Below are 56,544 nucleotides of genomic sequence, written 5' to 3' on the forward strand. Positions count from 1 at the left end.
CTGCGGGCCACCACCGTCTGGGCCACCCGGTCGGCCACGGTCGGCACCCCGAGAACCCGGATGCCCGCACCATGCGCTTTCGGGATCTCCACCGCCAGCACCGGAGGCGGGAAGTAGGACCCTGACGACATCCGGTTCCAGATCTTGTACAGATTGCCTTTCAGATCCTTCTCGAACTCCGCCAGCGTCTGCCCGTCCACCCCCGGCGCTCCTTTATTGGCCCTGACCTTCTCCCACGCCTCCTGCACTTCCCACTTCGAAATCTCAAACGACTTGCCCGGCAATTTCAGCTGGTCCACACAACTCCTCCCGGGCCGCGGCCCGGTTGATCGGACGAACAACAGCCACGAATGACCCGGCCCCTTCGCTCCACTCCCACCGCATCAAGCAGGAGCTTCCTCGCTACTACGAACCGGTCCGCCAGCGCGCCCCGCGACGGTACTCAACCCGAGCGGTTTCAGCCGCCCCAGGCGCTCCCTCTCGCTGCCTCAACCTGGGCAGCGGTGTCGGGGCACGCTTTCTCACGTTCCACGCAGAAGCCGCAGATCAGGCTCGCGCCGCCTTCATGCCGGACACCACCTGGCCAATAAACGGGCACCCGCCAGGCTCATCCCGGGTTATCCTCAACGCCCCGGTTCTGATGTCAACCACGATTGTTTCGACACTTCGCAGGCTATGACACAACGCCTTCCTGATCCCCACCTGACACCTCCAACGGATGCCTTTTCCCACACGCTCACCACGACAGTCTTCAGCTAACGCAGCAGTGGGCGGTTTGAAGCCACCCCCCGTAGGGCGACTCCGAAGGGCCAACAACCTTCATCTTCTACGCAGCACCGCCTCAAAGAGTTCTCCTACCTGTCAAACCCCTTTCAGCGTTCGTGACACACTGAGGAACAATCGCGGAGGAAGCTGGCGGAGTACGTCAACCTGCCGCGAGAGGATCTCGATGACCCAGGACCGCACTTGGCGTAAGAGCAGCTACAGCAACGGCACGCCGGAGGGTGAGTGCGTCGAGGTCTCGCTCGCCCACGACGCTCGTGTCCGCGACTCGAAGAACGTGGCCGGTGAGGTGCTGACCTTCAGCACCTCGGCCTGGCGAGCCTTCATCGGACAGGTCTCCTAAAGCCCCTCTAGCGCCTCACGCATCGGCCGCATCTTCGCGTGCGCCTCCTGCACCTCGATGTCCGGATCCGAGTCCGCGACGAGCCCGCACCCCGCGAACAGCCGCGCCGTCGACCCGGAGATCTGCGCACACCGCAGCGCGATCCCGAGCTCTCCGTCGCCGTTGCCGTCGATCCACCCGACCGGCCCGGCGTACCGGCCGCGATCCATCCCCTCCAGCTGCGAGATCAGCTGAGTCGCGTCCAGCCGGGGCGTGCCCCCGACGGCGGCCGTCGGGTGCACGGCCGAACCCAGGTGCAGCAGCGACACCGACGACTCGAGAGTGCCGATCACGTCGCTGGACAGGTGCGACACGTTCGGCAGCCGCAGGACGGAAGGTCCCTCCACGGACATCGTCGTGCAAAAAGGGCGCAACGTCTCCGCGAGAGAGGTGATCGCGTAGTCGTGCTCTTCGAGGTTCTTCTCCGACGACATCAACGCCGAGGCGAGCTCTTCGTCCGAAACACCGTCGTGCGGCCACGTCGTCCCAGCAAGCACGCGTGAGTCGACCACCGAGCCGGTCCGGCGCAGCAGCAGCTCGGGCGTGGCGCCGACCAGACCGTCCACCGCGTAGGCCCAGCACTCCGGGTAGCGGCGGGCCAGGCCCTGCAGCACGAACCGCTGGTCGAGGCGCCGGTCCGTCAGAGCGACCAGGTCGTGGGCCAGCACGACCTTGTCGAGCTCGCCGCCGCGCATCCGCAGAACGGCCTCGTGAACGGCCTCGCGGTACTGCGTGACCGGCAGCTGACCGTTCGCGTATCGGACCGTTGACGGGCGCGAGAGAGGGGCGACGAAAGGGGCCGGGTCCGAGGCGCCGATCGTGGTGACCCACTGCTCGCCGTTGCGGCGGCCCACTACGACTTCGGGGACGATCAGCACCGAGTCGCCGGGGGAGTCGGCGAAGGCCATCGAGATGAACGCGACGGGGCCGCTGCCGGGTACGCCCAGCTCGTCGTCCACGTCGAGGTGGGCGCAGAACTCCTGCCACCACTTGTCGGCCTGCGCGAACCGGTCCGGACCGCTGACCTCCAGCCGCGCGGCCTCGCCCCAGCCGACCAGGCCGGACCCGTCGCGCACCCAAGCGAGCGCGTGCTCCGGGTCTGGCAGCAGTCCGAGCAGGTCGGAGGCTGTGTCCCGCCTCGACCGGACGCGGATTCGCTGCCGTGCTCGCGATGTGGGTGCTGAGGTCACTCTCCGACTGTATGGACCTCAACCTGAAAGCGCGGCATCCGCCCGGCTCTAGACTTCTCAGTTGTGGTGGAGGACGCACTGACCAAGCCGCCGCTCGGCGTACGCGTCCGCCGTGCGGTCTGCAGAACGTTGCTCGTCGTCGGTGGGGTGGTCACGCTCGTGTGCGTGCTTCTGCCCATAGCGTGCTGGCGGGACGACGTGGCCATCGAGAAGCACATGGGGCAGGCGATCGCGCAGGTCGACTCCGTCTCCTTCAACAGGACGGTTGTGCGCTACGCCACACCGGACGGTCGCGTGATCATCCCGTCCCAGGGGGTGCTGTACCCGTCGGGTCTCAACGTCGGGGACAACGTGCGGGTCGAGTACGACCAGACGAACCCCGAACTCACCCGTGTCGCCGGACGGACGGCGGTGCTCAGCCTGCTGCCCGTCGGCACCTTCCTCGTGGCTGTGTGGCTGGTCGTCGCGGCCGTTGTGACAGTTCTACGCAGATTCGGCACTCAGGTGTAACATCGGGGCATGGCGGATGACCTGGAGCTGCGCTTCGAGCGCACGGTGCAGGCTGACGCGCGCATCGAGCCGCGCGACTGGATGCCCGACGGCTACCGGAAGACCCTGATCAGGCAGATCGCCCAGCACGCCCACTCCGAGATCATCGGGATGCAGCCGGAGGGCAACTGGATCAGCCGCGCGCCCTCGCTGAGGCGCAAGGCGATCCTGCTGGCGAAGGTGCAGGACGAGGCAGGCCACGGCCTGTACCTGTACTCGGCGACCGAGACGCTCGGAGCCGACCGCGAGGACCTGACGACCAAGCTCATCGAGGGCCGCCAGAAGTACTCCTCGATCTTCAACTACCCCACGCTGACGTTCGCGGACGTCGGTGTCATCGGCTGGCTGGTCGACGGCGCCGCGATCTGCAACCAGGTGCCGTTGTGCCGCACGTCCTATGGGCCGTACGCGCGCGCAATGATCCGCATCTGCAAGGAGGAGTCGTTCCACCAGCGTCAGGGCTACGAGCTGCTCATGACGATGATGCGCGGCACGCAGCAGCAGCGCGACATGGTGCAGGACTCGGTGAACCGGTGGTGGTGGCCGGCGCTGATGATGTTCGGCCCGCCGGACTCGGAGTCAACGAACACCGAGCAGTCCATGGCGTGGCGGATCAAGCGCGACACCAACGACGAGCTGCGGCAGAAGTTCGTGAACATGAGCGTGCCGCAGGCCGAGGCGCTCGGCGTGACGTTCCCCGACCCCGAGCTCAAGTGGAACTCCGACCGCGGGCAGTACGACTTCGGCTCGCCGGACTGGGACGAGTTCTGGCAGGTCGTCAAGGGTGGCGGCGTCTGCAACGAGCAGCGCATCGCCCACCGCCGCAAGGCGCACGAGGACGGCGCCTGGGTCCGTGAGGCCGCTGCCGCGCACGCCCAGAAGCAGGCTGTTGTGAAGGAAGGTGCCGCGTGAGCACGTCTTGGCCCCTGTGGGAAGTGTTCGTGCGCGGCAAGCGCGGCCTGAACCACGTGCATGTCGGTTCGCTGCACGCGCCGGACGCCGAAATGGCGCTGCGCAACGCCCGTGACGTCTACACGCGTCGCAACGAGGGCGTCTCGATCTGGGTCGTGCCCGCGGCCGCGATCACGGCCTCGTCGCCGGACGAGAAGGACCCGTTCTTCGCGCCGTCCGGGGACAAGGTCTACCGGCACCCGACGTTCTACGCGATTCCCGAGGACGTGCCGCACCTATGAGCTTCGACAACGCTTACGAGTCGCTTCTCGGCCACGAAGACGCGCACTGGGCGTTCGGGACGGGCTTCTCCGAGGCACTGTCCGGCGTGAACCGCGAGTTCCCGGCCGATGTCGACAAAGACGCCCTGGCCGCGTACTGCCTGATGCTCGGCGACGACGCGTTGATCTTCTCGCAGCGGCTCGCGGAGTGGTGCTCGCGTGCGCCCGAGCTGGAAGAGGACATCGCTCTCGCGAACATCGCCCTCGACCTGCTGGGGCAGGCCCGCATGCTGCTGACGCGCGCCGGCGAGGTGCTCGGGAAGTCCGAGGACGAGCTTGCGTACCTGCGCGACGAACGCGAGTTCCGCAACGTGCACCTGGCCGAGATCGACTGCGGTCCGGGCCCCGGCGGCGACTTCGGCACGACCATCGCGCGCCTGTTGGTGTTCTCGTCGTGGCGTCTCGCGCTCTTCTCCCGGCTGGCCCCATCTCCTTTCTGGGCAGGCTCGGCCGACCCGGTGCTCGCCGCCATCGCGGAGAAGGGCCTGAAGGAGCTGGCCTACCACCGCGACCACGCCGCGCAGTGGACCGTCCGGCTCGGCGACGGCACCGACGAGTCGCACCGCCGCGTGCAGGCCGGTCTGGAGCGCGTGTGGCCGTTCGTGGACGAGCTGTTCGCCACACACGCCGTCGAAACGCGCCTCCCCGGCGTCGCGGTCGACCCGGCCTCGGTGAAGTCCGAAGTGGACGGTGTGCTCGACGCGGTGCTGTCGGCCGCGGGTCTCACGCGCCCGGCGGACACCCGAGCCGCGCGCGTCGCCGGCATGGCGGGTCGCGACGGCGTGCACACCGAGGCCATGGGCTACCTGCTCGCCGAGATGCAGCACCTGCACCGCTCGCTGCCGGGAGCGGTCTGGTGACGACGGCACTCGAGATCGCGTCGGCCGTGCGGGACCCGGAGCTCCCGGTCCTCACGCTGGCGGACCTCGGCGTGCTGCGCGACGTGTCGGAAGCGGACGGTCGCGTGGTCGTCACCATCACCCCGACCTACTCGGGCTGCCCCGCGATTGACGAAATGGGCGCTGACCTGCGCCGATCGTTGACCTCCGCGGGCTACTCGGAGGTCGAGGTGCGCCTGTCGCTGTCGCCGGCGTGGACGACGGACTGGATCAGCGACGAGGGCCGCTCGAAGCTGGCCGCCGCGGGCATCGCGCCGCCGTCGCGGGTCGGGCCGTCCGTCGCGGGCCCGGTGCCGCTGAACCTCGTGCCGCCGTCACGCCAGGTCGCCTGCCCGCAGTGCGGTTCGCCCAACACGTCGGAGATTTCCCGCTTCGGCTCGACCGCGTGCAAGGCCCTGCGCCGCTGCAACGCGTGCGCCGAACCGTTCGAGCACGTCAAGGAGATCTGAGTTGTCGCCCAGAACCGGCAAGCGGAGGGCCGCTTTCCACAAGCTGACGGTCGCCCGCGTCGACCGCCTCTGCGACGACGCCGTCGCTGTCACCTTCGACGTGCCCGCCGACCTGTCGGACGAGTTCGCCTTCGCCGCGGGCCAGTACCTGACCCTGCGCCAGGGCGACGAGCGCCGTTCGTACTCGATCTGCGCCCCCACCGGCGCCGCCCCGCGCATCGGCGTGCGCCGCGTCGACGGCGGCCAGTTCTCGACGTGGCTGGTCGACCGCCTGTCTCCGGGGGACGTGGTCGAGGTCCTGCCGCCCCTGGGCAAGTTCACGCCCTCGGGGGTCGGCGCACACCACGGCCTGGTGGTCGCGGGCTCCGGCATCACCCCGGCCCTGTCGATCGCCGCGACCGTGCTCGCCACCGGCGCCCGCGTGACGCTCATGTACGGCAACCGCAGCACCAACACGGTGATGTTCGCCGACGAGCTGGCCGACCTGAAGGACCGCTACCCGGCGATGTTCCAGCTGATCCACGTCCTGTCCCGCGAACCGCGCGACGTGGAGCTCTTCACCGGCCGCCTGAACGCTACGAAGCTGAACGCGCTGTTCGACACCATCGTGCCGTTCGACGGCATCGACGAATGGTGGCTGTGCGGCCCGTACGAGATGGTGCAGGACGCCACGGCCGTGCTGCGCACACGTGGCGTGGCACCAGAACACGTGCACCACGAGCTCTTCTACGTCGACGAGCCGCCGCCCCCACCGCGCCGTGCGGAGGCCGTGGTGGACGCGGCCGCCTCCGTGACGGTGGTGCTGGACGGCAAGTCGACCACGCTGCCGCTGCCGGCCGACGAGCCGATCCTGGACGCTGCACAGCGCGTGCGTGCGGACCTGCCGTTCGCGTGCAAGGGCGGTGTGTGTGGCACGTGCCGTGCGTTGGTCACCGAGGGCACGGTGGAGATGCGGCGGAACTACGCGCTCGACCAGTCCGAGGTGGAGGCCGGGTTCGTGCTGACGTGTCAGGCGTTGCCGACCAGTGAGTGCGTGACGGTCGACTTCGACGCTTGACCACCAACACGGCGTGGAAGTGGCACGATCACCAGTCATGGGTGTCGTCGTTCGTTCAGTGCTGTGGGGATCCGCGGTCGGTTTCGTGCTCATGGGTGCCCTCATGACAATCGGCGTGACCGCCACCGCGAAGAGCACCGATCCGGTCGGCATCTCCATCGCGGTGGTCATCATCTCCGGCGTGATGATGGGCGGGGTCCCCGGCTCACTGATCGGCCTGGTCATCGGCCTGATCCGTCGCTCGATCAACCGGCCGCGCCAGCCGGTGCCGTACTTCCCGCTGGCTCCCCAGCAGCCCTACGACATGTGGTCCGAGCAGGTCGAACGCTGCGCCGAGTCGGCGCGCAGGGTCTCCGCGGCCGTGCAGACCGTGCCCAAGTCGGCGGCCAAGGACTGGCTGCAGCGGATCAGCGAGCAGCTGACCAAGGAGCTCGACGACGTGCGCGGGATCGCGCAGCTGGGCAGGGCGCTGGGGGCGGTCGACCAGCAGCACCCCGTCTACCAGCGGTTGCTCAAGGCCGCGCACGACTTCAAGCAGTTCGAGAACCAGGTCGGCCGGGTCGCGTTGCAGATGTTCGACCACCCCGAGCTGGACGAGGCGCGCACCCATCTCGAGATGCTCGAGAAGCAGCTGCCTCAGCTGTCCACCTGAAGCGCGGACTGCCACCAGCCCAGCACCTCGTCCGCGGCGTCGGGTGCGGCCACCAGGAGGCCGTCCACGGGTAGTTGGGCTCCCTCGCCCCGTCTGTCCAGCACGACCGCACCGGACTCCACGGCCAGTGACACCGCACCGGCCACGTCCCACTCGTGGTAGCCGTGCAGCACGGCAGCAGCGACGTGGCCCAACGCCACCTGTGCCACGGCCAGGCATTTCGAGCCGAGAACGCGCACGCCCGTGCCGGCTGTTGCGGCTGTGGAGATGAATTCGCCCATGCCGGGCCATGGGCCGGAACGGGTCATCTCAGTGCACACGACCAGAGAGTCGCCCTGGCGTTCGGTCAGGCGGACCGGGGTGCCGTTCGCGCGCATGCCGCGGCCTCGGGCGGCTGCGTAGATCTGGGAGCGGTACGGGTCCGCCACCACGCCGACGACCGGGCCCCAGCGGTCCACCAGGGCCAGGCTGTAGGCGCACCACGGCATGCCCGCGGTGTAGTTCGCGGTGCCGTCCACCGGGTCGACCACCCAGCGGAACTCCGAGTCGTCGGGGACCGCGTCGGAGTTCTCGCAGAACACGGGGATCGACGGGAACTCCTTGGTGAGCACGCGGCGGGTGTGGCGTTCCAGGGTGCGGTCGGTGTCGGTGACCCAGTCGAACGGTGACTCGTCGGAGTCGGGACGCACGCCGCGGCCGGCGGTGGCCATGATGACGTCCGAGGCGTCGTTCGCCAGGCGACCGGCCACTTCCAGGGCGATGGACACCAGGCCGGGGTCCACCGGGTGCGCGGGACGGGACGACAAGACGGTCATGCTGGCCTAGTTTCACCGCGTCCGGTGACCGGGAACCGACGCGAAGATGACGAATCGACGATCACCTGGCCACGACGTGAGGTGTTCGGACCGCGTCAAATTGAGTGTCACGTGGACTTCACGCTGGCACCCCAGGGTGTCCTCTGTGCGCGTAGCGATCGTTACCGAGAGCTTCCTGCCCCAGGTGAACGGGGTCACCAACTCCGTTCTCCGTGTGCTGGAACACCTGCGGCGAGGCGGCCACCAGGCTCTGGTGGTCGCGCCCGGTTCCGGCGCCGACGACCACCTCAGCACTCCGGTCGTCAGAGTTTCCTCCGTCGACGTGCCCATGGTGACCAGCCTGCCCATCGGGGTGCCGAGCCCCAGAGTCCACCACGCGCTGGCGGACTTCGAGCCCGACGTCGTGCACCTCGCCTCACCGTTCGTGCTCGGCGCGTACGGGCTGCGGGCCGCCCGCAGGCTCGACGTGCCGACCGTCGCGGTCTACCAGACCGACGTCGCCGGGTTCGCGGGCAACTACGGGCTCGGGCTCACCAAGCGCGCGGCGTGGAGGTGGACCAAGCGCCTGCACACGCTGGCCGACCGCACGCTGGCGCCGTCGAGCTCGGCGGTGGAAGCGTTGGAACGGCACGGTGTTCCGCGCGTGCACCGGTGGGGCCGCGGTGTCGACGTCGACCTCTTCCACCCGCGCCCCAAGCACAACGACGAGCTCACGATCGGCTACGTCGGCCGTCTCGCGCCGGAGAAGCAGGTCCACCGGCTCAGGGAGCTGCACGACCTGCCGGGCGTGAAGCTGCGGATCGTCGGCGACGGCCCGGACCGCGAACAGCTCGAACGCGACCTTCCCAACGCCGAGTTCCTGGGCTTCCGCACCGGTCAGGCGCTCGCCGAGGCCTACGCGTCGCTCGACGTCTTCATCCACACCGGACCGCACGAGACGTTCTGCCAGGCCGTGCAGGAGGCGCTCGCGACCGGGCTGCCGGTGCTCGCGCCGAACGCGGGCGGTCCGCGCGACCTCGTGCGGCACGGCCGGACCGGGTACCTGTTCGAGGACGACCTCGTGCAGTACCTGGATCTGCTGCGGGACCCGTTGCGGCGCAAGCGGTTCGGCCTCGCGGCACGCAGGTCGGTGCTGTCCCGCACGTGGCCAGCGATCTGCGACGAGCTGATGGGCCACTACGCCGCGGTCACCGGACTCGCTCACCGGGCGGCCGCTTGAGGATCGTCCAGCTCGCCAACTTCTACGGGCCGAAGTCGGGCGGGCTCCGCACGGCGCTGCACCACCTCGGCACCGGCTACGTGCAGTCGGGCCACGAGGTGGTGCTGGTCGTGCCGGGCGACCGCCGCGCCGACGAGGTGCTGCCCGGCGGTGTCCGGCGCGTCACGCTGCCCGCGGTGAAGATCCCGTACACCGGCGGTTACCGCGTCGTGGACCCGTGGCGGGTGAAGGCGCTGGTGGAGCACCTGGAGCCGGACCGGCTGGAGGTCTCCGACCGGCTGACGTTGCGCGGCATGGGCGCGTGGGCGAGCGAGCGCGGCATCCCGAACGTCGTGATCTCCCACGAACGCCTCGACCGCCTGCTGCGGTTCGTGCTGCCCGAGCACCCGGCGGTGCGGGCCGCGGACTGGGCCAACCGGCGCATGGCCGCTTCGTACGACACGGTCGTGTGCACGACCGGGTTCGCCCGCGAGGAGTTCGACCGCATCGGCGCGCGCAACGTCACCCAGGTGCCGCTCGGCGTCGACCTGACCACGTTCACGCCCCGTCGCCACTCGGCCGATCTGCGGCGGGACCTGTTGCGAGGCGAGGAGAACCTGCTCATCCACTGTGGACGGTTGTCACCGGAGAAGCACGTCGAACGCTCCGTCGACACGCTCGCCGAACTGCACGAGCAGGGCCACTCGGCACGCCTGGTGATCGCGGGCGACGGCCCTCGCCGCGCCTTCCTGGAGAAGCGCGCGGCCGGCCTGCCGGTGACCTTCCTCGGCTTCGTGAAGTCACGCCTGGACGTCGCCTCGCTGCTCGCCTCGGCGGACCTCTCGCTCGCGCCCGGCCCGCACGAGACGTTCGGCCTCGCGGCACTGGAGGCCCTGGCCAGCGGAACCCCGGTCGTCGTGAGCCGGAGCAGCGCGCTGAAGGAGATCGTCCAGCCGTCGTGCGGCGCGGCGGTCGACGACCACGCCGCGGCGTTCGCTTTCGCGGCCCGGCAGCTCCTCGAATCGGGGTCACGGGAGGCAGCCCGCGCGCGTGCGGAGGAGTACCCGTGGCACGCGGCGGTCGACGGCATGCTGACGGCCCTGAAGGTGCCCTGAAGATGATCTCAGCTGGCCTGACCTAGTCTTGGGCCATGTCGCGAGCCGGCTTGGACAAGAACCCCCGCGAGGTCGCCGAGATGTTCGACGGCGTGGCCCAGGGCTACGACCGCACGAACTCGGTCATGACGCTGGGCTTCGACCGCCGCTGGAGGGAGTGGAGCAGGCGCGTGCTCGACGCCCGTCCCGGCGAGAAGGTCCTCGACCTGGCCGCCGGCACCGCCGTGTCCACCGTCGAGTACGCCGAGTCCGGCGCCTGGTGCGTCGCCGCCGACTTCTCCGTCGGCATGCTCGCCTCCGGTGCCCACCGCCGCGTCCCGAAGGTGGCCGCCGACGCCCTGCGCCTGCCGTTCAAGGACAACTCGTTCGACGCCGTCACGGTGTCCTTCGGCATCCGCAACTTCAACGACACGGTCGTCGCCCTGCGCGAGATGGCCCGCGTGGTGAAGCCGGGTGGCCGCATGGTGATCTGCGAGGTCTCCACCCCGGTGTGGAAGCCGTTCCGCTTCGTCTACATGCGGTACCTGCTCAAGCTCCTGCCGTTGATCGCGAAGTTCGTCTCCTCGAACCCGGTGGCCTACTCGTACCTGGCCGAGTCGATGGCGACCTGGCCGGACCAGCGGGCGCTGGGCGAGCTGATCTCGCAGGCGGGCTGGGAGGACGTCGCCTGGTTCAACCTGACGGGCGGCATGGTGGCCCTGCACCGCGCGACCAAGCCGAACCCCGTCCCCGCCGAGCCGCCCACCCCAACCCCCTAACCACCCCGCGCGCTTGCTTTGCTGCACGCGGGGCCCCAACGTCCTCTTCTGCAGTACGAAAGCTCCCCGCGTACTTCTCAGATCGGGCGCCACAGCGTGGCTGATACGTCGGGTCTGGGACGCTGTGCCGCTGAGCGGTAGGCGCCGCGCAACTCGTCGATGACTCCGGCCGGATCATGCTTGAGTCGTGACGGAATGGTGTGCACTGTCATCACGCCGTTGGCCAGGAGCGTGGAGTGCTGCGCCATCGTCCGTGCGTAGTCATCGGGCATGAGGTGAAACTCGACGGAATCGATCTGCCAAGCGAGTCCGACGTCGTCCCACCAACCGTCCACCACAGCAAGCTGTTCGCCAACCGAAGACTTGATCATCACGTTCCACTGCGGGTTCGGCAACGTTGATCGGTGGATCAGTGAACGTGACCACGCTTCGGCAGCAGAGCGGACGCCGTCGTTTACCTCGTCCAGCACACGTCTGGGCAGATGGGTACCCGCCAGCCGGAGATCTCTGAGCTCCTCGGCGAGTGCCTCGGGTGAACAGAGTTGCCTCTGGACGGCATCCGCGATCAACGCTCGTACCACGTCGAGGCCCCGCTCTTTGCGGGCTGCGTCGATGAGTGCCCGCGCGAGCGTCACCACGGGGAATCCGTCGATCAGCGTCCCGTCCCATGGCCGATTCGATCGTTCGACGAGCATCGAGCCTTGGCTTGCGATGCGACGGCCGTGAGGGACGAGGACGTGAATGCGATGGTCAGCCGGCAGGCGGCGCACTCCGTACCTACGAGCTGCTTCAAGGCCGGTGAGAGAGGTCAACGGGCCTGCCCGGAGCAGTGCGCCTCGAACGAGTTGCCGTCGGCTCGGTGCGCCTCCGGTGAGCAGGTAGACACCCAGGAACAGCCGAGTCCAGCCGCCTCCAGGACGGCACTTTGCGGCCAACGTGTTCCCGCTGAACCCCAGCTCCAGCAGGTGGCGGCGAGCGGCTACCCCGTCTTCGAAGATCTCAGCCAGCAGCCCGTAGTCGATCGATCGCTTGTTTCGCACTCGGCCAATCATCGGCATGAGACGGCCACGTTCAACTACACGTTGATCCACATGTGGACAACTCGCGATCTTCGAGAGTACGCGGGGAGCTTTCGTACTCTCCTGCAGGACGTCGGGGCCCCGCGTGCCGGAAAGTGTGGGGAGTGTCGTGGGGTGGGCTGAGGCAGCGCCTGGCAGCCCTGGTCTCAGGAGAGGGCGGTTAGAGTCGCGAGGGAGTCACGGCACACGTTAGGGAGTCTGGATGAGCAGGCGCGGGATCAACGAGGACGCCGACGTCATCGTGGTGGGGGCGGGACCGGCGGGCTCGACCGCGGCGACCTACCTCGCCAGGGCAGGCCTCGACGTCCTCCTGCTGGAAAAGAGCACCTTCCCCAGGGAGAAGGTCTGCGGCGACGGGCTCACCCCGCGCGGCGTCAAGCAGCTCATCGACCTGGGCATCGACACCCGCGAGAGCAACGGCTGGCTCCACAACAAGGGGCTCAGGGTCGTCGGCGGCGGTGTCACGCTGGAGCTGGACTGGCCTGATCTGGCCACGTTCCCCAACTACGGCGTCGTGCGGCCGCGCATGGACTTCGACGAGATGCTGGCCAACGCGGCCAAACAAGCCGGCGCACGCATGCACGAGCACACCACGGTCACCAAGGCCATCGTCGAGAACGGCCGGGTCGTCGGCGTCGAGGCCAAGCAGGGACCGGAGAAGAACCCGGTCACGTACCGGGCGCCGATCGTCGTGGGCTGCGACGGCGTGTCCGCGCGACTCGCGCTGTCGGTCGGTCTGCAGAAGGACGACAACAAGCCCATGGGTGTCGCGGTCCGCCGCTACTACAGCAGCCCGCGCACCAAGGACGACTACCTCGAGAGCCACCTCGAACTGTGGGCGCCGGACGGCCAGCTGCTGCCCGGTTACGGCTGGATCTTCGGCATGGGCGACGGCAGCGTGAACGTCGGCCTCGGCATCCTCAGCACGTCGAAGGCCTACGGCACGACGGACTACCGCCAGCTCCTTCGCTCCTGGCTCGACGCGACGCCCGAGGAGTGGGGCTTCCGCGAGGAGAACGCGACCAGCCGCATCGGTGGCGCCGCGCTGCCCATGGGCCTCAACCGCAAGCCGCACTACCGGGCGGGTCTGGTGCTCGTCGGCGACGCGGGCGGCATGGTCAACCCGTTCAACGGCGAGGGCATCGGCTACGCCATGGAGTCGGCCAAGATCGCGTCCGAGTCGATCGTCCAGGCCCTCGCGCGGACCGGCGTCAACCGTGAACGCGCGCTGCACGGTTACCCCGTTCGGATCGAACAGGCGCTCGGCAGTTACTACCGGCTCGGGAACGTCTTCTCGAAGCTCATCGGGAACCCGGCGATCATGCGGACCGCAACGAAGTACGGAATGCCGCGGAAACGCCTGATGAAACTCGTGCTCAAGCTGCTCGCGGGCCTCTACGACCCCAAGGACGGCGACTCAATGGACCGCCTCATCGTGGCCGCGACGAAGCTCGCTCCGACGGCATAAATTACTCCGAATAGGTGACGGCACCGGCTCAATACGAGCCGGTGCCGTTTCGCATGTGTCAGCCAAGTTAAAGCCCCAGGTCAGACCCTGTGATCTAGGTCATTTACAGGCGTTCTACACTGGCGGGCGACCTTGTGAATCACTTCACAACAGTGTGAACAAGCTTGTGAACTGTTTCACAAGCGGTTGTTAGGTTCGCCTAACAATCGAGTCGGACAACAACACCCTTAGGGTGCGGTCGACCGCGAGGAAAGGACGACGGAGCGTGCTTGACCCTTACCTCCCCCTCGTATTGATGTTCGCGCTCGCCGGGGCGTTCGCACTGTTCTCGGTGACCGCAGCGCCCTACATCGGACCCCGCCGCTACAACAAGGCGAAGCTCGACGCGTACGAGTGCGGCATCGAGCCGAGCCCGCAGCCGGTCGTGGGTGGTGGGCGCATGCCCGTCGCCTACTACCTGACGGCGATGCTCTTCATCTTGTTCGACATCGAAATGGTCTTCCTCTACCCGTTCGCCGTCGCTGCCGACAAGCTCGGGCTGTTCGGGCTGGTGGAGATCGTCCTGTTCGTCGCCACGCTCGGCTTCGCGTACGTCTACGTGTGGCGTCGCGGCGGCCTCGACTGGAACTGAGGAAGTCATGGGTCTCGAGGAGAAGCTCCCGAACGGCATCCTGCTGACCAGCGTCGAGAAGCTGGTCAACTGGACCCGCAAGTCCTCGCTGTGGCCTGCCACCTTCGGCCTGGCCTGCTGCGCCATCGAGATGATGACGACGGGTGGTCCGCGCTACGACCTCGCCCGCTTCGGCATGGAGGTCTTCCGGGCCTCACCGCGCCAGGCGGACCTGATGATCGTGGCCGGCCGCGTCACCAACAAGATGGCGCCGGTGCTGCGGCAGATCTACGACCAGATGCCCGAGCCGCGCTGGGTGCTGGCCATGGGCGTGTGCGCCAGCAGTGGCGGCATGTTCAACAACTACGCGGTGGTACAGGGCGTCGACCACGTCGTGCCCGTCGACATGTACCTGCCGGGCTGCCCGCCGCGGCCGGAGATGCTGATGGACGCGATCCTCAAGATCCACGCCAAGATCATGGACGAGCCGCTGAACGCCGTGCGCGCCAAGGCACTCGCCGACTCGGGCTACCGCACCGATCTCATCCCGTCCTCCGAGCGTTTTGCGAGGAAGAAGTGACCGAGCCAGGGGGAGAGCACTCCAGCGCAGACCGCGCGGGTGAGGGCCTCGAGAAGACCAACGGAGCAGAGGCCAAAGCGCCGATCTTCGCGGGCAAGGAGCGCAAGGGCCTCTTCGGCGTCACCGGCTCCGGTGACACGTCCGGCTTCGGTGGCCTGCGCCTGCCCGCCCACGTGGCCGCTCCGTCCGAGCGCCCGTTCGGCGGCTGGTTCGACGAGGTCGCCGACGAGCTCTTCGCCGCGATCAGCGACAAGGGCCTGCCCGCCGACACGGTGCAGCAGGTGACGGTCGACCGCGGCGAGATCACCTTCTACCTCAGGCCGGAGACGTTGCTGGAGGTGGCGCGCATCTGCCGCGACACCCCGTCGCTGCGCTTCGAGCTCTGCAGCTCGGTGTCCGGTGTGGACTACGGCGCCGACGTGCCGCAGCGCCTGCACTCGGTCACGCACCTGACGTCGATGACCTACCGCCGCCGGATCCGGCTCGAGGTCGCGGTCGACGTCGACGACCCGCACGTGCCGAGCCTCGTCGAGGTCTACCCGACGGCGGACTGGCAGGAGCGCGAGACCTGGGACATGTTCGGGATCATCTACGACGGTCACCCCGGACTGACCCGCATCCTCATGCCGGACGACTGGGACGGCCACCCGCAGCGCAAGGACTACCCGCTGGGCGGCATTCCGGTCGAGTACAAGGGCGCGGAGATTCCTCCGCCGGACCAGAGGCGGTCGTACTCATGACCGAGCGACTTTCCGACGTCACCACCGGAACCGACACCAGCGCGACCGGCAGTGACAGCACGGACGACGTCAACACCCGCACCAACGCCGAGGTCGCGGAGTCGCGCCGCACCACCGAGGGCACCGTCTACACGGTCACCGGCGGCGACTGGGACGAGGTGCTCGCGGACGCCGTCCACGACGAGCGCATCGTCATGAACCTCGGCCCGCAGCACCCGTCGACGCACGGTGTGCTCCGCCTGGTCCTGGAGCTCGAGGGCGAGACGGTCACGCACGCCCGCAGCGTCATCGGCTACCTGCACACGGGTATCGAGAAGAACTGCGAGTACCGGACCTGGGTCCAGGGCGTCACGTTCATCACGCGCACGGACTACCTGGCGCCGCTGCACCACGAGACCGCCTACTGCATGGGCGTCGAGAAGCTGCTCGGCATCACGGTGCCGGACAAGGCGCAGGCGATCCGCGTGCTGCTGATGGAGCTCAACCGCATCAGCTCGCACCTCGTCGCGCTCGCCACCGGCGGCATGGAGCTCGGTGCTCTCACCGGCATGACCTCCGGCTTCCGCGAGCGCGAGGAAGTCCTGCACCTGCTGGAGCACCTCACCGGTCTGCGCATGAACCACGCGTTCATCCGCCCCGGTGGCCTCGCCCAGGACCTGCCGAACGACGCGATCGAGAAGATCAACGCGTTCGTCAAGGTCATGGAGAAGCGGCTCCCGGACTACGACAAGCTGCTCACCGGCCAGCCGATCTGGCGCAACCGCCTCGCGGGCGTGGGCTACCTGCCCGTCGACGCGTGCCTCGCGCTCGGCATCACCGGCCCGATCCTGCGTTCCGCGGGCCTCGCCTGGGACCTGCGCAAGATCGAGCCGTACAGCGGCTACGAGAACTACACCTTCGACGTGCCGACCTCGAACGCGGCGGACTGCTTCGCGCGGTACCTGCTGCGGCTCGAGGAGATGCACCAGTCGCTGAAGATCGTCAAGCAGGTCGTGAAGAGCCTGCCGACCGGTCCGGTGATGGTCGAGGACGCCAAGATCGCGTGGCCCGCGCAGCTCACGATCGGCAGCGACGGCATGGGCAACTCGCTCGAGCACGTCCGCAAGATCATGGGCCAGTCCATGGAGTCCCTCATCCACCACTTCAAGCTGGTGACCGAGGGCTTCAAGGTGCCGGCCGGTCAGGTCTACGTGCCGGTCGAGTCGCCGCGCGGCGAGCTGGGCTACCACCTCGTCTCCGACGGCGGCACGAGGCCGATGCGCGTGCACCTGCGCGAGCCCAGTTTCGTGAACCTCCAGTCGATGCCCGCGATGTGCGAGGGCGGCATGGTCGCCGACGTGATCGCCGCCGTCGCCTCGATCGACCCGGTGATGGGTGGTTGCGACCGATGACTCAGGCTGCTGAGAACACCACTTTCGACCAGTCCACTGTGGACCGCGCGCAGGCGATCATCGCCCGCTACCCGCAGTCCCGCAGTGCGCTGCTGCCGATGCTGCACCTGGTGCAGTCGGTCGAGGGCTACGTGAGCCAGGACGGCATCCGGTTCTGCGCCGGTCAGCTCGACCTGAGCGAGGCCGAGGTCAGCGCGGTCGCGACGTTCTACACGATGTACAAGCGCCGCCCGTGCGGTGAGCACCTCGTGAGCGTCTGCACCAACACGCTGTGCGCGGCTCTGGGCGGCGACGACATCTACTCGACGCTCAAGAGCCACCTCGGCGTGGGCCACGAGGAGACCGCGGGCGAGCCGGGCACGCCGGGCTCGATCACGCTGGAGCACGCCGAGTGCCTCGCCGCGTGCGACCTCGGCCCGGTTCTCCAGGTGAACTACGAGTTCTACGACAACCAGACGCCGGACAAGGCTCTGGAGCTGGTGAAGGCGCTGCAGAACGGGGAGAAGCCCGCCCCGACCCGCGGCGCGCCGCTCACCGACTTCAAGCAGGCCGAGCTCCAGCTCGCCGGGTTCTTCGAGGGCCGCGACGCGGACCTCGACGGCCCGTCGGCGGCACCGGAGACGTTGCGGGGCGCGCAGATCGCGAAGGACCGCGGCTGGGACGCCCCGAACATGCCGGCGAACGCCGAGTTCCCTGCACTGCCGGAAAAGAAGTAGGGATCACATGGTCAACCCGCTGACTCCCGTTCTCACCAAGCGCTGGACCGAGCCCAGGTCCTGGACGATCGAGACCTACGAGCGCACCGGTGGCTACACCGCCCTGCCCAAGGCGCTCAAGGCCCACCCGGACCAGCTCATCCAGCAGTGCAAGGACTCCGGGCTGCGCGGCCGCGGCGGCGCGGGCTTCCCCACCGGCATGAAGTGGGGCTTCATCCCGCAGGGCGACGGCAAGCCGCACTACCTCGTCATCAACGCCGACGAGGGCGAGCCGGGCACCTGCAAGGACATCCCGCTGATGATGGCGGACCCGCACTCGCTGATCGAGGGCGTGATCATCACGTCGTACGCGATCCGCGCGAACTTCGCGGCGATCTACGTCCGCGGTGAGGTCCTGCACTGCATCCGGCGGCTGAACGCGGCCGTCAAGGACGCCTACGCCAAGGGCTACCTGGGCAAGGACATCCTCGGCAGCGGGTTCGACCTGGACGTGGTGATCCACGCCGGAGCCGGCGCGTACATCTGCGGCGAGGAGACCGCGCTGCTCGACTCGCTGGAGGGCCGTCGTGGCCAGCCGCGACTCAAGCCGCCGTTCCCCGCGACCTCGGGCCTCTACGCGTCGCCCACTGTCGTGAACAACGTCGAGACCATCGCGTCGGTTCCCTTCATCGTCAACGGTGGCGCGGACTGGTTCCGCGAGATGGGCCGCGACCGGTCGCCCGGTCCGAAGATCTACTCGCTGTCCGGTCACGTCACGAACCCCGGCCAGTACGAGGCGCCGATGGGCACCACGCTCCGGCAGCTGCTGGACATGGCCGGTGGCATGAAGGACGGCATCCCGCTGAAGTTCTGGACGCCGGGTGGTTCGTCCACCCCGCTGTTCACCGCGGAGCACCTCGACGTGCCGCTGGACTTCGAGGGTGCCGCCGAGGCCGGGTCGATGCTCGGCACGACGGCGCTGCAGATCTTCAACGAGACCGTGTCCGTGCCGTGGGCCGTCATGAAGTGGACGGAGTTCTACAAGCACGAGTCGTGCGGCAAGTGCACGCCGTGCCGCGAGGGCACGTACTGGCTCGTGCAGATCCTGCAGCGGATGGTGGCGGGCAACGGCACGGCGAGCGACATCGACACGTTGCTCGACGTCTGCGACAACATCCTCGGCCGTTCCTTCTGCGCGCTCGGTGACGGTGCCGTCAGCCCGATCACCAGTGGCATCAAGTACTTCAAGGACGAGTTCCTGGCTCTCTGCGACCAGAACTCCAAGGTCCTGGCTGGAGCGAACGCATGACCATCGCCCCTGACAAGAACTCCACCGAGCTGGTCGTCCCGGAAGGGCACGTCAAGCTGGTCATCGACGGTGTGGAGGTGGTGGCTCCCAAGGGCGAGCTGCTGATCCGCACGGCCGAGCGCCTCGGCACGGTCATCCCGCGCTTCTGCGACCACCCGCTGCTGGAGCCCGCGGGCGCCTGCCGCCAGTGCCTCGTCGAGGTCGAGATGGGCGGCCGGCCGATGCCGAAGCCGCAGGCCTCCTGCACGATGACGGTCGCGGACGGCATGGTCGTGAAGACCCAGCTGACCTCGCCGGTCGCGGACAAGGCCCAGCAGGGCGTGATGGAGCTGCTGCTCATCAACCACCCGCTGGACTGCCCGATCTGCGACAAGGGCGGTGAGTGCCCGCTGCAGAACCAGGCGATCGCCCACGGCCGCAGCGACTCCCGCTTCCACGAGCACAAGCGGACGTTCCCGAAGCCGATCAACATCTCCACGCAGGTGCTGCTCGACCGCGAACGCTGCGTGCTCTGCCAGCGCTGCACCCGGTTCTCCGCGCAGATCGCCGGTGACCCGTTCATCGAGCTGCTGGAGCGCGGTGCGCAGCAGCAGATCGGTGTGGCGAAGGAGAAGCCGTTCCAGAGCTACTTCTCCGGCAACACCATCCAGATCTGCCCGGTCGGTGCTCTCACGAGTGCCGCCTACCGGTTCCGCGCCCGGCCGTTCGACCTCGTGTCGACGCCGAGCGTCTGCGAGCACTGCTCGTCCGGTTGCGCCGAGCGCACCGACTGGCGGCGCGGCAAGGTGCAGCGCAAGCTCGCCGGTGACGACCCGCAGGTCAACGAGGAGTGGATCTGCGACAAGGGCCGGTTCGCCTTCCGCTACGCCACGGCCGACGACCGCATCACGCGGCCGATGGTCCGCGACGCCGAGACCGGTGAGCTGCGCGAGTCGTCGTGGACGGAGGCGCTGCAGGTCGCGGCGGCCGGTCTGCTCGCGGCCCGTGACGCGAACGGCGTCGGTGTCCTCACCGGTGGCCGGCTGACCGTCGAGGACGCCTACGCGTACTCGAAGTTCGCCCGGATCGCGTTGCACACCAACGACATCGACTTCCGCGCCCGGCCGCACAGCGCCGAGGAGCTGGAGTTCCTGTCCGGCACCACGGTGTTCACGAACCCGGACAACGGCGTCACCTTCCAGGGCATCGAGTCCGCACCGGCCGCGCTGCTGGTCGCGTTCGAGCCGGAGGAGGAAGCGCCGATCGTCTTCCTGCGCCTGCGCAAGTCGGCTCGCAAGGGCACCACGAAGGTCTTCCACCTCGGCCAGTTCACGACCCCGGCCGTGGAGAAGACGTTCGGCACGCTGCTCGCCTGCGTGCCCGGTGCCGAGGCGAACGCCCTGAACGCGTTGCCGGATCACGCTTCCGACGTCGTCGAGCTGCTCGGCAAGCCCGGTGCGGTGATCCTCGTCGGCGAGCGCGCCGCCGAGATCCCCGGCGCTTTCACCGCGGTCGCCCGGCTGGCCGAGCGCACCGGGGCCAAGGTCGCGTGGATCCCGCGCCGTGCCGGTGAGCGCGGTGCGCTCGCGGTCGGTGCCACGCCGAACCTGCTGCCCGGTGGCCGCCACGTCGCGAACACCGCGGCGCGCACCGAGGTCGAGCGCACCTGGGGCGTCGAGGAGGGCTCGCTCCCGGCGAACCCCGGCCGCGACACCACCGGAATCCTCGAGGCCGCCGCGAACGGTCAGCTGTCCGGCCTGGTGGTCGGCGGCGTCGACCCGTTCGACCTGCCGGACCCGGCGCTGGCCGAGAAGGCGTTGGCCCAGGCCGGTTTCGTCGTGAGCCTCGAGCTGCGGCCGAGCGCGGTCACCGCGCACGCCGACGTCGTGCTCCCGATCGCCCCGGCGGTCGAGAAGTCCGGCAGCTACCTCAACTGGGAGGGCCGCCGCCGCGAGTTCGGCACGACGCTCGAAGGCACCGGTGCGCTGCCGGACTGCCGCGTGCTCGACACCCTCGCGGTGGAGATGGACGCGGACCTGTTCACGCAGACGCCTGCGGCCGCGGCCGCGGACCTGGCCCGCCTCGGCGAAGGCGCTCCGAGCGGCTCCTCGCTCAACGTCGCCGCACCGCTGCAGTCCCCGGCCGGTGCCGGCAAGGCCGTGCTCGCCACGTGGCACCGCCTGATCGGCAACGGATCGCTGCAGGTGGACGAACCGCACCTCGCCGGCACGGCCCGCCCGGTCGTCGCGAAGGTCGCGGAGGCCACCGCGCAGCAGTTCGGCCTGGAGACCGGCGGCTACGTGACGGTCTCCACCGAACGCGGCGCGATCACGCTCCCGGTCGAGACCGACGACCTGCCCGAGGGCGTCATCTGGCTGCCCACCAACTCGGGTGACGTGACCGTCCGGGCCACTCTCGGCGCGGGCCACGGCTCGATCGTCTCCGTCAGCGGAGGGAAGTCATGACGAAGAACTTCGCAGCGGAGATCGGCGACACCGCCAAGCTCCTCGCGGACGACCCGATCTGGCTGGTCCTGATCAAGGTCGTCGGGATCTTCGCGTTCCTGGTGGTCATGACCCTGTTCATGATCAACTGGGAGCGCAAGGTCGTCGCCAGGATGCAGCACCGTCCCGGCCCCAACCGGGTCGGCCCGAACGGCTGGCTGCAGTCGCTCGCGGACGGTTTGAAGCTCGCGTTCAAGGAGGACATCCGCCCGGTCCTCGCGGACAAGTGGGTGTTCTTCCTCGCGCCGGTGATCTCCTGCATCCCCGCGTTCCTCGCGTTCTCGGTGATCCCGCTCGCGGGCGAGGTCAACATGTTCGGCCAGCAGACCGCGCTGCAGCTCGTCGACCTCCCGGTCGGCGTGCTGGTGGTGCTGGCCTGCTCCTCGATCGGCGTCTACGGCATCGTGCTGTCCGGCTGGGCCTCCGGCTCGCCGTACCCGCTGCTCGGCGCCCTGCGGTCGGCCGCGCAGGTGATCTCCTACGAGATCGCGATGGGCCTGTCGATCGTCGCGGTGATCATGTTCACCGGCTCGATGTCGACCGGTGACATCGTGGGAGCGCAGGCGTCCACCGTGCTCGGGTTCGCGCCCGGCTGGTTCGGCCTGCTGCTGTTCCCCAGCTTCGCGATCTACGTCGTGTCGATGGTCGGCGAGACCAACCGCGCCCCGTTCGACCTCCCCGAGGCCGAGTCGGAGCTGGTCGGTGGTTTCCACACGGAGTACAGCTCGCTGAAGTTCGCGCTGTTCTTCCTCGCCGAGTACGTCAACATGGTCACCGTCTCCGCGCTCGCGACCACGCTCTTCCTCGGCGGCTACCACGCGCCGTGGAGCGGCGACTTCCTGAACACCGGCTGGTGGGGCCTGCTCTGGTTCATCATCAAGACGCTGGCGTTCCTCTTCCTCTTCATCTGGCTGCGCGGCACGCTTCCCCGCCTGCGCTACGACCAGTTCATGAAGCTGGGCTGGAAGGTGCTGGTCCCGACCAGCCTCGTCTGGATCATGGCCGTCGCGGTCATCCGCACCGGTGCGATCCAGCAGCTCTCCACGGCACAGCGGCTCATCGCGCTGGGCGTGGTCGTCGGCCTGGTCCTGCTGGTCTCGTTCCTGCTGCCGGACAAGAAGGTCCAGGACACCAAGGGAGTTCCGCTCGCCGGCTCCGGCTTCCCGGTGCCTCCGCTCGACCTCGCGGTCCCCAAGTCAGCGCCCAAGCGCAAGGTCAAGGTCGCCAACATCCCCAAGGACACGGCAGCCGTCACCACCGGTAAGGAGGCTGAGTAGGGATGTTCGAGTCCCTCAAAGGCTTCGGCGTCACCTTCGGCACCATGTTCAAGAAGGTGGTGACGGAGGAGTACCCCGAGGTCAAGAAGGTGACCGCGCCGCGGTTCCACGGCCGTCACCAGCTGAACCGGCATCCGGACGGGCTGGAGAAGTGCGTCGGCTGCGAGCTGTGCGCGTGGGCCTGCCCGGCGGACGCGATCTTCGTCGAGGGTGGCGACAACACCGAGGAAGCGCGTTACTCGCCCGGTGAGCGCTACGGCATGGACTACCAGATCAACTACTTGCGGTGCATCGGCTGCGGCCTGTGCATCGAGGCGTGCCCGACGCGTTCGCTCACGATGACGAACGAGTACGAGCTCGCCGACGACAACCGCCAGGACCTGATCTTCACCAAGGAAGACCTGCTGGCGCCGCTGCTGCCCGGCATGGAGCAGCCGCCGCATCCGATGCGGTTGGGCAACAACGAGACCGACTACTACGTGAACGGCCCGCAGCTGGCGAAGGAGGCCGGACAGTGAGCCTTCCCGCAGTTGATGTGCTCAGTCAGTTCCTGGCCCAGCAGCCGGAGCCCGTCCAGCGCGTGGTCGACACCGTCACCACGGGCGAGGCCATCGCGTTCTGGGTGCTCGGCCCGCTCGCGCTGGCCGGCGCGCTCGGCATGCTCTTCGCGCGCAACGCGGTGCACTCCGCGCTGTGGCTCGTGGTGACGATGCTCAGCCTCGGTGTGCTGTACATGATCCAGCAGGCGCCGTTCCTCGGCTTCGTGCAGATCATCGTCTACACCGGCGCGATCATGATGCTGTTCCTGTTCGTGCTCATGATGGTCGGCCGCGACAGTTCGGACTCCGTGGTCGAGGTCATTCGCGGACAACGGCTCGCGGCCGCGTTGCTCGGCATCGGGTTCGCCGTGCTGATGGTCGGTTCCGTCGGCCGCGCGCTCACCTCGGTCCAGTCCAAGGGCCTGGCTGAGGCGAACACCACGAACGGCGGCAACGTCGGCAACATCGGCACGAAGCTCTTCACGGACTACCTGTTCGCGTTCGAGCTCACGTCGGCGCTGCTGATCACCGCCGCGCTCGGCGCGATGATCCTGGCCTTCGTCGGCCGCGACGGGAAGCCCGCCCGCAAGACGCAGAAGGAACTCGTCGAGGAGCGTTTCCAGGAGGGCAAGCGGGTCGGGTCCATCCCCGGTCCCGGTGTCTTCGCCACCGCGAACTCGGTGGCCACCCCCGCACTGCTGCCCGACGGCAGCGTGTCGGAGGAGTCGCTGTTCGAGGTCATCGAGGCGACCGACTCCTCCACGCTCTCGGACGACCTCGCCGAGGTCGCGGGCACCGGGCACCAGCCGGACTCGCACGCGCTCAAGGGAAGTGAGTCGTGACTCCGACGTACTACCTGCTGTTGTCGGCACTGCTGTTCAGCATCGGCGCCGTCGGCGTCCTGGTGCGCCGCAACGCGATCGTGGTCTTCATGTGCGTCGAGCTCATGCTCAACGCGGTCAACCTGAGCCTCGTGACGTTCGCGCGGATCAACGGCTCGCTCGACGGTCAGGTGATGGCGTTCTTCGTGATGGTCGTCGCCGCGGCGGAGGTCGTCGTCGGCCTCGCGATCATCATGTCCATCTTCCGCACGCGTCGCTCGGCCTCGGTCGACGACTCGAACCTGCTGAAGTACTGAGGGGTCACCGGTGACGGAACCTGTTGCCGCCAGCGGGATCGCTTCTCTCGCCTGGCTGTTGTTGGCGCTGCCCGCGTTCGGCGCGGCGGTGCTGCTGGTCGGTGGCAAGCGCACCGACAAGTGGGGCCACCTGCTCGGCTGCGCCACGATTCTCGGCGCGTTCGGCTACGGACTCGCCCTGTTCTTCTCGACGCTCGGCCTGTCGCCGGAGGAGCGGGTGCAGAACGTGCACCTGTTCAACTGGATCGACGTCAACGCGCTGACCGTCGAGTTCGGACTGCGGATCGACCCGCTGTCGCTCACGTTCGTGCTGCTGATCACCGGTGTGGGCTCGCTGATCCACATCTACTCGATCGGCTACATGGCGCACGAGGAAGGCAGGCGGAAGTTCTTCGCCTACCTCAACCTCTTCGTCGCGGCGATGCTCCTGCTGGTGCTGGGCAACGGTTTCGTGACCCTGTACTTCGGCTGGGAGGGCGTCGGTCTCGCCTCGTACCTGCTGATCGGCTGGTACCAGTACAAGCCGGAAGCGGCGTCGGCGGCCAAGAAGGCCTTCCTGATGAACCGCGTCGGTGACCTGGGCCTCGCCATCGCGATCTTCCTGATGTTCAACAAGCTCGGGACCACGCAGTACACCGAGGTCTTCAGCCGCGTCAGCGAGTTCTCCTCCGCCGAGGTCCTCGCGATCACGCTGCTGCTGCTCCTGGGCGCCTGCGGCAAGTCCGGTCAGTTCCCGCTCCAGGCCTGGTTGCCCGACGCCATGGCCGGTCCGACCCCGGTGTCCGCCCTGATCCACGCGGCAACGATGGTCACCGCGGGTGTGTACCTGATCGCCCGCTCGAACCCGCTCTACAACCTGAGCGAGGACGGCCGCCTGGTCGTCATGATCATCGGTGGCGTCACGCTGCTGATCGGTTGCATCATCGGTTGCGCCTACGACGACTTCAAAAAGGTCCTGGCGTACTCGACGGTCTCGCAGATCGGCTACATGATCCTCGCGGTGGGCCTCGGCCCGATCGGGTACGCGCTGGGCATCATGCACCTGCTGACGCACGGCTTCTTCAAGGCAGGGCTCTTCCTCGGTGCCGGTTCGGTCATGCACGGCATGAACGACGAGGGCAACATCCGCAGGATGGGCGGGCTCTACAAGTTCCTGCCGATCACCTTCGTCACCTGGACGCTCGGCTACCTCGCGCTGATTGGCATCCCGCCGTTCGCGGGCTACTTCTCGAAGGACGCCATCATCGCGGCGGCGTTCACCGGCGAAGGCTGGCGCCCGTGGGTCTTCGGTGGTGTCGCACTGCTCGGTGCCGCGCTGACCGCGTTCTACATGACGCGCCTGCTGATCCTCGTCTTCCTGGGCCAGCCCCGCTGGAAGGACCTGAAGTCCGAGGACGGCCGCGACTACCACCCGCACGAGTCCCCGCTGTCGATGACCGTTCCGATGATCATCCTGGCGGTCGGTTCGGTCGGTGGCGGTTGGTTCCTCTCCTCCGGCGGGCGTCTGGCCGGCTGGCTGGAGCCCTCGCTGGGCGAGCTGAAGGAAGAGCACGGCGTGATCTCGCACGGCATGGTCGGGATCCTGACCGTCGTGCTGGCGGTCGTCGGCGCCGGACTCGCGTTCCTGCTCTTCGGCCGCGGCAAGCAGCCGGTCGAGCGGCCGGCGCGGGTGTCGTTCCCGGTGCGCGCGGCGCGTGCGGACCTCTACGGCAACGCACTGAACGAGGCCCTCTTCGCGCGGCCGGGCACCTGGCTCACCCGCGCGCTGGTGTTCCTCGACCTGAAGGGCGTCGACGGTCTGGTCAACGGCACCGCGGCGCTGCTCGGCGGTAGCTCCGGCCGGTTGCGCAGGCTGCAGACCGGGTTCGTCCGCTCCTACGCACTGTCCATGCTGCTGGGCTCGATCTTCGTGCTCGGGGCGCTCCTGGTGGTGAGGTTCTCGTGACCTGGGTTCTGATCGCGCTGCTGGTCGTGCCGCTCGTCGGCGCGCTGGTGGTGTCGTTCCTGCGCAAGGACGACGCGAAGGCCAAGCTCGTCGCACTGGCGTTCTCGGTCGTCGAACTGGTGCTCGCCGTTCTGCTGTGGACCGCCTACAAGCCCTCCTCAGGCGAGCGGCTGCAGCTGCAGTTCGGCGTGGACTGGATCCCGGCGTTCGGCGTGCGGCTCTCGTTCGGCATCGACGGCATCGCGCTGGTGATGATCGCGGTGATCGCGCTGCTGATCCCGCTCGTGATCGGGGCCGGCTGGACGGAGAAGCTGCCCGCCGGCCGTTCGCAGGGCGGCTATCTCGCACTGATCCTGGTGCAGGAGGCCGTGACGGTCGCGGTGTTCGCCGCCACCGACGTCTTCCTGTTCTACGTGCTGTTCGAGGTCATGCTGATCCCGATGTACTTCCTGATCGGCGGCTACGGCGGCGCGCGCAGGCAGTACGCGGCGGTCAAGTTCTTCCTGTACTCGTTCCTCGGCGGCCTGATCATGCTGGCCTCCGCGATCGGCGCCTACGCGATGGCGTCGGACGAGCTGGGCAAGGGCACGTTCGACTGGGCGACGCTCGTGACCGTGGTCCGCGACGCGGACGCGACGACGCAGACCTGGCTGTTCCTCGGCTTCTTCCTCGCGTTCGCGATCAAGGCGCCGCTGGTGCCGTTCCACACCTGGCTGCCCGACGCGGCCGCCGAGGCGCCCATCGGCGTCACGGTGATCGTCGTCGGCATCCTGGACAAGGTCGGCACGTTCGGCATGCTGCGCTACCTGCTGCCGATGTTCCCGACGGCGTCGAAGAACCTGGCGCCGCTCGTGCTCGTGCTCGCGGTGGCCGGTGTCCTTTATGGATCGCTGCTCGCCACGGGCCAGCGGGACATGAAGCGGTTCCTCGCCTACGTCTCGATCGCCCACTTCGGCTTCATCGCGCTCGGCATCTTCTCGTTCACGTCCCAGGCGGGCGTGGGCTCGGTGTCGTACATGCTCAACCACTCGGTCTCGACCGGCATGCTGATCCTGGTGATCGGCATGGTGATCGCCCGCGGTGGTTCGTCGAAGATCGCCGACTACGGCGGCATGTCGAAGGTGGCGCCGCTGCTCGCGGGCATGCTGCTGCTGTCGGGTCTGACCACGCTGTCGCTGCCGGGCACGAACTCGTTCGTATCCGAGTTCCTGGTGCTGATCGGCTCGTTCCCGACGCAGCCGGTCTACACGATCATCGCGACGGTCGGCATGGTGCTCGCGGCCCTGTACGTGCTGTGGCTCTACCAGCGGGTGATGACCGGTCCGCTGCGCGGTGACGCCCTCGTGGGTGCCGCCGCTGGTCCGGGTGCGGTCGGCGACCCGGAGAAGAAGACGGCGATCGGCGACCTGAACAGGCGTGAGATCGCGGTCCTCGCACCGCTCGTAGTCATCGTGCTGGCCCTCGGGTTCTTCCCGCAGCCGGTGCTCGACGTGATCACCCCGTCCGTCGGGGCGACGCTGACCGAGGTCGGCGTGACCGACCCGGTCTCCGTGCAGGAAGGCAAGTGACGTGAACCTTCTCGTCGCTCAGGCGCAGCAGATCGAGGCGCCGCAGATCGACTACGGCGCCATCGCGCCTCTGCTCGTCGTGCTCGGCGCGGCGTGCATGAGCGTGCTGCTGGAAGCCTTGCTGCCCAAGCACCAGCGGTGGGCCGTGCAGCTCGTGCTCACGCTCGGCACGCTGGTCGGCGCCACGGGTGCGCTGATCTTCTACGCGACGTCGGAGCGTCCCGCCCAGGGCGTCGCGACGCTGGCGGGTGCGATCGCGGTCGACTCGCCGTCGTTGTTCCTGTGGGCCACGTTGCTGGTGCTGGCGTTCGGCAGCGTGCTGCTGATCGCCGACCGCTCGGTGGAGCCCGGTGGCGCGTTCGTGGCCCAGGCCGCGATCCGTCCCGGCACCATCCAGGACCGCGCGCAGGCCACGAAGACCGGCATGCAGACCGAGGTCTTCCCGCTCACGCTGTTCGCGCTCGGCGGCATGATGACGTTCGTCGCGTCGAACGACCTGCTGACCATGTTCGTCGCGCTGGAAGTCCTGTCGCTGCCGCTGTACCTGATGTGCGGCCTGGCTCGCCGCCGTCGCCTGCTCTCGCAGGAAGCGGCCGTGAAGTACTTCCTGCTCGGCGCGTTCGCCTCCGCGTTCTTCCTCTACGGCGTGGCCCTGCTCTACGGCTACGCGGGTTCGGTGAAGCTCTCGGCGATCGCGACGGCCGCGGCCGGCACGGACCGCTCCGACACGCTGCTGTTCGCGGGCTTCGGCCTGCTGGTGGTGGGCCTGCTGTTCAAGGCGGCCGTCGGACCGTTCCACTCCTGGACCCCGGACGTGTACCAGGGCGCGCCGACGCCGGTGACGGCGTTCATGGCCGCGTGCACCAAGGTCGCCGCGTTCGGCGGCATCCTGCGCGTGCTCACGGTGGCGTTCGAGAACACGCAGTGGGAGTGGCGCGGCGTGCTCTACGGCGTCGCGGTCGTGTCGATGGTGATCGGTGCTGTGCTGGGTCTCACGCAGACCGACGTGAAGCGCATGATCGCGTACTCCTCGGTGGCGCACGCGGGCTTCCTGCTGATCGGCTCGATCGCCCTGACGCCGGAGGGCACCGCGCCCGGCGTGAGCGCGACGCTGTTCTACCTGCTGGCGTACGGCTTCACCACGATCGCCGCGTTCGGCATCGTGTCGCTGGTCCGCAACTCGGACGGCGAGGCGACGCACCTGTCGCAGTGGGCGGGTCTCGCGAAGCGGTCGCCGATCGTGGCGGGCGTCTTCACGTTCCTGCTGCTGGCGCTGGCCGGCATTCCGCTGACGTCCGGCTTCATCGGCAAGTTCGTCGTGTTCAGCGCGGCGATCGAGGCCGGCCTGGCGCCGCTCGTGGTGATCGCCCTGGTGGCATCGGCCGTCGCGGCGTTCTTCTACCTGCGGGTGATCGTGCTGATGTACTTCAGCGAGCCCGCTCCGGACGGCCCGACCGTGACCGTGCCGGGTGCGTTCACCACGATCGCGATCACGTTGGGTGCGGTTGTGACCTTGGTGCTCGGTTTGTGGCCCACGTTCGTGCTCGATTGGGCGGGTACCGGCACGTTCCTCAGCTAGGTGTACGTAGGCTGCTGGTGTGACCAGTAGCGAGCATGAGGGACCGGGGTTCGCGTTGGTGGACCCCGTGCTCTCCGAGGTAGTCCAGGTCGGCCTGGCCGAGGTGGAGCGCAACCTGCACGACGTCGTGCAGAGCGAGTTCCACCCGGTCACGGAAACCTCGCTTCACCTTGTGGAGGCGGGCGGAAAGCGGATCCGCCCGCTCTTCACACTGCTCGCATCGCAGTTCGGCGCCGACTGGGACCGGGAGAAGGTCATCAAGGCGGCCACTGTGGTCGAGCTCACCCACCTCGCGACGCTCTACCACGACGACGTCATGGACGAGGCGACCATGCGCCGCGGCGCGGTGTCCGCGAACGTCAAGTGGGACAACAGCATCGCGATCCTCACGGGTGACTTCCTCTTCGCCCACGCGTCACGGCTCACCGCGGATCTGGGGACGGACGCGGCGCGGATCATCGCGGAGACCTTCTCGGTCCTGGTGACCGGTCAGATGCGCGAGACCGTCGGCCCGCAGCCCGGCGAGGACCCGATCTCCCACTACCTCAAGGTGATCGAGGAGAAGACCGGCGTCCTGATCGCCACCGCGGCGAGGTTCGGCGGCATGTTCTCCGACGCGACCGACGAGCAGACGGACGCGCTGCGCCGGTACGCCGAGGTGATCGGGGCGGCGTTCCAGATCTCGGACGACGTCATCGACATCGCTTCCCCGTCGGCGGAGTCCGGCAAGACGCCGGGCACCGACCTGCGCGAGGGCGTGAAGACGCTGCCGATGCTCTATGCGCTCGCGGACCCGTCCGAGACGCGGCTCGCCGAGCTGCTGGCGGGCCCGATCCACGACGACGCGCTGGTGGACGAGGCCCTGGAGCTGCTGCGCAACTCGTCCGGCATGGACAAGGCGCGCGAGACCCTCGACGAGTACGCGGACCGAGCCCGCACGGAGCTGGGCAAGCTGCCGCCGTGCCCCGCCCGCGACGCCCTCGAAGAGCTGGCCACCTACTGCGTAGCCCGCTCCCGCTGACTGTTTTCGGGGTTACGCGGGAGCCCCGCGTAACCCTCAGGGACACGCGGGGCTCCCGCGTAACCCTCAGTCGACCGGCGCGAGCAACTGCTTGCGCCGGTTCCGCACCGCGTCGAACGTGAAGATCGCCAGGGCGAGCCAGACGAGCGCGAACCCGATCCACCGGCTGGCCGGCATGGGCTCGTGCACGACGAACACGCCCCAGACGAACTGCAGGACCGGCGCGAGGTACTGCAGCATGCCCATGGTGGTCAGCGGGATCCGTTGCGCGCCCGCGCCGAACAGCACCAGCGGGACCGCGGTGACGATGCCGGTGCTGAGGAGCAGCAGCGTGTGGCCGGTGCCTTCGGTGGTGAAGGTGTTCGCGCTGCCGAGCGTGAGCAGGTAGACGAACGCGATCGGGGCGATCACGGCGCTCTCCGCGGTGAGGCTGGAGATGGCGTCGAGCGGCACTTTCTTCTTGAGCAGCCCGTAGACGCCGAACGAGCAGGCCAGGATCAGCGAGATCACCGGCAGCCTGCCGTAGTCGACGGTGAGCACGATCACAGCGATGACGACCACGGCGATCGCGACGGCCTGGGGCAGCCGCAGCCGCTCCTTCAGGAAGATCATTCCGAGCGCGACGCTGAGCAACGGCGTGATGAAGTAGCCGAGCGCGGACTCCACCACGTGCTGGCTGTTGACCGCGTAGATGTAGGTGCCCCAGTTCGCCGTGATCAAGATGGCCGCGGCGGTAACGATGAGCCAGCCTTTTCCTGATAACTCAAGGAAAGGACGCCACCGCCGGAGCACCACGACGACGATGGCGAGCATGACGAACGACCAGACGATCCGGTGTGCGAGCACCTCGACCGGCCGGGCGGGTACGAGGAGTGGCCAGTACGCGGGGAACAGTCCCCAAAGGACGTAGGCGAGTGCGCCGTAGGTGAGTCCTCGCCCCTGGGTGTGAACTTCTGGCGAAGTGATGGAGGAAGTCGTCAGCGGCGGCACAGAATCCCACTCTACGCTGGCGTTTCCTCTGGTTGTTTGCGCTGAACGGCGTAGTGACGGAGCATCATCGAAGGCACTGTAGTTTGGCCATGCTCACCCTTCCGAGTGAGTGGGGGCCGAGTGTGGTCGTAGAAGGGGCTTACCCGTGAATGTCTTCGGGCAGGTCTGGCTGTGGAGCTTGCTCGCGTTCGTCGCGGGAGCGCTGCTCACCTGGGTGGTGATGGTCCGCCCCGCGCGCAAGCAGATCGCCGACCTCGAAGATCAACTTCTGGACGCTCGCCGGTCGGCCCCGCCGATCGCGACGGCCGTCCGCACCGACGACTTCGAGGTCGACGAGTGGGACGACGCGCCGCCGCGGTCGCTGACCGACGACGTGCTGACCCTGCCGCCTCCAGCGCCGACTCCCGCGCCCGCGCCCGCGCCGTACGTGGAGCCGCCGGCCTACTTCGGTGAGCCCGTGCCGCCACCGGCGCCCATCCCGGCTCCGCTGCCCGTTCCGGTCGTCGAGGAGCCCGTGGAGGCTCCCGTCGACGAGGTCGTGGAGGAGGAGCCGTCCGCTCCGGTCCGCCAGTACCTGGAGCCGGAGGAGGCGCAGCGCCGGTTCGAGGAGCAGCTGGCCGAGCAGAAGGCCATGGCCGACGCCGAGGACGACCGTCCGCGTTCGCTCTTCGAGCGCCTCGCGCCCGAGGAAGTGCCGGAGGAGACCCCGGCCGAGATGACGACGGTGCTGCCGCGGTCCGGTCTCGAGGCCGCCGACTTCGACGACGAGCCGGAGCTCCCGGTCGAGCAGACGTCGTACGTGCCCACCGTCGAGCCCGTCGCCGAGGTCGCTCCGCCGACCCACGAGCCGACCGCGCCGGCGGAGGTCGAGCACCCCGACGACTTCATCTACCAGCCGCGCGAGGTGTGGGCCGAGCAGGAGCAGGAGGTCTTCCTCGACGAGGCCGACGAGCAGGAGGACGAGCCCGCCGGCACCCGCTCCGAGCAGACGACGTTCATCGCCGTCGAGGAGAGCAGCTGGCCCGACACCGACCTCACCGGCGAGTACCCCGGCCTGCGCGACGAGATCTCCGGCCAGCTGGACGGGTTCACCGAGCCGGAGCCGGAGACGGCCGCCGAGCAGACCGGGTTGATCGAGCCGATCGACCTGGACGCGCCGCACGTGCGCAACGGCGTCTTCGAGACGACCCTCGCGGACGAACAGGCGTACACCGAAGAGCAGGCGTTCACCGAGCCCGAACCCGAGCCCGAGTCCGCCCCTGCCCACGCCTACCGCGAGCCGGTTCACGAAGAGCCCGCGCGGCCCTACTCCCAGCCGTTCACCGCTCCCGGTGCCCCGGCTCCCGCGCCGTTCTCGGCGTTCGAGCCGCGGACCGAGGTCGAGGAAGCTCCGGAACGCACGCCGCGTGGCGTCGGCGCCGCCTTCTCGCACGCGCCGGAAGCACCCCCGGCCCCGGCGCCGGTGGCCGACCGTCCGCGCTCGCTGTTCGAACCGCTGCTGGACGCCGACGAGCCGCTGCCGCCGACCGGCCAGACCCGCTCGCTCCCGGACACGAGCAACGACCAGCCGTTCGTGCCGAAGTTCGTGCCGAGCGACGAGCCGCTGCTCGCCGCCCCGCCCGAGCCGGAGCCCGAGCCCGTCGTCGTCGAGACCGACCTGCCCCAGCGCGTGACCGAGGCGGGCCTGCCGATCCGCGAGGCCCGTCGCACCACGGCGCAGCGCCAGCAGAGCTTCCCGGCGTTCCAGGCCTTCGAGTCCCCGAAGCCGGAGGCCCCGCCCGCCCCCGCCGCACTCCCGGCCCGCCCGCGCCCGGTCGGCTTCTCGCCGTCCACGGGTGGCCGCCCGAACGGCGCGGCGGGTTCGTCGGCGCGCTACCAGCAGCCGGAGGGCTTCAACCCGCGCTCCCCGTTCGGTCCGGGTTCGGTGCTGCCGAAGTCGGACGGCCACGCGCCGGCCGCGGACTTCGCGGTGAAGGCGACGCTGACCGGTCGTCGGTACTACACCGAGGGATCCGCGAACTTCGTGGACACGAGGGCGGACGTGTGGTTCCGCACCGAGGCCGACGCGGAGAAGGCCGGGTTCCGCCCGGCTCCGTGACAGGCATGTGAAAAAGGCCTCCACCGCGTTCGGTGGAGGCCTTTCTCGTCGGTCCGGGTCAGCCGACCACGGTCCAGGTGTCCTTGCCGTGCAACAGCTTGCTCAGGTCCGCTTCCTTCGCGGCCTTGGCCGCGTCGACCTGAGCGCGTGCGCTGTCGTCGTACGTCGGCCTGTTCGCCCTGCGGAACACACCCGTGACGGTGTGCGAGAGGTCCTGCGTCGACAGCCGCGAGAGCGCGAACGACAGGTTCAGGTCCGACGCGTCGTGGATGACGATGTCGCTCGCGTCCACGTCCGCGGACTTCGCGACCGCGAGCCCGAAGCCCTCGCGGATCACGCAGTACTCGCCCTCGCGACCGAACCGGATGGGCTCGCCGTCGACGACGTTGATGATCCGCCGCTGTGCCTCGTCCGCGTCCTTCAGCACGTCGAACGCGCCGTCGTTGAAGATCGGGCAGTTCTGGTAGATCTCGACGAGCGCCGAACCGCGGTGCTCGGCCGCCTGGCGCAGCACCGAGGTCAGACCCGCCTTGTCCGAGTCGAGCGCCCGGCCCACGAAGGAGGCCTCCGCGCCCAGTGCCAGCGACACCGGGTTGAACGGGTGGTCGAGCGATCCGGCCGGGGTCGACTTGGTGATCTTGCCTTCCTCGGAGGTCGGCGAGTACTGACCCTTGGTGAGGCCGTAGATCCGGTTGTTGAACAGCAGGATCTTGAGGTTCACGTTGCGGCGCAGCGTGTGGATCAGGTGGTTGCCGCCGATCGACAGCGCGTCACCGTCACCGGTCACCACCCACACGCTCAGGTCCGGCCGCGACACGGCGAGACCCGTGGCGATGGCCGGCGCACGGCCGTGGATGGAGTGCATGCCGTACGTGTTCATGTAGTACGGGAAGCGGGACGAGCACCCGATGCCCGAGACGAACACGATGTTCTCGCGCTTGAGACCGAGTGACGGCAGGAACGACTGCATCGTGTTGAGCACGATGTAGTCGCCACAGCCGGGGCACCAGCGGACCTCCTGGTCCGACTTGTAGTCCCTGGCCGTCTGCTTCTCGTCGGTGGTGGGAATTCCGGTCAGTCCCGGGATCCCGAGGTCGATAGCAGTCACGCCGACACCCCCTTGATCACGTCAGCGAGCACGTCCTGCAGCTCCTCCGCCTTGAAGGGCAGGCCCTGCACCTTGGTGTACGAGACGGCGTCCACCAGGTACTTCGCCCTCAACAGCAACGCCAGCTGGCCCAGGTTCATTTCCGGCACGATCACCTTGTCGTACTTGCGGAGCACCTCGCCCAGGTTCTTCGGGAACGGGTTGAGGTGGCGCAGGTGCGCGTGCGCGACCGGCAGGCCCAGCTTGCGGACCCGGCGTGCCGCGGCGCCGATCGGGCCGTACGACGAGCCCCAGCCCACGACCAGGACCTTCGCCTCGCCGCTCGGGTCGTCGACCACGACGTCCGGGACCTCGATGCCGTCGATCTTCGCCTGGCGCAGGCGGACCATCCGGTCGTGGTTCTCGGGGTCGTACGAGATGTTGCCGGTGACGTCCTGCTTCTCCAGGCCGCCGATGCGGTGCTGGAGACCGGGCGTGCCGGGCACGGCCCAAGGGCGGGCCAGCGTCTCCGGGTCGCGCGAGTACGGCTGGAACGTCTCGGGGTCGGTCGCGAACTCGACCTGAAGGTCGGGCAGCGAGTCGACGTCCGGGATCAGCCACGGCTCGGAGCCGTTCGCGACCGCGCCGTCGGAGAGGAACAGCACCGGCGTGCGGTACTGGAGCGCGATCCTGGCGGCGTCGAGCACGGCGGCGAAGCAGTCAGACGGGGACTGCGGCGCGACGATCGGCACCGGCGACTCGCCGTTGCGGCCGAACATCGCCTGCAGCAGGTCGGCCTGCTCGGTCTTCGTCGGCAGACCGGTGGACGGGCCACCGCGCTGCACGTCGATCACCAGCAGCGGCAGCTCGGTCATCACCGCGAGGCCGATGGTCTCTGACTTCAGCGCGATGCCGGGGCCTGACGTCGACGTGACGCCGAGCGCACCGCCGTAGGACGCGCCGAGGGCGATGCCGATGCCCGCGATCTCGTCCTCGGCCTGCACCGTGGTGATGTCGAAGTTCTTGTGCTTGCTCAGCTCGTGCAGGATGTCCGACGCCGGCGTGATCGGGTACGTGCCGAGCACGACGGGCAGCTTCGAGCGCTGCGCCGCCGCGACGATGCCGTACGCCGTGGCCGTGTTGCCGGTGATCTGGCGGTACGTGCCGGCGTTGAGCTTCGCGGGCGCCACCTCGTAGGTGACGGCGAAGGCCTCGGTCGTCTCGCCGTAGTTCCAGCCGGCGCGGAACGCCAGGACGTTGGCCTCGGCGATGTCCGGCTTCTTCGCGAACTTCTCGCGCAGGAACCGTTCCGTGCCTTCGGTCGGCCGGTGGTACATCCACGACAGCAGGCCCAGCGCGAACATGTTCTTCGCGCGCTCGGCGTCCTTCTTGCCGAGCCCGGTCTCCTCCAGCGCGCCGATGGTCAGCGTGGCCATGGCGACCTTGTGGACCTGGAAGCGTTCCAGGGACTCGTCCTCGAGCGGGTTCGAGTCGTACCCGACCTTCGTCAGGTTCCGCTTCGTGAACTCGTCGGTGTTGACGATGAGGATGCCGCCGTCCGGCAGGTCGACGACGTTCGCCTTGAGCGCGGCCGGGTTCATCGCGACGAGGACGTCGGGACGGTCACCGGGCGTCAGGATGTCGTAGTCGGCGAAGTGCAGCTGGAACGACGAAACGCCGGGGAGGGTGCCCTGGGGAGCGCGGATCTCGGCCGGGAAGTTGGGCTGGGTGGCGAGGTCGTTGCCGAACGCCGCCGCTTCCGACGTGAACCGGTCTCCGGTGAGCTGCATGCCGTCACCGGAGTCGCCGGCGAAGCGGATCACGACGCGATCCAGCTTGCGGGTCTCAGTGCTCATTCCTACGCCGATACCTCTCTCCAAGGGTGGCTGTGCCCCACATCGAGGGTAGTCGCCAGGACCGCCCGCCAGACCGGCCGTGTACCACCAGGCGAGACAAACCGTCCCATCCGCCGCACCGGGTCCTTAACTAGACGGTAGGCACAGCACTACCAGCGGATACCCGAATGCGGCAGACGTCACCCCCGATACCTGTTACTCAAGGTAACACCTACCGTCCGCTGATTCGAGCCTTCATCGAGGCAAGCCTGGCAGCGAACTCTGGAGTGTCGATCGAAGCGACCTGTGGCCTCAGCTCGGTCTCGACCGCCTCCGCGTGGTCGTGCATTGCATCGGTCGCCCGCATGGTCGCCTTGATGGTCCGTACGAGTTCAGCTGGAGCCTCGGCAGCGGCCCTGGCCAGCTCTTTTGCTACTGCGAGTGGGTCTTCGGCCTTGGTGAGTGCGAGGTTGGTGCGCACCGCTTCATCGGCGTCCAGGATCTGCCCGAAGAGCGTCATGGCCGTCGCGGTCTGCGGCCCGGTGATCCTCTGCAGCATCCAGGTCATGCCGCCACCAGGGTGAATGCCGAGCTGCAGGAACCGCGCGTCGAACCGCGCTTTCGGCCCGGCGACACGAACGTCGGTCGCCAGCGCGAGGTTGAGGCCGGCACCCACCGCGGCCCCGTTGACGGCGGCGATCGTCGGAATCGTGGCGTTGGCCACGGCGAGGAACCCCTTGTAGATCTTCCGCAGTCCCTCGTCCTTGGACTCGCCGAGCTGCGTGAGGTCCGCACCGGCGCAGAACGCGGGCGGCGCGCCGGTGACGATCAGGGCGTTGGCGGTTTCCTCTGCTTGGGCGACCCTGTCCGCGAGCTCCTGCGACAGGTCGATCGTGAGTGCGTTGCGCCGGTCCGGATCGTTGATCGTGATCACGGCGACGGAGTCGTTGAGCTCCAGCAGAACCTCAGCCATGGGCCCTAGGGTGCCAGCGGCCGGTCCAGGAGCCGGGACAGGACCACCGTCGACACCGTCCGGTCGATGATCTCGACGGCCCTGAGACGTTCCAGCGCGGTCTCGAGGTGGTGGATGTCCGCGGCCCTGAGGTGCACGATCGCGTCCGCGGCCCCCGACACCGTGTAGGCGGCGCTGACCTCGGCCATCGGCTCCAACCGGTGCTGGATGTCGTGCGGCGCCACGTTCCCCTTGCAGTGCACCTCGACGAACGCCTCGGTACCCCACCCGAGCGCCTCGGGGTCCACCACGGCCGTGAAGCCGCGAAGAACCCCGGTGTCCAGGAGTTTGTCCACCCGCCGCTTCACCGCAGGGGCGCTGAGCCCCACCTCTTTGCCGATCTCGGCGTAGCTAGATCGCGCGTTGGCCATGAGGCACGAAATGATTCGCTGGTCGATGCTGTCCACACGCAACATTCTGCCCTAGTTGACGCAATGTCGCGGCGTTGATCGATGGTCTAGCTGGGCTTTACATTTCGATCCATGACGGTATCCATCTCCGGGCCCGGCGAGCCGATCACGCTCGACATCGCCGCACCCCTCGCGCCGACGCGCATGCCGACGACCCGTCGGTACCTCATGTGCCCGCCGACGTACTTCACGGTGGAGTACGCCATCAACCCGTGGATGGACCCGACTCAGCCCACCAGCACGTCGCTGGCAGTGGAGCAGTGGACGGCCCTGAAGGAGACCTACGAGCGCCTGGGCCACGAGGTCCACGTGATCGACCCCGTCGCCGGCCTCCCCGACATGGTCTTCTCGGCCAACAGCGGCACGGTCATCGACGGCCGAGTCCTGGGCTCCCGCTTCCGCGCAGAGCAGCGCGCGGCCGAAGCCGACCACTTCCGCCGCTGGTTCCTCGGCGCCGGCTACAAGTCCGTGGTCATGCCCACCGCGGTCAACGAGGCCGAGGGCGACTTCACCTGGACCGGCTCCCTACTGCTGGCAGGAACAGGCTTCCGCACCGACCCGCACGCCCACTCGGAGGCCCAGGAGGTCCTAGGAGTCCCGGTCGTCTCCCTGCAGCTCGTCGACCCGCGCTTCTACCACCTCGACGTGGCCCTGTTCATGCTCGACGACCAGTCTTCGTCGCCTCTGGTGGCCTACTACCCGGAAGCGTTCTCGCCGGGTTCGCAGCAGGTCCTGCGCCGCCTCTTCCCGGACGCCGTGATCGCCAACGACGACGACGCGGTCTGCCTGGGCCTGAACGCGGTCTCCGACGGCAAGCACGTGGTGATGCCAGTCGAGGCCACCCACCTGGCCGAGCAGGTGGCGCGGCGCGGGTTCGAGCCCGTGCTCGTGGACATCTCGGAACTGCGCAAGTCGGGCGGCGGCCCGAAGTGCTGCACGATGGAACTGCGCGGCTGACCTCGCCCACGCAGTGCCGTTCCGCAGTTCCTGCTTGAAGGCCTCATATGTGGGTTGACCTGGTTCGATGCTGCCAACGACGTCAGCGTCGGCAGGTCGCCGTCTGCCGCTGACTGTGGCCCTCTGCGGCTGTCTCTGGAACATGTGTGGAACAAGTAGAGCCCCGACGGAATCCGTCGGGGCTCTACTGCATGTCTCCCCAGGTTTGAGGGCGTTCCGGCGCGGATGCGCACGATCGGACCGGCAAGTGAGCGGTCCGTCGGTGGCCTAGATACGGGCGAAGATAGACGCGTAGTGTGTAACCACTCGCGAAATCATGTTGTCGTAATAGAACGAGTCGTCTCGTCCGGGCGCCGGTGAGTTCTCGACCAAGTCGACCGGACCGCCGTCGTTTCGGAAATTGAGGACCGTGATTCCGATGCTGTCGAAGCCGACTTCAGACGAGGCTGATCGTCGTGGTATTTCTCGAATCTTCTGCAGTATGCCCTCGGTTGCACGTGGCTGGTTGTGTCGAGAAACTTCGGTTTCCCTTGATCCAAGGGGAAAATTGTTGCGAGTCGGCGAAAGGAACTCGGTGGCGGCGTTGACCTGCACGTAACCGATGGCAATCGCTTGCTGGGTGGCGCCGTGAATGCACAGATGTGAGGAGTTCAGCTCATCATACAATCGCGGTCGCGCTTTCGTGTGTTCGGTCATGCATGCTTTTGCTTCAAGCGCGATCAGGACCGATGAAACCGGCGCCACCGGTAGATCTGGGAACTGCGACAATTTTTCTCGCTCGACATGAGTGAGAGGTATGCCGAAGTCGTCAGCAAGCTTGGCGAAGGTGGAAGTTGGTTCTTTTGACGTACTTCCCGGCCTGGCGATCACCAGGTCGAGCTTCTTCTTGCGGTTGGTGGAGAAGTCCGTCATCGAGTGGTTGACGCCAAGAACGATCTTGCCCTCCTCTGCGTGTGTTCGCAGAAGTGATGACTGATCCAGGAGATCGAACGCGATACCCCAGCAGCCGACCTTCGAGTGGCGGTCTGATCGCGGGTGGTACTGCCACCTGTTGCCGTACTTATCTGGTTCGCCTGGCTGCTGAAGAAACCTGGCGAGGAGGGTCGGCCCGAACATGATCAGCGACGATAGTCGTAAGGTCGTGCGTACGCGAGGGTTTCGCTCTGTCAGGCCGGCACAGGTTGAGCCTTTGTGCGTGTGAGCTCGACGTATGCCGCCATGTCATCCCTGAAGCCAGGGTGTCGACCGAGGTTCGTGGTCTGCAACCTGCTCCAGAACCCGCTCGCAGCCCTGTGCGAGAGCGGCGTGCACATGTCGACGTCGATCTCATCGAGCAGGTGCTTGTATGTCTCCTGACGAGGAAACTCACTGATTTTCACTGACCATGCCTGATCGCCTTCACCCCAGCCGGCAGAAGACCACCGCCTCTTGGCAGTGTTCTGGGTGAACCTGCTCTCGTCGAAGTCGCCAGGGTTGTGGATGCGCTCAGCTACCCACTTTGCGACACCAACGGTGACAGCGTTGCCCACAAGCTTCCATCGAGGACCGTTTCGGCGGTCGTCGTCGACTGCTGGTGCCGTCCAGCCCCGGTCGAACCCTTGGAGCGCTTCTGCGTCCTCGACGGTCGGGACGACGAATCGAGGCTGGTCTGAGTCCCCAGGAAGCCAGATAGCCGGAGGCGAGGGAATGCCGAGAGACGAACCACCTTTAAGCGTCGGGGTCGCGTCCTGCGCCCAGCCGACTCCGCTGCGTCCTTCCGTCCAGTAGAACCCGAACGCGTCGTCACGAAGGTTCGTCTCGCTGATATCCGACTGTTCGTCGGCGAATAGCACCGAACGAGGGTCGTCGGTGCATGATGCCAGCAGGACGACTCGCCGCCGTCGTTGAGGAACACCGGTGAACCGAGAGTCGACGACTCGATAGGCCCACCGGTAACCCAGAGCGCCTAGTTCTCCGACGAGGTACGCCATCGCCTCGCCGCGGTCGAGCGTCAGCATATTGGGCACGTTTTCGATAAGTACCCACGGCATGCGCTGTTGTTGCTTTTTCAAGACCTGGAGCATCTCGAATACGTGAGATACCAAGCCGGATTGCGCCCCTCGGATACCGGCAGTCCTACCAGCCTGAGAAAGGTCTGTGCACGGGAAGCCAGCGGCCAGCAGATCAAGGTTGGCAGGCAGGTCCCGAAGCGTCTGCACGTCAGGGTGTAGGTCCACGCCCGCGAAGTGATGCGCGAGTACCCGCTTGGCCGGTTCCCAGTTCTCACAGAGCAGCACGGTGTCCAGCGCGTCACCGAGAGCCTCGTGGAAGCCTCGTTCGATGCCGCCGATTCCCGCGAACAGCCCTGCAACCCTGAAAGAGCTGGGCACGTCGTCTCCTCTCACGCAAGATCGCACCTGACACTACAAGGAACGGCCGACAAACTCGAGCCCGGAGCCCTGACCAGCGGTTTCAGGGCGTCAGGTCCGCCTCTTCTACGCTTGAGGCGTGGCAAAGGAGTCGTGGGCATCGTCGGCCGGAGTGCGGGCCAGCATGCGATCCAACCGCAGCCGTGACACCAAACCTGAACTGGCCCTGCGGTCAGCGGTGCACGCACTGGGGCTGCGCTACCGAGTAGCGGCTCGACCGCTGCCTGAGATCCGGCGAACAGCTGACTTGGTCTTCACTCGCGCCAAGGTCGCCGTGTTTCTCGATGGCTGCTTCTGGCATGGATGTCCGGAGCATCACACCAAGGCCGCAACGAACGCTGGCTTCTGGGCGGACAAAGTCAACACCAACCGCGATCGCGATCGGAACACAGACAAGCGGCTTTCAGAGGCTGGCTGGCAGAGCATCCGGATATGGGAACACCAAGACCCAAAGCAGGCAGCGCTCGAGATCGCTGCGGCCGTCCGAGTGCGAAGGCCAGCCTCTGGTAGCTGACCGGGTACGCAGATACACGGTGTCCCCCGACGAGGCTATCGCCGGGGGAAACCCGCCTTGAGGTCGAGCTACGAGAAGGCGATCAGTCGCTGCCGTTCAGCAAGGTGTCGATCTTCTGGTTCGACTTCTCCCGCTGCCCGTCCAGCACCTTCGCGTAGACCTTCAACAGCACATCGACTGTGTGCCCAGCCCGCTCCGCAACCTCGGCCGGAGGCAGACCAGCTGCAAGCCACGTCGAGACCGCCGCGTGCCGGAGCGAGTACGGCGTGTCAGCCAACGGCGACTCGAACTGCTCCGGCGAGAGCGCGAACTCACGAACGCGACCCCACGCGTGGGTGTAGACCGTCGCGTTGATCGGCCCGCCACTGATCGTCCCGCGGAACAGCCGCCCGTCTGGCGTGGTCCCGAAGGTCTCCAGGTGCCACCGGAGGATCGCCACCAGCACCGGTGGAATCGGCACGCGCCGGACGGCACCCTCGGCCTGCCTCTTCAGCGAACGCGTCTCCCACAGCTCGCCAGAGTCGGTGTACCGCCCGTTCGCCCGCGAAGCCGACTTCTCCAGGATGAGTTCACCCCAGCCGGACTCGGGCAGCTTGCAATCAGCCTCCCGCAGCCGGTTGACCTCACACGGACGCAGAGCCGCGTAGTACATCGTCGCGAAGAACCCGTAGAGGTAGTCGTACTGCCCGGTCGCGGTGCCCGCGTAGGTCACGGCCGCGAGGCACTGGCGACCCTGAGCCGGGTTCACGACCGACCGCGGGTCCACCTCGCTCGTGCCCCGCTGCGTCGAAGACTTCAGCCCCGTGACGGGATTCACATCGAGCTCGCCGACGTCGACCGCGAACCCGAGCAGGTGGTGAAGTACGCCGCGCCGGGTACGCGTCGTCCACGCCGCCGCAGCCTTGCCATCGAGGTTCCGGCCAAGCGACCGAAGCAGTCGACCAGTCTCGATCTTGTCGGCGAGTTCGCGAACCAGACGCGAGTTCGCCTCGATCCAGTTTGCGGCGTCCTGCTCTGTGTCCGACAGCGAGCGGTTCCGAGTGTTGTCCGGCAGGAGACAGGTCGTCAGCACGCGTCGAAGCACCCGAACTGGAGGAGCGCCCTTCTGAGTCCCCACGAACGCGGCCACCGGGATGGCCAACGTGTCGACATAGCGCTTCCGCGTGTTGGGCGCCGACTCCTCCCACGACTCGCTGATGAACTCCTGCGCGAGCTTCAACAGCGACCGTGCGGATTGCTTCTTGATCTCCGATTCCGGCAGCCCCGACGTGATGTCGAAGGCTTCGCCCTTCTTGACGAACTGCTTCAGATCGGAGCGCCGGTTGTCCGCGAGCGCCTTGGACTTGTACCACTCCGAGTGCTGCTTTCCGGCTGTCGCCCAGCGGACCCCGTACGGCTTCGGTCGGACCTTCCCGTTGGCGTCCGGCTTGAGGATCTTCAGCGCGTAGATACTGACCTTGTAGGTGAGGTTCACGCGGCATCACTCCGCAGGCCGAGCAGCCACGCGGCGAAGTCTGCGCCGGAGATGCGCAACGACCCGTTTCGCAGCTTGTGCACGACAGGAGCAGCACCGGGAATCTGCCGCCACTTATAGAACGTGTCCTTCGAGATGCGCATTCGCGCGCAGAACTCGTCCGCCGTCATGAAGTCGTCCGGGTCAGGCAGCTTGGCGGCCATGAGATCCCCCTTCCTGTTCGTACTTGCGTAGGCGTTGCGCGCGGACTCGTTCGGCGATGCCGGCCGCGAGTTCGCGTTCTGCGTCGTTGTCGTAGCCGGACCCGGCGTACTGCCAGTCGTTGACGACGACCACGGACGCGGGATCGAGTTCGAGGCGCTCGAACATTTCGAGCGTGCGGAACGTCCGGCGCTCTTCGCGGATGGCGCGGAACGTCGTGGAGTAGTGCTTGGACTTGGTGAGGAAGTGGCCGCGGAACCCGAGCATGTGCGCCCACTTGCGCAGGTTCAGTTCCTCGAAGTCGGCCAGGCCGCCGAGGTCCCAGGCGGTCTGCACCATCCGTCGGTGGTGCTCGGAGATGTGTAGGACGTCGATGTCCAGCTGGGAGCGGATCGGCCGGTCCGCTGTGTCCTTCGCGCCCGTGCCCTTAGTCGCGTACTTGGCGACGTAGCCCGCCAACCGCGCCTCGCTGATCTCGCCCGACTCGTCCTCGACCTGGGAGCCGCGGATTCCCTTGGTGTCGACCTGTTCGCCCCACACGAGGCGCAGCGCTGAACCGTCCGGCCGCGTGGTGTCGATCCCGACCGAGCGAGCCGCCGCCTTGATGCAGTCGCCGAGCAGTTCGGTCGTGGCCCATGCCGGAGTGGGGTCGTGAGGTCCGTCCGGTCCGTCGATGCGAATGACGGCGTGGAAGTGCACCAGGCCCCGCCGCTGGTACTCGGCCACCTTGGCGTAGGAGAGCCGGGCGTGGTTCTTGAACTCGGAGACCTTCAAACCGGCCGCGCCAGCGAGCTTGCGGCGAAGCGCGATCGTGAACCGGTGCCACAGCTTGCCCGCGTGTGCCTGCCAGAGCACCGCGCCTACGTAGTCGTAGGTAGTGGGGTCGACAGCACCGCCGATGCGCGGATCGTCGCCGTGATGCCACTCCCCGCAACCGGTACAGGGCCGGACCTTGCCGGTCAAGTTGGACGGGCGGTTGTGGACCGGGCCGAACGACGGCGCGGTAAGCGTCGCGAAGACGCGAGGCTTCTCGGAGACGTCCGCAGGAACGCCCTTGCTGCCACCGGCCAAGCCCGCGTGCATCAGGTGGTAGGCGTCGGCCGCGTACCGGTCGGAGCAGGCCGGGCAGACCGACTCACGGCGGTTTCCGCACGGGACCATCACGTCCCCGCCGATGTGCTCGATCAGTCCGCCGTTGAGGTCTTGGAGTTGGAAGGCGCCGGACAATCGGATAGGCGCGGCACACCCGCCAATCGCGGTCACCCGGTCTCGCCATGCCCGGAAGTCGACCGCCTTGACGCGCGCGGTGATGCGGTCTTCCAGAGTGAGCACAGTTGCCCTCCTTTCGTTGCGGAAAAAGAAGAACGGGGCATGACCGGTGTTCTGGTCATGCCCCGCTTGGCTGAGATGGGTCAGGCTGCGAGTTGCGCAGCGAGCCGCGCGGCGTACTCCTCGGGCACGTTGAGCGCGTCTTGGATGTCCTGCGCGGTAAGGGTTCGACCTTCTGCGCGAACTTCGTTCGCCTTGGCGTCGAGCGCACCTTGGAGGTGCCCAGGAAGCCTCAGAGCGGTTCGAGCGGGTGCCGCTTGGGCCACAGCGCTCGGGACGGTGGACGTTGCTGCGGGAGCGACCTCAGCGGCCTTGTCACGCGCGGCGTTGCAGCGTGCCTGGATCACCGGCATGACTTCGGCGAGCAGGAAGACCACGAGCGGGATCACGAGGTGCAGGAACACCATTCCGGCGTTGATCTGCCCGTCAGGAGGCCGCAGTGACGACCACACGTTGGTGACGAGCGTGGCCCCAAGCAGCACCCGCTTGAGCCACTTGACCGGCCGGTCATCAACCGCCAGGCCGTGAGCGAGCATCTGCGCTTCCCACCGCAGGAGCGTGATCAGGATTCCGGCGAAGGCCGGTTCCACGAGCCACGCGCCCCACCACATCGGTTCGGACGGCCCGAGGTGCCCGGCGAGGAACGCTTGCACACCGGTCGCGGTGAAGCCGAGGCCGCAAGTCAGGAAGCACCACATGGAGCGCGTCACCGAGACTCGGAACCTGTCCGCCTGCACGGCCGCCAACAACGGATTCGCGGTGAGCTGGTGGATGTCCTTTGCCTCATCGAGCTGTGCCCGCAGCCGTCGAACGTTGCGAGTCTCGCGAGGCTCACCTGGCCTGATTCCGTTGGTTTGCTTGGGCTTCTCGGACACCAGGCCACCTACTTCCCGTATGCGGCCTTGCGGAGCAGAGCCCCGAGCCAGAGCAGTTCGGCGACGAGCACCAGGAGCCCGACGAGCCCGAACAGCAGGTACATGCAGAGCAGCGAGGCTGCCGCGGCGAGCACGACGTGAGCGATACGGGCGATGCTGCGGAGGTTGACCGGGACGGCGAGTACGAGCTTCATCAGGCCACGTCCTTTGCGTACTTTGCGGGGTAGTGGATGCGGCGACGATCAGCACCGGTGAGGCCGCCGACGACGCCAGAGGCGTTGGCACGGAACCGAGGGCTGGTGGCTTCCCAGTCCAGTTGGTCCTGGCGGCACTCGGCGAGGACCGGGCAGGACGCGCAGACCTTCTTCGCGGCGGCGATTCGGCCGGCGGCGTCGAACAGGCTTGGATCGCAGTCCGCGCAGGCTGCCCGTTCTCGCCAGCCGGGTGGGCCTTCAGCCGGGCCGAACAGGACCCGCATCAACACCCGGTAGCCGAAGGCCTCAGCGTCGTTGGTGCTCATGCCGCCGCCACCTCCAAAACCACTGCGGCAGCAGATGCAACACGCGCGGCCTGGACGACCTGGGCGACCTCATCGAAGGTCACCTGTTCCGGCGTGCACACGGACAGCCGAAAAGCTTTGGCGAGCACCGCCCCCGAGCCGGACTTGACCTTGCCGCCCAGTTCAAGCACCGACGCGGAGGCCACAAGACCGAGGGTGATCCCGGATGCCGTGCGGCCGGTCGCCGCGACCGAGAGGGTTCCCGCGGCTTGCAGGGGCCAGGTCAGTTCGACCCCGTGCAGCGAGGCCGCCCAGACCAGCAGGCAGGCGAGGCGATCAGGTGCGGTTCCGGAGGTGAATTCTGCGTGCACCGAGCCGGACGGCGTGGAGATGACCAGGCGGTCCGGCCGGGGCAGGCCGAGCGTGCGGATGTGGCCGCGGATCGAGCGGAGCAGGCCGTCAAGACGTCGAGGTGCGCTGTTTTCGGGCATGGCAAAACCTCCACGATTAGTGGTCGAAAAGGTTGGCGTGTAACGAAAAATCAGGCGATCGAGCGGATGGAGCCGGTCTGTCCGTTGCGGACGAACTCCACGAGTTCGCGAATGTTCTCGTCCGTCGTGTACGCCGCGCGGACTCGACGAGGAACCCGTGAGCGTTCGTCGGTGCGGTAGCCGATGCCGGCCGTTTCCGGGATGGCGGGGATCTGGTCGGCGATCGCGCCTCGTTCCCGAGCACCGTCACCCAGCACCATGTCCGGGTGAGTCGGTGACGTGGTGCGCAAGCACACACGGTTGGGGAACAGGTCCCGGATCGACAGTGTGTCTTTGTCCGGTTCCTGGATGTAGGCGTCTGCGACGTGCAACGTGGCGCGGCCCATCGAGGTTCCCCGAGCCAGCAGACCGGTGATCTGCCGCGCGTACTCGGGCCGGTAGGCGACCAGAGAGCCGATCTCGTCCACGATCAGCAGGTTGAGCGGGTACTCACGCGACGGCTGGACCGACCGCAGTCCCGCCCGCTGCATCCGCTTCTGGGTGCGCTCCATGTCGTCGACCCACATTTCGATCAGTTCCAGGCACTCGCCCGCGTCATCGGCGTAGCGGTTTTCCGTGATCGGCTTGATGGCCGCGAACTCCAGGTACTTCGGGTCGCAGACCCACAGGCGGACGATGCCGTCCCTGATCAGCGGAGCCATCGAGCGCAGCTTGGCGAACGCGAGAGAGTTCTTGCCCGACCCGGTCCCACCCGCCGTCAGGGTGTGCGTGCCCTGCACCGGTTCGGTCCAGTCGCCGCCGTACTCGTCCTCACCCAGCAGCACCGCCCGCAGATCGACGTCCTCGGAGTGCTCGGGCATGTCCGGCGCCGGAATGATCTCCGTGAACGGTTCGTCACGCTGGACCACGAGCGCCACATATCCAGGCTTGACCAGCTCGATCGCGATCCGCTCAGCCTCGATCGAGTGCGCCAGCTCTTCGGCCTGCCGGGCGAAGTGCATCGGTGACTGGCCCTTGGCGAGCTTCACCAACACGGTGTCGATCGACGGCGAGTACGACCGGACCCGCACCACACGCGGGTAGTTCGTGACCTTCTTCCGGCGGTGCTCCGTGGTCAGCTTGTGGACGTCCATCAGGTCTCGCCAGCGTCCACCGGAGTAGGCCCCGAACCACCGACGCTGCCAGGCCCTCAGAACCGGCGCCGCCAAGGTGTCGAACGAGTCCGGGTGACCCCGGTACCAAAGCCCGGTCGCACCAGCCGCGCCGCCGAGGACATAGCCAGTGGTCGTCGGGCCGAGCGTGCAGGCACCGGCAGCGACAGCCGACGGGGCGAGCATCCATTCCGGGTTCCTGGCCAGCCACCGTGCCGCGCGGAACTCTGCGGCCACGACGCGCTTGCTTGCGTTCCACTTCCAACCCATTGCAGTACTCCTCAGGTAGCGCAGCGGCCGACCCTCGAACGTGTCGAAGATCGGCCGTCGCGTTGATCAGTGCGGATTCAGTCCTTGGGCAGTTGCCCGCGGGCGTAAGACGCTTCCGTGGTCAGCACGCTTACCGAGCGGACGAACCGGCGCCGCAGGTCCGTGAAGCCCTCACGGCGAACCGGGATGCCGTCCATTGCCGTGCGGAGTTGCTTCATTGCCTGGTCCACGTTGGACACGGCGTTGTCGAGCTGGTGAGACATCGATCAGGCTCCCCACTCCTTGGCCTTCAAATTGATCTCGTGCCGCTTGGCTTGCTCCCGGAGCGCACTGAGGTCGTTCCGCGCGGTCCGCAGATAGCCCTTGAGTTCGTCCGGCGTGGCGACCCGCCAACTCCCAGCCTTTCCAGGCTTCTCACTCATCTTGTTGATGAGCTTTTCCAGCGGTACGAGCAGTTCCTCAACGAAGTCCATCGCGCCGACGAACGCGCCGTACCGCTGCTGCGCCCGCTCGTTCAACATCTCTTGGATCAACTGGCCAACCTCTCAGTCCTCGTGTCCCCCACGTAGATGAAGCGGTACAGCGCTTGCTGTAGCTCCAGGTGGTCCCGCCATCTCTGGCCGACGCGCGGAAAGCCGTGCTTCGCAAGGACTTCGCCGACGTCGTGGACGAAGCCGAACGTGAAGCGCGGGTCGTCGCCGTCCGGATCGGCGGGTTCGATCGGGTACGAGCGCTCATCCATGCCGAAACTCCTTTCGGGAGGCACGGCAAACCCAGGAACTAAGGCGTACCTGGGTTCACCGAATCTCCCGGAGCACACGAAATGCTCCGGATTTAGGCATGGTTCGACTCACTGTGGAATTCTCAAAGAACAAAATGAGTGCCCTGGCCCGACTTGAAGCGGGCTACCGGCCTACCGGGCAGGGCTCACGGGGCTAGGCCGCGGGGGCGGACACGATCCGTGCCGCAGGGGTGAGGCCGTCGGCCTTGAACCACAGGCCGGAGGCGGTGATCTTGCCGTCTTCCCCGCGCATCTCGTACGTGTTGATCACGGGGTTGATCAGCTCGACGTAGTCGCCCTCCTCGAACCCCTCGCCGGGGTCGCGCGGCAGGTTGACCTTGATCTCCTCGCCCTTGGACTTGCGGCGTCCTTCGGTCGGGCGGGCCTTGGCGAACAGCACCACGACGAACTGCTCTTCGTTCGTGTTGCGGTCGACCACAGGAACCATCTGGCCGCCATCGAGTTCACGCATCTTCACGCACGGCGCTTCGGTGATCAGGAGCTTGTAGTGGGACAGGATCACGGGGATGTCGTTCAGAGCCATGTCGAACCTCCGCTGTCGATGAACTGATACACACCAATGTATAGCAGTATGGATCGGATGACATAGTCCAATCGGGTGATCTGTAGCAGTGTGGGTCAGTGAAGCTAGGCTGATGACGTGAGCGACCAGCCAGGACTTGCAGCGTACCAGCGAGTCGTCGAAGCGATCAAGAGCGACATCCGGGCCGGCGTCCTGGAAGTCGGCGCGCGTCTTCCTGGTCACCGCAGGCTCGCCGAGCAACACGGCGTGGCGCTCGGAACGGCGCAGAAAGCTGCGCAGATCCTTGAGGCCGAGGGCTGGGTTGTAGCTCGACCGGCCGTAGGCGTGTTCGTTCAGGAACCGCCGGCCGAGGACCGCAACCCGGTCACGATCGAGACGATCATTCGTCAGCTCGACCAGCTGCAGGCGGCGGTCTTGCATCTGACTGAGCGTGTCGAACAGCTCGAAGCCGCCGACGACGCTCGATCCGTTCCACCTTCTCAGTGACCCTCGTTATGGCGATCTGCAACTGACGCAGCTTGAGGCTGATGAATTCCAGGTCATCCGGTGTTGCGCTCATGTAGACATAGAACGGCAGGGGAGGGGGTGCATTGCAGTGTGCTCAAGGGGGTGCATTGGTGCACGAAGGGTGTGCACGGGAGGTGCACAGAGGGCTGATGCGGTGATCAGTTGACCGGAAACAGCGAGCCGAACAAGCTTCTAGCTGCGGTAATGGCGGAAGCGGAGATCAGCAACAAGGGCCTTGCCGCACGAGTGCGGGAACTCGCTCAACGCGATGGTCAGACCATCTCGGCGGATCACGTGTCGGTCCGTCGTTGGCTCGATGGAACTCGTCCAAAGGCGGCGACACAGAACTACATCGCGCTTGCTCTTGGCGCAAAGCTCGGCCGGCGCGTCGACCTGGCGGAGATCGGTTTCAACGGTGGCCTCCAGGCTGTCGGTCCTGATGCGACACAACACGGCGCGGAGTACCTGCCGAACGCCGACGCCGCTGTTGACCTGATGAGCCAGCTCACCGCGGCCGACCTTGAAGACCAGCCCGCGTTGGTGCGCTCCCAGTGGGCGCAAGACGCGACGCCCAGCATCATCACCGGCTACATGTTCGCCGACTCGTTGCACGTGGTCGATGGAGACGAGCTGCGCCGAGGCGGGGGAACTGCCGCAGCGGCCATCCGTGCGACGGCGGCGAACCTGATGGACCTCGACTTCCGGTACGGAGGCGGACACGTCCGGAAGATGCTGCTCTTCTACTTCAAGTCCGAGATCGTGCCGCTGCTCCAGGGCAACCACACCGAAGCCGAGCGGCGCGACCTGTTCAGTGCAGCTGCGGAGGTCGCGCAGCTGCTTGGTTGGAGTGCCTACGACGCCGGTCGTCACGGCGCTGCTCAGCGGTACTTCGTTCAGGGACTGCGTCTCGCGCGGGAGGCTCACGACCACGTCCTCGGTGGACGGTTGCTCGCCAACCTCAGCCACCAGGCGAACTACCTCGGCAGGTTCAACGACGCCGTCCAGTTCGCACGCGCGGCGCAGAGTTCGACGTTGGGCAAGGCGACGCCCGCGGTCACGTCGATGTTCCTCGCGATGGAGGCTCGCGCATTGGCCAGCAGCGGCCACACGCGCGAGTTCGCCCGCGTGATGCACCAGGCCGAACAGTTCTTCGAGCAGTGCATCCCAGACGACGAGCCAGCGTGGATCAGCTACTTCAACGCCGAGGAATTGGCCGGCGAAGCGGCCCACTGCTTTCGCGATCTTCGCCAGCCCGAGAAGGCGCGGCTCTACGCGGCCCAAGCGATCGGGCCCGACGACACACCACCACGAACGCGCGCGTTCATCGGCATGGTTTCGGCGGCCGGGGCACTCACGAACGGCGACCTGGAGGAAGCCGTCGACCTGGCGATCAACGCCGTGGACCTGGCAGGACCTCTGCAATCCAACCGGTACGTCCGCTACCTGACCGACTTCCACGCGCAGCTGGCCGAGACCCACGCCAGCGATCATCGAACGCGCCTGTTCGTCGAGACCGTCATGCGCCACTATCCCGAGATCGATCTTGGGACCGCCTCGTTGTTGACCAGGGTTGCCTAGAACGGACGCCACGGTTGATCAGCGTGTCCCGAGCGCATCGTCTCAACGCGAGTGGCGTACTCGGCGGCTATCTCGGGGGACTCGTCGACGTTCTGCATGATCCACGTGGTCATCTTGATCTCGTGCGTAGCCTGCAAGACCTTGAAGCCGTCCCAGCGAGTGACGTCGTGGCCGTACGCCTCGCAGAACTCCTGGTACTCGCGAGCCGTCCACCACCCGGCAGACAGGTACTCGGTCGCCGTCATTGCCAGGTCCCACTCGGGCTGTCCCCACGAGAAGCGCTCGAAGTCAATCAGGATGGCACCGCCGTCGCTGATCATCAGGTTCTGGACATGCGCATCTCCGTGCGTCGCCGCCGGTTCGAGCGGGAACGCAAGCTCGCTGATCGCTTCTTTGAGCTCGACGACCCTGCTCAACAGGAATCGCTTGTCCACGTCCGGCACGCGGGCTGACTCGATCCGCGGCTGGACGCGCGCGAGGATGTCTTGCTCGGGCAGCTCGAACGTCGTCGGGCGTGGCGTCCAGTGCAGCTTCAGGAGGAGACGACCCAAGGCGCCTACGTCACCACGGCTGCCGTTCCGCCCGTCGATGTAGCGCCAGAACGTCGCTGGGTACCCCGAAATCGAGATGGGTTGCTCCACGTCGTACAACCGTGCCGCTGGTACGCCACGTTCTTCCAGCCAGTTCGCAACCGCGACCTCCTTGACCGCGTCATCCCAGTGATCGCGACTGCGTGCGATGCGAACAACCACGGATGAATGAGGCAGGTGGAACAAGGCGTTTTCGCCCAGTCGCATCAAACGTGCATCCGTGGAGTCAATTCCGGTGTGGGCTGTCGCCTCCTTGAGGACCGCAGACGCAAGACGCGAGCTGAACGGCTCGTCCGGGATGTCCGCTTCAACCACGTTGTGCACCCTGCCTACGCTAGAGGTTCGGTTTTTGGTCCGCCACGTTGAAGATGCCCGAGAAGGGCGGGGTCGAACCGGCATGCGCCCTCGCGCGGCTCAGGACCACGGTGCAGTCGGCTGCTCGACGGCTGCGGCCTTGATGACTGCGACATATTCTTCGCCGAGCAGCCGACTGAGAAGAGCGCCCGAGTCGGTGTGCCCCAGGGCTATCTCGGACAGAGTTGCCAGGACCGCCTGGCACTGAGAAAGCACCGAACCGTCCTGAATGAAAACCTTGGTGAACTCGCAGTCCACAACCACTGTCGTGGGTGACTTCTCGTGGGCGTACATCGTGAAGTCGGTTGATGAAGGAAGTGTCTTACCGTTCGGGATGATGCGGATGATCCGCGAATGGCGCCTGAGCAGTTCCAGCTGATCCATTCGTTCGCGGACTTCGTCGAGCTGCGTACTCAAGGCCGTTTCGGCGATGTAGAACACGCACGATGGGCGATTGCTGGAGCGCAGGATACGCTGGCGTTCCCGCTGTGATCGGATGGCCGTTCCGATCTGATCCGGAGTTGCTCCGCGTCGCTGAAGCAACCTTTCCGTGTACCCGTCGATTCGAAGGAGATCAGGGAGCGCCGTCTTGCTGTACCCCGTGATCGTTGCTGCGCCACGCTCGGCAAACATGATCGTGCTGAAGTTGTCCGTCTGTTGCGCGAAGTATGGGTTGAACGCTTGGCGGTACTGGTTGACAAACTCGGTGATGCAGTCGCGGTCTTTGCCGCACGCCGTCAAATACTGCGCCAGGTCTGCTTCACTCGGGCGCACTTTTCCGCGTTCGACGTTGGAAACCTTGCTCGGGTCCCAACCGAGCGATTCGGCAAACTCTGCTCCTCTGGCAAACTGTTTGCGGAGGGTTCGCAACGCGTCGCCGAGCTCGCGACTCCGAGGCGTGAGCGGGGTCTGATCCATCTTTGCTTTCCTTCGTGCAGTTCATCGGGACTCGTGCGTGCGAGATTTCTTTGAGGGAGATCGGCGAGACGAGCGCGAAGTAAAGGCACTTGCGGCCTCGGCGATTTCCTCTACGGACTTGATCGGGTCGAGCGCGCATCCCTGTAACGCTGTGAACCCTTGTCGGACCAGTTCACACGCGGCCAGGTCCTCGATATATCGACCGCTGCCTGCGGTCTCGACGTAAACCACATCGTCGTGTTGCGCATGTGGAAACGCTAGATGGACGTAAGAGGTTGAAAGTTGAACGTCAGGTCGAGTCTTATCATCTAGAACTTGAACCGTGAAATGATCGAGTTCCGACAGGTGAACCAGCTGAATGAGGGCGGCGTTGGTGATTGCAGGGCTGCCGACCAGTCGCTGAATCGCACGCTTGGTGACGACTATGTTCACCGCCATGCTCGATGCCTCGCTGGTGGCGATGCCTTTGATCCAGTCCGCGTACAGCTCTGCCTTGCGCGCAGGGTCGTCGTACGGGTAGGTGGGGCATCCCAACCCCGCGGCCGAAATACTGTACTCGGGCGTCTGTATGAGACGTGGGATCAGATCTGCGCCAAAAGTGCAGATCGTGGTTGCCTCCAGATAGGACTCATCCACATCCTGTGGCGCGTTGAGGTCAAGAGTGGACTGCTTGCTTCTGATTTGTGCACGTTCTCTGACCGCAAACTCGGCGCGTCTGACTAGCTGTTTCCAGGTCTCGTTCGGAAGTTCGTAGACGCGCCCGAGGATCATGATGTCCAGGGGGTCAAATGGTTTTAGTGCGTTTTCTGTCATGCTTAGCGTGGCTACCGAGAAACCTGCCTTCTTGCAAGCCTGAGCGAGGCTCATTTCTGCGTCATCTCGCCACTTCCGCAGGGTGCGCCCAATCGACCGTTCGGTCATTGATGGACGAAAGCTTCTCGTCATTGTGATCCCGGCTTGTCCGCGGCTGATTCCTGAGACCTCTCGGCGAGGCCATCAACCCGCTTTGTCAGGCTGTTGCGCGTGTCATGCGCTTCTGGCTGTTCTGGCGCACTACGACGTTCAGCGCGATTAGAGATGATCTCGCCAAGCGCTATGAGGATCTGGCCGAACTCGTGCTCACGTTCGGGAGTCAGGGTCTCCATGACGATGTCGAAGGCAACGCCCGGCATCAGTTCGGCGACCTTGCGGAGGTCCGCGACCAGATCGACTTCCTCGGGCGACAACACGGTCCGCACGCTAGATCGACTGCGGATCGACAACCCGAGCTGTCAGCTAGGCCCGACCGGAAGCGCTGCTGTTCAGAGGGGTGCGCCTACTCGGGTTGCCAGTCGTGCGGCTTCCGTCGCGACCGATCGGCGAGCCCGCTGGACGAGCGTCTCCAACAACTTGTGCGCGGCCGGCCGGTGCTTCAGGTCTTCGGGTGCTTCTCGTTCGGTGGCGGAAAGCATGACCAGTGCACTTCCGTGGTCACGGCGCTGCACCTGGCCCTTGGCTTGATCGAGGAGGAAAGCCACGCGACGCTCGATCGAGGGGGAGCGGTCGTGATCGATCCGTTCGGCCAGCCGGAGCCCGTCCGCGGCCGCGCCGGCCTCTACCTCGACGCTGACAGCGTGCATCGCGACATTCGTTGGACCGAAGACGGTCCACAGCGTGTTTCGTTCGCCGGTCCGCTTGGCCAACGGTTCAACCGTCTGCACGCGCTCACGTGCGCGCCAGACGTCGCCTCGACGTGCAGCTGCAATGGAGCCAACGAGCAGGAGTGCGCCGCGGAGAGCGACGGCGTCAAGGTCGTCTTCCGTCCAGAGAGACAACGCTTCTGCTGCCTGCATTGCGACGTCCTCGGCGCCTTCAGCCTCGCCATCGGCAAGTAGAACCTGAGCCAGGTTCCACTGGGCCATGGCCAGCCGCAGCGGGTCATCCGCGTTCTCGCCGGCACGGATTGCGCGATCCGCGGCGAGCAGTGACACGTCCACTCTGCCAAGCCTTTTGGCGACGCTGCGCAGCAAGGCGTACAGATCAGCGGCGCAGCACTGAACTTCTCGCCGATCAGCCGCGGAGCCGTTCGCGCCGCTGCGCAAGGCTTGCTCGGTATCGACCACGAGCGCGGGAAGTTCCGGGGCGAGTTGGCTGTACCGCATCGCGGACGTCTGCCAGGTCTTCCACGCATCCAAGACGTTGCGGCGCAACGTTCTCACGTCGACTGCTGCAACGTCCGACGCCAACGGGCTGGTGAGCGCTCGATACAACGCATCGCCCGCCGGCCTTGGTCGAGTCGGTGCTTCACGCTTTGAGGACGAGCTCAACAACTCGTCGGCCGACACGTTCAGCACCTCGGCCAGCTGCTTCAGCACCGTGACCGTGGGGAGCTTCAGCCCCCGTTCGATCTGATAGAGGTAGTCGGGCGTGATGCCCGCAAGCCCTGCAATCACGGTCTTCGGCAAGCGCGACGCGAGGCAGCGCAGGCGCACCCGTTCGCCGATCGTGGCTGCAAGCTGTTCGTCCATCCCCACCCCTGGGAGCGTTGACCTGCACTGATGCTACGCCTCAGCACGAGACCCCGACCGGGTGACAGACTCGATACATGATCGCGCCGAACGAGCCGCGGCAGCTCGTACTCTGGGACATCGACCACACGCTGCTTCAGTCGCGCGGCATGGGTCGGGAGATGTACGAGCGAGCGATCCCAGCGGCGTTCGGTCAGCCCTTCCGGCAACTCGCGGACGTGAGCGGCAGAACCGAGCTGGACATCATCGCCGAAACCTTGAAGTTGCACGGGATCGAGCCGACCGACGAGGCAACGAGCAAGCTCGTAGACGCGCTGATCGACAGCTACGAGGTCGGCCGCGATGAGTTTGCGTCGCGAGCCCGAGTGCTGCCAGGGGCGCGAGAAGCCTTGACAGCGTTGGCCGCGGAACCGACCGTCCATCAAGGAGTGCTGACCGGGAACCTTCGAGCCGTCGCACGTATCAAGCTGGTTGCGCTCGGGCTGGAACAGTTCCTCGACCTGGTGACGAGTTCTTACGGCGACGACCACGCCGACCGGGCGGAGCTGGTGGCAATCGCCAGGGAGCGCGCTGCCCAGCAGCTCGACACGCAGTTCCACCTGGACGACACCGTGCTCATCGGTGACACACCACGGGACGTAGCGGCCGCCCTGACCGCAGGCG

At 67.0% G+C, this 56,544-nt stretch carries 61 protein-coding genes (1 of these 61 only partly in view); 33 read left to right on the top strand and 28 right to left on the bottom strand.

What is annotated here, in order from left to right; genetic code table 11:
* On the bottom strand, positions 1-299 hold a 299-nt coding region (locus AOM45_RS46220), incomplete at its 3' end, for an RNA-dependent RNA polymerase family protein (protein ID WP_201780193.1).
* Between the two features lie 650 nt (positions 300-949).
* On the opposite strand from AOM45_RS46220, the gene AOM45_RS50335 reads away from it, so the two are divergent.
* On the top strand, positions 950-1,126 hold the full coding sequence (locus tag AOM45_RS50335) for a DUF397 domain-containing protein (RefSeq protein ID WP_081902750.1): 177 nt from the start codon (positions 950-952) through the stop codon (positions 1,124-1,126).
* Here the strand turns inward: AOM45_RS50335 and AOM45_RS46225 are convergent.
* The gene (locus tag AOM45_RS46225) at positions 1,123-2,355 is read right to left on the bottom strand and encodes an isochorismate synthase (protein ID WP_030473233.1); all 1,233 of its coding nucleotides are present in this window, start codon (positions 2,353-2,355) and stop codon (positions 1,123-1,125) included. The genes AOM45_RS50335 and AOM45_RS46225 overlap by 4 nt on opposite strands.
* A 63-nt stretch (positions 2,356-2,418) precedes the next feature.
* Here AOM45_RS46225 and AOM45_RS46230 point away from each other — a divergent pair, with 63 nt between their 5' ends.
* Genes AOM45_RS46230 through AOM45_RS46260 form a run of 7 tightly spaced genes read left to right on the top strand, consistent with a single transcriptional unit; the run spans position 2,419 to position 7,193 of the window.
* The gene (locus AOM45_RS46230) at positions 2,419-2,865 is read left to right on the top strand and encodes a DUF3592 domain-containing protein (protein WP_308202636.1); all 447 of its coding nucleotides are present in this window, start codon (positions 2,419-2,421) and stop codon (positions 2,863-2,865) included.
* 9 nt (positions 2,866-2,874) lie between these two features.
* Positions 2,875-3,816 carry a 1,2-phenylacetyl-CoA epoxidase subunit PaaA gene (gene paaA, locus AOM45_RS46235; protein ID WP_030473231.1) on the top strand — a complete coding sequence of 314 codons (942 nt, stop codon included), beginning with the start codon at positions 2,875-2,877 and terminating at the stop codon, positions 3,814-3,816.
* Positions 3,813-4,097 (top strand): 1,2-phenylacetyl-CoA epoxidase subunit PaaB, encoded by a 285-nt coding sequence (gene paaB / locus AOM45_RS46240; protein ID WP_030473230.1) that lies wholly within the window; start codon positions 3,813-3,815, stop codon positions 4,095-4,097. Before paaA ends, paaB begins: the two co-directional genes overlap by 4 nt.
* On the top strand, positions 4,094-4,996 hold the full coding sequence (gene paaC, locus AOM45_RS46245) for a 1,2-phenylacetyl-CoA epoxidase subunit PaaC (RefSeq protein ID WP_030473229.1): 903 nt from the start codon (positions 4,094-4,096) through the stop codon (positions 4,994-4,996). Before paaB ends, paaC begins: the two co-directional genes overlap by 4 nt.
* Entirely contained in the window at positions 4,993-5,484 is a 492-nt protein-coding gene (gene paaD, locus AOM45_RS46250) for a 1,2-phenylacetyl-CoA epoxidase subunit PaaD (RefSeq protein ID WP_030473228.1), read from the top strand. The genes paaC and paaD overlap by 4 nt, the downstream gene beginning before the upstream one ends.
* A gap of 1 nt (position 5,485) precedes the next feature.
* The gene (gene paaE, locus AOM45_RS46255) at positions 5,486-6,541 is read left to right on the top strand and encodes a 1,2-phenylacetyl-CoA epoxidase subunit PaaE (RefSeq protein ID WP_030473227.1); all 1,056 of its coding nucleotides are present in this window, start codon (positions 5,486-5,488) and stop codon (positions 6,539-6,541) included.
* A 37-nt stretch (positions 6,542-6,578) separates the two neighbouring features.
* Entirely contained in the window at positions 6,579-7,193 is a 615-nt protein-coding gene (locus AOM45_RS46260; protein ID WP_030473226.1) for a hypothetical protein, read from the top strand.
* Here AOM45_RS46260 and AOM45_RS46265 read toward each other — a convergent pair.
* Positions 7,178-8,008, bottom strand: a complete 831-nt coding sequence (locus tag AOM45_RS46265) for an inositol monophosphatase family protein (protein WP_030473225.1) — start codon at positions 8,006-8,008, stop codon at positions 7,178-7,180. The genes AOM45_RS46260 and AOM45_RS46265 overlap by 16 nt on opposite strands.
* Positions 8,009-8,153: 145 nt before the next feature.
* Between AOM45_RS46265 and AOM45_RS46270 the strand changes: the two genes are divergently transcribed.
* From AOM45_RS46270 to AOM45_RS46280, 3 genes are read left to right on the top strand one after another with little or no spacing between them, the layout of a single operon-like run.
* Positions 8,154-9,227 carry a glycosyltransferase family 4 protein gene (locus AOM45_RS46270; RefSeq protein ID WP_201780194.1) on the top strand — a complete coding sequence of 358 codons (1,074 nt, stop codon included), beginning with the start codon at positions 8,154-8,156 and terminating at the stop codon, positions 9,225-9,227.
* Complete coding sequence (locus tag AOM45_RS46275; RefSeq protein WP_030473223.1) at positions 9,224-10,321, top strand: glycosyltransferase; 1,098 nt, start codon at positions 9,224-9,226, stop codon at positions 10,319-10,321. The genes AOM45_RS46270 and AOM45_RS46275 overlap by 4 nt, the downstream gene beginning before the upstream one ends.
* A gap of 35 nt (positions 10,322-10,356) precedes the next feature.
* On the top strand, positions 10,357-11,079 hold the full coding sequence (locus tag AOM45_RS46280; RefSeq protein ID WP_030473222.1) for a demethylmenaquinone methyltransferase: 723 nt from the start codon (positions 10,357-10,359) through the stop codon (positions 11,077-11,079).
* A gap of 77 nt (positions 11,080-11,156) precedes the next feature.
* Here AOM45_RS46280 and AOM45_RS51585 read toward each other — a convergent pair whose 3' ends face one another.
* Positions 11,157-12,119: a hypothetical protein gene (locus tag AOM45_RS51585; protein WP_030473221.1), complete on the bottom strand. Its 963-nt coding sequence runs from the start codon at positions 12,117-12,119 to the stop codon at positions 11,157-11,159.
* Between the two features lie 241 nt (positions 12,120-12,360).
* Here AOM45_RS51585 and AOM45_RS46290 point away from each other — a divergent pair, with 241 nt between their 5' ends.
* From AOM45_RS46290 to AOM45_RS46365, 16 genes are all read left to right on the top strand, one after another.
* Positions 12,361-13,626: a geranylgeranyl reductase family protein gene (locus tag AOM45_RS46290; protein WP_030473220.1), complete on the top strand. Its 1,266-nt coding sequence runs from the start codon at positions 12,361-12,363 to the stop codon at positions 13,624-13,626.
* Positions 13,627-13,891: 265 nt separating this feature from the next.
* Positions 13,892-14,257 (top strand): NADH-quinone oxidoreductase subunit A, encoded by a 366-nt coding sequence (locus tag AOM45_RS46295; RefSeq protein ID WP_030473219.1) that lies wholly within the window; start codon positions 13,892-13,894, stop codon positions 14,255-14,257.
* Positions 14,258-14,264: 7 nt separating this feature from the next.
* On the top strand, positions 14,265-14,816 hold the full coding sequence (locus tag AOM45_RS52210; RefSeq protein ID WP_030473218.1) for a NuoB/complex I 20 kDa subunit family protein: 552 nt from the start codon (positions 14,265-14,267) through the stop codon (positions 14,814-14,816).
* The gene (locus AOM45_RS46305; protein ID WP_030473217.1) at positions 14,813-15,556 is read left to right on the top strand and encodes an NADH-quinone oxidoreductase subunit C; all 744 of its coding nucleotides are present in this window, start codon (positions 14,813-14,815) and stop codon (positions 15,554-15,556) included. The genes AOM45_RS52210 and AOM45_RS46305 overlap by 4 nt, the downstream gene beginning before the upstream one ends.
* Positions 15,553-16,947 carry an NADH-quinone oxidoreductase subunit D gene (locus tag AOM45_RS46310; RefSeq protein ID WP_030473216.1) on the top strand — a complete coding sequence of 465 codons (1,395 nt, stop codon included), beginning with the start codon at positions 15,553-15,555 and terminating at the stop codon, positions 16,945-16,947. Before AOM45_RS46305 ends, AOM45_RS46310 begins: the two co-directional genes overlap by 4 nt.
* Positions 16,944-17,663 (top strand): NADH-quinone oxidoreductase subunit NuoE, encoded by a 720-nt coding sequence (gene nuoE, locus AOM45_RS46315; RefSeq protein ID WP_030473215.1) that lies wholly within the window; start codon positions 16,944-16,946, stop codon positions 17,661-17,663. Before AOM45_RS46310 ends, nuoE begins: the two co-directional genes overlap by 4 nt.
* A gap of 7 nt (positions 17,664-17,670) precedes the next feature.
* On the top strand, positions 17,671-18,951 hold the full coding sequence (gene nuoF / locus AOM45_RS46320) for an NADH-quinone oxidoreductase subunit NuoF (protein WP_030473214.1): 1,281 nt from the start codon (positions 17,671-17,673) through the stop codon (positions 18,949-18,951).
* Complete coding sequence (locus AOM45_RS46325) at positions 18,948-21,395, top strand: NADH-quinone oxidoreductase subunit G (protein ID WP_030473213.1); 2,448 nt, start codon at positions 18,948-18,950, stop codon at positions 21,393-21,395. Before nuoF ends, AOM45_RS46325 begins: the two co-directional genes overlap by 4 nt.
* A 20-nt stretch (positions 21,396-21,415) precedes the next feature.
* Positions 21,416-22,711, top strand: coding sequence for an NADH-quinone oxidoreductase subunit NuoH (gene nuoH, locus AOM45_RS46330; protein WP_030473212.1), 1,296 nt, complete (start codon positions 21,416-21,418; stop codon positions 22,709-22,711).
* Positions 22,712-22,713: 2 nt separating this feature from the next.
* A complete protein-coding gene (gene nuoI / locus AOM45_RS46335; RefSeq protein WP_030473211.1) occupies positions 22,714-23,229 on the top strand; it encodes an NADH-quinone oxidoreductase subunit NuoI in 516 nt (171 codons plus the stop codon).
* 17 nt (positions 23,230-23,246) lie between these two features.
* Positions 23,247-24,092 carry an NADH-quinone oxidoreductase subunit J gene (locus AOM45_RS46340; protein ID WP_030473210.1) on the top strand — a complete coding sequence of 282 codons (846 nt, stop codon included), beginning with the start codon at positions 23,247-23,249 and terminating at the stop codon, positions 24,090-24,092.
* A complete protein-coding gene (gene nuoK / locus AOM45_RS46345) occupies positions 24,089-24,388 on the top strand; it encodes an NADH-quinone oxidoreductase subunit NuoK (RefSeq protein ID WP_030473209.1) in 300 nt (99 codons plus the stop codon). The genes AOM45_RS46340 and nuoK overlap by 4 nt, the downstream gene beginning before the upstream one ends.
* A gap of 10 nt (positions 24,389-24,398) precedes the next feature.
* Positions 24,399-26,333: an NADH-quinone oxidoreductase subunit L gene (nuoL, locus tag AOM45_RS46350; protein WP_236704082.1), complete on the top strand. Its 1,935-nt coding sequence runs from the start codon at positions 24,399-24,401 to the stop codon at positions 26,331-26,333.
* Positions 26,330-27,901, top strand: a complete 1,572-nt coding sequence (locus AOM45_RS46355) for an NADH-quinone oxidoreductase subunit M (protein WP_030473207.1) — start codon at positions 26,330-26,332, stop codon at positions 27,899-27,901. Before nuoL ends, AOM45_RS46355 begins: the two co-directional genes overlap by 4 nt.
* A 1-nt stretch (position 27,902) precedes the next feature.
* Entirely contained in the window at positions 27,903-29,480 is a 1,578-nt protein-coding gene (gene nuoN / locus AOM45_RS46360; RefSeq protein WP_030473206.1) for an NADH-quinone oxidoreductase subunit NuoN, read from the top strand.
* A gap of 55 nt (positions 29,481-29,535) precedes the next feature.
* The gene (locus AOM45_RS46365; protein ID WP_051784690.1) at positions 29,536-30,501 is read left to right on the top strand and encodes a polyprenyl synthetase family protein; all 966 of its coding nucleotides are present in this window, start codon (positions 29,536-29,538) and stop codon (positions 30,499-30,501) included.
* A 66-nt stretch (positions 30,502-30,567) separates the two neighbouring features.
* Here AOM45_RS46365 and rarD read toward each other — a convergent pair whose 3' ends face one another.
* Positions 30,568-31,491, bottom strand: a complete 924-nt coding sequence (gene rarD / locus AOM45_RS46370; protein ID WP_030473204.1) for an EamA family transporter RarD — start codon at positions 31,489-31,491, stop codon at positions 30,568-30,570.
* Positions 31,492-31,636: 145 nt separating this feature from the next.
* Here rarD and AOM45_RS46375 point away from each other — a divergent pair, with 145 nt between their 5' ends.
* Positions 31,637-33,589 carry a LapA family protein gene (locus tag AOM45_RS46375; RefSeq protein WP_030473203.1) on the top strand — a complete coding sequence of 651 codons (1,953 nt, stop codon included), beginning with the start codon at positions 31,637-31,639 and terminating at the stop codon, positions 33,587-33,589.
* A gap of 58 nt (positions 33,590-33,647) precedes the next feature.
* On the opposite strand, the gene AOM45_RS46380 is transcribed toward AOM45_RS46375, so the two are convergent.
* The 4 genes from AOM45_RS46380 to AOM45_RS46395 form a co-directional block, all read right to left on the bottom strand.
* On the bottom strand, positions 33,648-34,697 hold the full coding sequence (locus AOM45_RS46380; RefSeq protein ID WP_030473202.1) for a 2-oxoacid:ferredoxin oxidoreductase subunit beta: 1,050 nt from the start codon (positions 34,695-34,697) through the stop codon (positions 33,648-33,650).
* Positions 34,694-36,532 (bottom strand): 2-oxoacid:acceptor oxidoreductase subunit alpha, encoded by a 1,839-nt coding sequence (locus AOM45_RS46385; protein WP_051784689.1) that lies wholly within the window; start codon positions 36,530-36,532, stop codon positions 34,694-34,696. Before AOM45_RS46385 ends, AOM45_RS46380 begins: the two co-directional genes overlap by 4 nt.
* 211 nt (positions 36,533-36,743) lie before the next feature.
* Positions 36,744-37,484, bottom strand: coding sequence for an enoyl-CoA hydratase (locus AOM45_RS46390; RefSeq protein WP_030473200.1), 741 nt, complete (start codon positions 37,482-37,484; stop codon positions 36,744-36,746).
* A gap of 5 nt (positions 37,485-37,489) precedes the next feature.
* Positions 37,490-37,930: an Lrp/AsnC family transcriptional regulator gene (locus AOM45_RS46395; protein WP_035913697.1), complete on the bottom strand. Its 441-nt coding sequence runs from the start codon at positions 37,928-37,930 to the stop codon at positions 37,490-37,492.
* Positions 37,931-38,077: 147 nt separating this feature from the next.
* Here AOM45_RS46395 and ddaH point away from each other — a divergent pair, with 147 nt between their 5' ends.
* Positions 38,078-38,890, top strand: coding sequence for a dimethylargininase (ddaH, locus tag AOM45_RS46400; protein WP_030473198.1), 813 nt, complete (start codon positions 38,078-38,080; stop codon positions 38,888-38,890).
* Between the two features lie 267 nt (positions 38,891-39,157).
* Here ddaH and AOM45_RS50340 read toward each other — a convergent pair whose 3' ends face one another.
* Both AOM45_RS50340 and AOM45_RS46405 read right to left on the bottom strand, forming a co-directional pair.
* Positions 39,158-40,006 (bottom strand): hypothetical protein, encoded by an 849-nt coding sequence (locus AOM45_RS50340; RefSeq protein WP_201780195.1) that lies wholly within the window; start codon positions 40,004-40,006, stop codon positions 39,158-39,160.
* 50 nt (positions 40,007-40,056) lie between these two features.
* Positions 40,057-41,259, bottom strand: coding sequence for a DNA cytosine methyltransferase (locus AOM45_RS46405; protein WP_035913677.1), 1,203 nt, complete (start codon positions 41,257-41,259; stop codon positions 40,057-40,059).
* A 151-nt stretch (positions 41,260-41,410) separates the two neighbouring features.
* Here AOM45_RS46405 and AOM45_RS50345 point away from each other — a divergent pair, with 151 nt between their 5' ends.
* Positions 41,411-41,812, top strand: a complete 402-nt coding sequence (locus AOM45_RS50345; protein ID WP_269083683.1) for a very short patch repair endonuclease — start codon at positions 41,411-41,413, stop codon at positions 41,810-41,812.
* An 82-nt stretch (positions 41,813-41,894) separates the two neighbouring features.
* On the opposite strand, the gene AOM45_RS46410 is transcribed toward AOM45_RS50345, so the two are convergent.
* The 12 genes from AOM45_RS46410 to AOM45_RS46465 form a co-directional block, all read right to left on the bottom strand.
* Positions 41,895-43,286, bottom strand: coding sequence for a tyrosine-type recombinase/integrase (locus AOM45_RS46410; RefSeq protein ID WP_030473196.1), 1,392 nt, complete (start codon positions 43,284-43,286; stop codon positions 41,895-41,897).
* Entirely contained in the window at positions 43,283-43,489 is a 207-nt protein-coding gene (locus AOM45_RS46415; RefSeq protein ID WP_030473195.1) for a helix-turn-helix transcriptional regulator, read from the bottom strand. Before AOM45_RS46415 ends, AOM45_RS46410 begins: the two co-directional genes overlap by 4 nt.
* Positions 43,470-44,819, bottom strand: a complete 1,350-nt coding sequence (locus tag AOM45_RS46420; protein WP_030473194.1) for a replication initiator — start codon at positions 44,817-44,819, stop codon at positions 43,470-43,472. Before AOM45_RS46420 ends, AOM45_RS46415 begins: the two co-directional genes overlap by 20 nt.
* An 80-nt stretch (positions 44,820-44,899) precedes the next feature.
* Positions 44,900-45,691: a hypothetical protein gene (locus AOM45_RS46425; RefSeq protein WP_035913675.1), complete on the bottom strand. Its 792-nt coding sequence runs from the start codon at positions 45,689-45,691 to the stop codon at positions 44,900-44,902.
* An 8-nt stretch (positions 45,692-45,699) separates the two neighbouring features.
* Positions 45,700-45,885 (bottom strand): hypothetical protein, encoded by a 186-nt coding sequence (locus AOM45_RS50350; RefSeq protein ID WP_030473192.1) that lies wholly within the window; start codon positions 45,883-45,885, stop codon positions 45,700-45,702.
* Positions 45,885-46,211, bottom strand: a complete 327-nt coding sequence (locus tag AOM45_RS46435) for a WhiB family transcriptional regulator (protein ID WP_051784688.1) — start codon at positions 46,209-46,211, stop codon at positions 45,885-45,887. Before AOM45_RS46435 ends, AOM45_RS50350 begins: the two co-directional genes overlap by 1 nt.
* A complete protein-coding gene (locus AOM45_RS46440; RefSeq protein WP_030473191.1) occupies positions 46,208-46,681 on the bottom strand; it encodes a hypothetical protein in 474 nt (157 codons plus the stop codon). Before AOM45_RS46440 ends, AOM45_RS46435 begins: the two co-directional genes overlap by 4 nt.
* 50 nt (positions 46,682-46,731) lie before the next feature.
* Complete coding sequence (locus AOM45_RS46445; RefSeq protein ID WP_030473190.1) at positions 46,732-48,102, bottom strand: FtsK/SpoIIIE domain-containing protein; 1,371 nt, start codon at positions 48,100-48,102, stop codon at positions 46,732-46,734.
* A gap of 77 nt (positions 48,103-48,179) precedes the next feature.
* Positions 48,180-48,365 carry a hypothetical protein gene (locus AOM45_RS46450; RefSeq protein ID WP_030473189.1) on the bottom strand — a complete coding sequence of 62 codons (186 nt, stop codon included), beginning with the start codon at positions 48,363-48,365 and terminating at the stop codon, positions 48,180-48,182.
* Between the two features lie 3 nt (positions 48,366-48,368).
* Positions 48,369-48,635 carry a hypothetical protein gene (locus AOM45_RS46455; RefSeq protein ID WP_236704083.1) on the bottom strand — a complete coding sequence of 89 codons (267 nt, stop codon included), beginning with the start codon at positions 48,633-48,635 and terminating at the stop codon, positions 48,369-48,371.
* Entirely contained in the window at positions 48,632-48,844 is a 213-nt protein-coding gene (locus tag AOM45_RS46460) for a hypothetical protein (protein WP_035913673.1), read from the bottom strand. Before AOM45_RS46460 ends, AOM45_RS46455 begins: the two co-directional genes overlap by 4 nt.
* A 193-nt stretch (positions 48,845-49,037) precedes the next feature.
* Complete coding sequence (locus AOM45_RS46465) at positions 49,038-49,427, bottom strand: hypothetical protein (protein WP_030473187.1); 390 nt, start codon at positions 49,425-49,427, stop codon at positions 49,038-49,040.
* 117 nt (positions 49,428-49,544) lie between these two features.
* Here AOM45_RS46465 and AOM45_RS46470 point away from each other — a divergent pair, with 117 nt between their 5' ends.
* Together AOM45_RS46470 and AOM45_RS46475 are read left to right on the top strand one after the other, a co-directional pair.
* The gene (locus AOM45_RS46470) at positions 49,545-49,913 is read left to right on the top strand and encodes a GntR family transcriptional regulator (protein ID WP_030473186.1); all 369 of its coding nucleotides are present in this window, start codon (positions 49,545-49,547) and stop codon (positions 49,911-49,913) included.
* A gap of 183 nt (positions 49,914-50,096) precedes the next feature.
* Positions 50,097-51,512, top strand: a complete 1,416-nt coding sequence (locus tag AOM45_RS46475; protein WP_030473185.1) for an NsdA family TPR-like regulatory protein — start codon at positions 50,097-50,099, stop codon at positions 51,510-51,512.
* On the opposite strand, the gene AOM45_RS46480 is transcribed toward AOM45_RS46475, so the two are convergent.
* The 5 genes from AOM45_RS46480 to AOM45_RS46495 form a co-directional block, all read right to left on the bottom strand.
* Positions 51,509-52,426 (bottom strand): aminoglycoside phosphotransferase family protein, encoded by a 918-nt coding sequence (locus tag AOM45_RS46480; protein ID WP_051784686.1) that lies wholly within the window; start codon positions 52,424-52,426, stop codon positions 51,509-51,511. The genes AOM45_RS46475 and AOM45_RS46480 overlap by 4 nt on opposite strands.
* A 90-nt stretch (positions 52,427-52,516) precedes the next feature.
* A complete protein-coding gene (locus AOM45_RS46485; protein ID WP_030473183.1) occupies positions 52,517-53,374 on the bottom strand; it encodes a Scr1 family TA system antitoxin-like transcriptional regulator in 858 nt (285 codons plus the stop codon).
* 21 nt (positions 53,375-53,395) lie between these two features.
* Positions 53,396-54,295 (bottom strand): Scr1 family TA system antitoxin-like transcriptional regulator, encoded by a 900-nt coding sequence (locus AOM45_RS51590; RefSeq protein WP_156094413.1) that lies wholly within the window; start codon positions 54,293-54,295, stop codon positions 53,396-53,398.
* A gap of 20 nt (positions 54,296-54,315) precedes the next feature.
* Complete coding sequence (locus tag AOM45_RS46490) at positions 54,316-54,603, bottom strand: hypothetical protein (RefSeq protein ID WP_156094412.1); 288 nt, start codon at positions 54,601-54,603, stop codon at positions 54,316-54,318.
* Between the two features lie 72 nt (positions 54,604-54,675).
* Complete coding sequence (locus tag AOM45_RS46495) at positions 54,676-55,881, bottom strand: helix-turn-helix domain-containing protein (RefSeq protein ID WP_030473181.1); 1,206 nt, start codon at positions 55,879-55,881, stop codon at positions 54,676-54,678.
* Positions 55,882-55,958: 77 nt separating this feature from the next.
* Between AOM45_RS46495 and AOM45_RS46500 the strand changes: the two genes are divergently transcribed.
* Positions 55,959-56,544 carry the 5' portion of an HAD family hydrolase gene (locus AOM45_RS46500; RefSeq protein ID WP_030473180.1) on the top strand. It continues 122 nt past the right edge of the window, so the window shows 586 of its 708 coding nt (coding positions 1-586); the start codon lies at positions 55,959-55,961; its stop codon lies off the right edge, out of view.

The sequence above is a fragment of the Lentzea aerocolonigenes genome (assembly GCF_000974445.1).
Classification (GTDB): Bacteria; Actinomycetota; Actinomycetes; order Mycobacteriales; family Pseudonocardiaceae; genus Lentzea; species Lentzea aerocolonigenes.

Bases quoted from the DNA above. Each gene is read 5' to 3' on its own strand.
- AOM45_RS50335 (WP_081902750.1), top strand. From the start codon at position 950: ATGACCCAGGACCGCACTTGGCGTAAGAGCAGCTACAGCAACGGCACG.
- paaA (WP_030473231.1), top strand. From the start codon at position 2,875: ATGGCGGATGACCTGGAGCTGCGCTTCGAGCGCACGGTGCAGGCTGAC.
- paaC (WP_030473229.1), top strand. From the start codon at position 4,094: ATGAGCTTCGACAACGCTTACGAGTCGCTTCTCGGCCACGAAGACGCG.
- AOM45_RS46260 (WP_030473226.1), top strand. From the start codon at position 6,579: ATGGGTGTCGTCGTTCGTTCAGTGCTGTGGGGATCCGCGGTCGGTTTC.
- AOM45_RS46265 (WP_030473225.1), bottom strand. From the start codon at position 8,008: ATGACCGTCTTGTCGTCCCGTCCCGCGCACCCGGTGGACCCCGGCCTG.
- AOM45_RS46280 (WP_030473222.1), top strand. From the start codon at position 10,357: ATGTCGCGAGCCGGCTTGGACAAGAACCCCCGCGAGGTCGCCGAGATG.
- AOM45_RS46290 (WP_030473220.1), top strand. From the start codon at position 12,361: ATGAGCAGGCGCGGGATCAACGAGGACGCCGACGTCATCGTGGTGGGG.
- AOM45_RS52210 (WP_030473218.1), top strand. From the start codon at position 14,265: ATGGGTCTCGAGGAGAAGCTCCCGAACGGCATCCTGCTGACCAGCGTC.
- AOM45_RS46310 (WP_030473216.1), top strand. From the start codon at position 15,553: ATGACCGAGCGACTTTCCGACGTCACCACCGGAACCGACACCAGCGCG.
- nuoE (WP_030473215.1), top strand. From the start codon at position 16,944: ATGACTCAGGCTGCTGAGAACACCACTTTCGACCAGTCCACTGTGGAC.
- nuoF (WP_030473214.1), top strand. From the start codon at position 17,671: ATGGTCAACCCGCTGACTCCCGTTCTCACCAAGCGCTGGACCGAGCCC.
- AOM45_RS46325 (WP_030473213.1), top strand. From the start codon at position 18,948: ATGACCATCGCCCCTGACAAGAACTCCACCGAGCTGGTCGTCCCGGAA.
- nuoI (WP_030473211.1), top strand. From the start codon at position 22,714: ATGTTCGAGTCCCTCAAAGGCTTCGGCGTCACCTTCGGCACCATGTTC.
- AOM45_RS46385 (WP_051784689.1), bottom strand. From the start codon at position 36,532: ATGAGCACTGAGACCCGCAAGCTGGATCGCGTCGTGATCCGCTTCGCC.
- AOM45_RS46390 (WP_030473200.1), bottom strand. From the start codon at position 37,484: ATGGCTGAGGTTCTGCTGGAGCTCAACGACTCCGTCGCCGTGATCACG.
- ddaH (WP_030473198.1), top strand. From the start codon at position 38,078: ATGCCGACGACCCGTCGGTACCTCATGTGCCCGCCGACGTACTTCACG.
- AOM45_RS50340 (WP_201780195.1), bottom strand. From the start codon at position 40,006: ATGTTCGGGCCGACCCTCCTCGCCAGGTTTCTTCAGCAGCCAGGCGAA.
- AOM45_RS46415 (WP_030473195.1), bottom strand. From the start codon at position 43,489: ATGGCCGCCAAGCTGCCTGACCCGGACGACTTCATGACGGCGGACGAG.
- AOM45_RS50350 (WP_030473192.1), bottom strand. From the start codon at position 45,885: ATGAAGCTCGTACTCGCCGTCCCGGTCAACCTCCGCAGCATCGCCCGT.
- AOM45_RS46435 (WP_051784688.1), bottom strand. From the start codon at position 46,211: ATGAGCACCAACGACGCTGAGGCCTTCGGCTACCGGGTGTTGATGCGG.
- AOM45_RS46440 (WP_030473191.1), bottom strand. From the start codon at position 46,681: ATGCCCGAAAACAGCGCACCTCGACGTCTTGACGGCCTGCTCCGCTCG.
- AOM45_RS46445 (WP_030473190.1), bottom strand. From the start codon at position 48,102: ATGGGTTGGAAGTGGAACGCAAGCAAGCGCGTCGTGGCCGCAGAGTTC.
- AOM45_RS46450 (WP_030473189.1), bottom strand. From the start codon at position 48,365: ATGTCTCACCAGCTCGACAACGCCGTGTCCAACGTGGACCAGGCAATG.
- AOM45_RS46460 (WP_035913673.1), bottom strand. From the start codon at position 48,844: ATGGATGAGCGCTCGTACCCGATCGAACCCGCCGATCCGGACGGCGAC.
- AOM45_RS46465 (WP_030473187.1), bottom strand. From the start codon at position 49,427: ATGGCTCTGAACGACATCCCCGTGATCCTGTCCCACTACAAGCTCCTG.
- AOM45_RS46485 (WP_030473183.1), bottom strand. From the start codon at position 53,374: ATGGATCAGACCCCGCTCACGCCTCGGAGTCGCGAGCTCGGCGACGCG.
- AOM45_RS51590 (WP_156094413.1), bottom strand. From the start codon at position 54,295: ATGACCGAACGGTCGATTGGGCGCACCCTGCGGAAGTGGCGAGATGAC.
- AOM45_RS46495 (WP_030473181.1), bottom strand. From the start codon at position 55,881: ATGGACGAACAGCTTGCAGCCACGATCGGCGAACGGGTGCGCCTGCGC.